51 protein-coding genes (2 of these 51 cut by a window edge) are annotated in these 57,295 nt (G+C 69.1%); 28 read left to right on the top strand and 23 right to left on the bottom strand.

From position 1 onward, the window contains the following. A protein-coding gene (locus OV208_RS16475; protein WP_267574784.1) for a peptidylprolyl isomerase crosses the window boundary here: on the bottom strand, positions 1-1,924 show its 5' portion. 287 nt of this gene lie to the left of the window's left edge; the window shows 1,924 of its 2,211 coding nt (coding positions 1-1,924); its start codon is at positions 1,922-1,924; its stop codon lies off the left edge, out of view. Between the two features lie 59 nt (positions 1,925-1,983). Between OV208_RS16475 and OV208_RS16470 the strand changes: the two genes are divergently transcribed. The 4 genes from OV208_RS16470 to OV208_RS16455 all read left to right on the top strand — a co-directional run bounded on the left by OV208_RS16470 (position 1,984) and on the right by OV208_RS16455 (position 8,310). Continuing rightward, on the top strand, positions 1,984-2,973 hold the full coding sequence (locus OV208_RS16470) for a hypothetical protein (protein ID WP_267574783.1): 990 nt from the start codon (positions 1,984-1,986) through the stop codon (positions 2,971-2,973). A gap of 75 nt (positions 2,974-3,048) precedes the next feature. Continuing rightward, complete coding sequence (locus tag OV208_RS16465) at positions 3,049-3,984, top strand: AAA family ATPase (protein ID WP_267574782.1); 936 nt, start codon at positions 3,049-3,051, stop codon at positions 3,982-3,984. Further along, positions 3,981-5,309 carry a DUF58 domain-containing protein gene (locus OV208_RS16460; protein WP_267574781.1) on the top strand — a complete coding sequence of 443 codons (1,329 nt, stop codon included), beginning with the start codon at positions 3,981-3,983 and terminating at the stop codon, positions 5,307-5,309. The genes OV208_RS16465 and OV208_RS16460 overlap by 4 nt, the downstream gene beginning before the upstream one ends. A gap of 253 nt (positions 5,310-5,562) precedes the next feature. Beyond that, positions 5,563-8,310 (top strand): SNF2-related protein, encoded by a 2,748-nt coding sequence (locus tag OV208_RS16455; RefSeq protein ID WP_267574780.1) that lies wholly within the window; start codon positions 5,563-5,565, stop codon positions 8,308-8,310. Between the two features lie 3 nt (positions 8,311-8,313). Here the strand turns inward: OV208_RS16455 and OV208_RS16450 are convergent, their stop codons facing one another. The 3 genes from OV208_RS16450 to OV208_RS16440 are packed head-to-tail and all read right to left on the bottom strand — an operon-like array spanning position 8,314 to position 9,987. Next, positions 8,314-8,646 (bottom strand): Smr/MutS family protein, encoded by a 333-nt coding sequence (locus OV208_RS16450; RefSeq protein WP_267574779.1) that lies wholly within the window; start codon positions 8,644-8,646, stop codon positions 8,314-8,316. Then, positions 8,585-8,890, bottom strand: a complete 306-nt coding sequence (locus OV208_RS16445) for a hypothetical protein (protein ID WP_267574778.1) — start codon at positions 8,888-8,890, stop codon at positions 8,585-8,587. The genes OV208_RS16450 and OV208_RS16445 overlap by 62 nt, the downstream gene beginning before the upstream one ends. Positions 8,891-8,928: 38 nt before the next feature. Next, positions 8,929-9,987, bottom strand: coding sequence for a DUF72 domain-containing protein (locus OV208_RS16440; protein ID WP_267574777.1), 1,059 nt, complete (start codon positions 9,985-9,987; stop codon positions 8,929-8,931). Between the two features lie 631 nt (positions 9,988-10,618). Here OV208_RS16440 and OV208_RS16435 point away from each other — a divergent pair. The 8 genes from OV208_RS16435 (at position 10,619) to OV208_RS16400 (ending at position 20,316) form a co-directional block, all read left to right on the top strand. Next, positions 10,619-11,533 (top strand): PAS and helix-turn-helix domain-containing protein, encoded by a 915-nt coding sequence (locus tag OV208_RS16435; RefSeq protein WP_267574776.1) that lies wholly within the window; start codon positions 10,619-10,621, stop codon positions 11,531-11,533. Between the two features lie 179 nt (positions 11,534-11,712). Beyond that, positions 11,713-13,881 (top strand): chemotaxis protein CheA, encoded by a 2,169-nt coding sequence (locus OV208_RS16430; protein ID WP_267574775.1) that lies wholly within the window; start codon positions 11,713-11,715, stop codon positions 13,879-13,881. Beyond that, complete coding sequence (locus tag OV208_RS16425; protein ID WP_267574774.1) at positions 13,878-14,366, top strand: chemotaxis protein CheW; 489 nt, start codon at positions 13,878-13,880, stop codon at positions 14,364-14,366. Before OV208_RS16430 ends, OV208_RS16425 begins: the two co-directional genes overlap by 4 nt. Beyond that, entirely contained in the window at positions 14,366-16,426 is a 2,061-nt protein-coding gene (locus tag OV208_RS16420) for a methyl-accepting chemotaxis protein (protein ID WP_267574773.1), read from the top strand. The genes OV208_RS16425 and OV208_RS16420 overlap by 1 nt, the downstream gene beginning before the upstream one ends. A 30-nt stretch (positions 16,427-16,456) precedes the next feature. Further along, positions 16,457-17,986: an AarF/UbiB family protein gene (locus tag OV208_RS16415; RefSeq protein ID WP_267574772.1), complete on the top strand. Its 1,530-nt coding sequence runs from the start codon at positions 16,457-16,459 to the stop codon at positions 17,984-17,986. Between the two features lie 22 nt (positions 17,987-18,008). After that, positions 18,009-18,347 carry an antibiotic biosynthesis monooxygenase family protein gene (locus tag OV208_RS16410; protein WP_267574771.1) on the top strand — a complete coding sequence of 113 codons (339 nt, stop codon included), beginning with the start codon at positions 18,009-18,011 and terminating at the stop codon, positions 18,345-18,347. 11 nt (positions 18,348-18,358) lie between these two features. Further along, positions 18,359-19,423: a protein-glutamate methylesterase/protein-glutamine glutaminase gene (locus OV208_RS16405; RefSeq protein ID WP_267574770.1), complete on the top strand. Its 1,065-nt coding sequence runs from the start codon at positions 18,359-18,361 to the stop codon at positions 19,421-19,423. Between the two features lie 2 nt (positions 19,424-19,425). Then, positions 19,426-20,316, top strand: coding sequence for a CheR family methyltransferase (locus OV208_RS16400; protein ID WP_267574769.1), 891 nt, complete (start codon positions 19,426-19,428; stop codon positions 20,314-20,316). On the opposite strand, the gene OV208_RS16395 is transcribed toward OV208_RS16400, so the two are convergent. Continuing rightward, the gene (locus OV208_RS16395; RefSeq protein WP_267574768.1) at positions 20,306-21,226 is read right to left on the bottom strand and encodes a diacylglycerol/lipid kinase family protein; all 921 of its coding nucleotides are present in this window, start codon (positions 21,224-21,226) and stop codon (positions 20,306-20,308) included. The genes OV208_RS16400 and OV208_RS16395 overlap by 11 nt on opposite strands. A 153-nt stretch (positions 21,227-21,379) precedes the next feature. On the opposite strand from OV208_RS16395, the gene OV208_RS16390 reads away from it, so the two are divergent. Genes OV208_RS16390 through OV208_RS16380 form a run of 3 tightly spaced genes read left to right on the top strand, consistent with a single transcriptional unit; the run spans position 21,380 to position 23,447 of the window. Further along, positions 21,380-22,057, top strand: a complete 678-nt coding sequence (locus OV208_RS16390; RefSeq protein WP_267574767.1) for a Fic family protein — start codon at positions 21,380-21,382, stop codon at positions 22,055-22,057. After that, positions 22,054-22,749: a hypothetical protein gene (locus OV208_RS16385; protein WP_267574766.1), complete on the top strand. Its 696-nt coding sequence runs from the start codon at positions 22,054-22,056 to the stop codon at positions 22,747-22,749. Before OV208_RS16390 ends, OV208_RS16385 begins: the two co-directional genes overlap by 4 nt. Next, positions 22,746-23,447 (top strand): hypothetical protein, encoded by a 702-nt coding sequence (locus OV208_RS16380; RefSeq protein ID WP_267574765.1) that lies wholly within the window; start codon positions 22,746-22,748, stop codon positions 23,445-23,447. Before OV208_RS16385 ends, OV208_RS16380 begins: the two co-directional genes overlap by 4 nt. A gap of 102 nt (positions 23,448-23,549) precedes the next feature. On the opposite strand, the gene OV208_RS16375 is transcribed toward OV208_RS16380, so the two are convergent. Next, positions 23,550-24,494 carry an alpha/beta hydrolase family protein gene (locus OV208_RS16375; protein ID WP_267574764.1) on the bottom strand — a complete coding sequence of 315 codons (945 nt, stop codon included), beginning with the start codon at positions 24,492-24,494 and terminating at the stop codon, positions 23,550-23,552. A gap of 179 nt (positions 24,495-24,673) precedes the next feature. On the opposite strand from OV208_RS16375, the gene OV208_RS16370 reads away from it, so the two are divergent. Together OV208_RS16370 and OV208_RS16365 are read left to right on the top strand one after the other, a co-directional pair. Then, the gene (locus tag OV208_RS16370; RefSeq protein WP_267574763.1) at positions 24,674-25,591 is read left to right on the top strand and encodes an AraC family transcriptional regulator; all 918 of its coding nucleotides are present in this window, start codon (positions 24,674-24,676) and stop codon (positions 25,589-25,591) included. Positions 25,592-25,958: 367 nt separating this feature from the next. Continuing rightward, positions 25,959-27,209 (top strand): hypothetical protein, encoded by a 1,251-nt coding sequence (locus tag OV208_RS16365; RefSeq protein ID WP_267574762.1) that lies wholly within the window; start codon positions 25,959-25,961, stop codon positions 27,207-27,209. Between the two features lie 36 nt (positions 27,210-27,245). Here the strand turns inward: OV208_RS16365 and OV208_RS16360 are convergent, their stop codons facing one another. Together OV208_RS16360 and OV208_RS16355 are read right to left on the bottom strand one after the other, a co-directional pair. Further along, the gene (locus OV208_RS16360; protein WP_267574761.1) at positions 27,246-28,241 is read right to left on the bottom strand and encodes an alpha/beta hydrolase; all 996 of its coding nucleotides are present in this window, start codon (positions 28,239-28,241) and stop codon (positions 27,246-27,248) included. Next, positions 28,228-28,386 carry a hypothetical protein gene (locus tag OV208_RS16355; RefSeq protein ID WP_267574760.1) on the bottom strand — a complete coding sequence of 53 codons (159 nt, stop codon included), beginning with the start codon at positions 28,384-28,386 and terminating at the stop codon, positions 28,228-28,230. The genes OV208_RS16360 and OV208_RS16355 overlap by 14 nt, the downstream gene beginning before the upstream one ends. Before the next feature lie 153 nt (positions 28,387-28,539). Between OV208_RS16355 and OV208_RS16350 the strand changes: the two genes are divergently transcribed. Then, on the top strand, positions 28,540-29,019 hold the full coding sequence (locus OV208_RS16350) for an STAS/SEC14 domain-containing protein (protein ID WP_267574759.1): 480 nt from the start codon (positions 28,540-28,542) through the stop codon (positions 29,017-29,019). A 115-nt stretch (positions 29,020-29,134) separates the two neighbouring features. On the opposite strand, the gene OV208_RS16345 is transcribed toward OV208_RS16350, so the two are convergent. The 4 genes from OV208_RS16345 to OV208_RS16330 form a co-directional block, all read right to left on the bottom strand. Continuing rightward, positions 29,135-29,281, bottom strand: coding sequence for a hypothetical protein (locus tag OV208_RS16345; protein WP_267574758.1), 147 nt, complete (start codon positions 29,279-29,281; stop codon positions 29,135-29,137). Positions 29,282-29,322: 41 nt separating this feature from the next. Next, positions 29,323-29,583 carry a hypothetical protein gene (locus OV208_RS16340; protein ID WP_267574757.1) on the bottom strand — a complete coding sequence of 87 codons (261 nt, stop codon included), beginning with the start codon at positions 29,581-29,583 and terminating at the stop codon, positions 29,323-29,325. A gap of 308 nt (positions 29,584-29,891) precedes the next feature. Further along, positions 29,892-30,941, bottom strand: a complete 1,050-nt coding sequence (locus OV208_RS16335; RefSeq protein ID WP_267574756.1) for a GNAT family N-acetyltransferase — start codon at positions 30,939-30,941, stop codon at positions 29,892-29,894. Beyond that, positions 30,934-31,638 carry a hypothetical protein gene (locus tag OV208_RS16330; protein WP_267574755.1) on the bottom strand — a complete coding sequence of 235 codons (705 nt, stop codon included), beginning with the start codon at positions 31,636-31,638 and terminating at the stop codon, positions 30,934-30,936. Before OV208_RS16330 ends, OV208_RS16335 begins: the two co-directional genes overlap by 8 nt. A 343-nt stretch (positions 31,639-31,981) precedes the next feature. On the opposite strand from OV208_RS16330, the gene OV208_RS16325 reads away from it, so the two are divergent. Beyond that, positions 31,982-32,161, top strand: a complete 180-nt coding sequence (locus tag OV208_RS16325; RefSeq protein WP_267574754.1) for a hypothetical protein — start codon at positions 31,982-31,984, stop codon at positions 32,159-32,161. On the opposite strand, the gene OV208_RS41245 is transcribed toward OV208_RS16325, so the two are convergent. The 5 genes from OV208_RS41245 to OV208_RS16305 form a co-directional block, all read right to left on the bottom strand. After that, complete coding sequence (locus OV208_RS41245; protein ID WP_324291385.1) at positions 32,158-32,415, bottom strand: M57 family metalloprotease; 258 nt, start codon at positions 32,413-32,415, stop codon at positions 32,158-32,160. The genes OV208_RS16325 and OV208_RS41245 overlap by 4 nt on opposite strands. Next, on the bottom strand, positions 32,412-32,675 hold the full coding sequence (locus tag OV208_RS41240; protein ID WP_324291384.1) for a hypothetical protein: 264 nt from the start codon (positions 32,673-32,675) through the stop codon (positions 32,412-32,414). The genes OV208_RS41245 and OV208_RS41240 overlap by 4 nt, the downstream gene beginning before the upstream one ends. Positions 32,676-32,917: 242 nt before the next feature. Then, entirely contained in the window at positions 32,918-34,237 is a 1,320-nt protein-coding gene (locus tag OV208_RS16315) for an amidohydrolase (protein WP_267574753.1), read from the bottom strand. Positions 34,238-34,407: 170 nt separating this feature from the next. After that, the gene (locus tag OV208_RS16310; RefSeq protein WP_267574752.1) at positions 34,408-35,298 is read right to left on the bottom strand and encodes a PhzF family phenazine biosynthesis protein; all 891 of its coding nucleotides are present in this window, start codon (positions 35,296-35,298) and stop codon (positions 34,408-34,410) included. Between the two features lie 101 nt (positions 35,299-35,399). Then, complete coding sequence (locus OV208_RS16305) at positions 35,400-35,831, bottom strand: Hsp20/alpha crystallin family protein (RefSeq protein ID WP_267574751.1); 432 nt, start codon at positions 35,829-35,831, stop codon at positions 35,400-35,402. Positions 35,832-36,313: 482 nt separating this feature from the next. On the opposite strand from OV208_RS16305, the gene OV208_RS16300 reads away from it, so the two are divergent. Next, positions 36,314-37,090 (top strand): DUF481 domain-containing protein, encoded by a 777-nt coding sequence (locus OV208_RS16300; protein ID WP_267574750.1) that lies wholly within the window; start codon positions 36,314-36,316, stop codon positions 37,088-37,090. Positions 37,091-37,114: 24 nt separating this feature from the next. On the opposite strand, the gene OV208_RS16295 is transcribed toward OV208_RS16300, so the two are convergent. Beyond that, positions 37,115-37,798 (bottom strand): ArsR/SmtB family transcription factor, encoded by a 684-nt coding sequence (locus tag OV208_RS16295; RefSeq protein ID WP_267574749.1) that lies wholly within the window; start codon positions 37,796-37,798, stop codon positions 37,115-37,117. Between the two features lie 62 nt (positions 37,799-37,860). On the opposite strand from OV208_RS16295, the gene OV208_RS16290 reads away from it, so the two are divergent. The 3 genes from OV208_RS16290 to OV208_RS16280 all read left to right on the top strand — a co-directional run bounded on the left by OV208_RS16290 (position 37,861) and on the right by OV208_RS16280 (position 39,898). After that, positions 37,861-39,006, top strand: coding sequence for a cytochrome P450 (locus OV208_RS16290; RefSeq protein WP_267574748.1), 1,146 nt, complete (start codon positions 37,861-37,863; stop codon positions 39,004-39,006). Continuing rightward, on the top strand, positions 39,003-39,347 hold the full coding sequence (locus tag OV208_RS16285; RefSeq protein WP_267574747.1) for an antibiotic biosynthesis monooxygenase family protein: 345 nt from the start codon (positions 39,003-39,005) through the stop codon (positions 39,345-39,347). Before OV208_RS16290 ends, OV208_RS16285 begins: the two co-directional genes overlap by 4 nt. Positions 39,348-39,637: 290 nt before the next feature. Next, on the top strand, positions 39,638-39,898 hold the full coding sequence (locus OV208_RS16280) for a hypothetical protein (RefSeq protein WP_267574746.1): 261 nt from the start codon (positions 39,638-39,640) through the stop codon (positions 39,896-39,898). 10 nt (positions 39,899-39,908) lie between these two features. Here OV208_RS16280 and OV208_RS16275 read toward each other — a convergent pair whose 3' ends face one another. After that, positions 39,909-42,596, bottom strand: coding sequence for a M1 family metallopeptidase (locus OV208_RS16275; RefSeq protein WP_267574745.1), 2,688 nt, complete (start codon positions 42,594-42,596; stop codon positions 39,909-39,911). Between the two features lie 161 nt (positions 42,597-42,757). Between OV208_RS16275 and OV208_RS16270 the strand changes: the two genes are divergently transcribed. The 5 genes from OV208_RS16270 (at position 42,758) to OV208_RS16250 (ending at position 51,293) form a co-directional block, all read left to right on the top strand. Beyond that, entirely contained in the window at positions 42,758-45,091 is a 2,334-nt protein-coding gene (locus tag OV208_RS16270; RefSeq protein ID WP_267574744.1) for a Kelch repeat-containing protein, read from the top strand. 335 nt (positions 45,092-45,426) lie between these two features. After that, a complete protein-coding gene (locus tag OV208_RS16265; RefSeq protein ID WP_267574743.1) occupies positions 45,427-47,706 on the top strand; it encodes a Kelch repeat-containing protein in 2,280 nt (759 codons plus the stop codon). Between the two features lie 107 nt (positions 47,707-47,813). Then, positions 47,814-48,635, top strand: a complete 822-nt coding sequence (locus OV208_RS16260) for an SDR family oxidoreductase (protein WP_267574742.1) — start codon at positions 47,814-47,816, stop codon at positions 48,633-48,635. Between the two features lie 49 nt (positions 48,636-48,684). Beyond that, positions 48,685-49,605, top strand: a complete 921-nt coding sequence (locus tag OV208_RS16255; RefSeq protein ID WP_267574741.1) for a LysR family transcriptional regulator — start codon at positions 48,685-48,687, stop codon at positions 49,603-49,605. Positions 49,606-49,697: 92 nt separating this feature from the next. Next, on the top strand, positions 49,698-51,293 hold the full coding sequence (locus OV208_RS16250) for an aromatic amino acid hydroxylase (protein WP_267574740.1): 1,596 nt from the start codon (positions 49,698-49,700) through the stop codon (positions 51,291-51,293). Positions 51,294-51,442: 149 nt separating this feature from the next. Here the strand turns inward: OV208_RS16250 and OV208_RS16245 are convergent, their stop codons facing one another. The 4 genes from OV208_RS16245 to OV208_RS16230 all read right to left on the bottom strand — a co-directional run. Beyond that, positions 51,443-53,050 (bottom strand): MXAN_6640 family putative metalloprotease, encoded by a 1,608-nt coding sequence (locus OV208_RS16245; RefSeq protein ID WP_267574739.1) that lies wholly within the window; start codon positions 53,048-53,050, stop codon positions 51,443-51,445. Continuing rightward, a complete protein-coding gene (locus OV208_RS16240; protein WP_267574738.1) occupies positions 53,050-54,042 on the bottom strand; it encodes an HmuY family protein in 993 nt (330 codons plus the stop codon). Before OV208_RS16240 ends, OV208_RS16245 begins: the two co-directional genes overlap by 1 nt. A gap of 119 nt (positions 54,043-54,161) precedes the next feature. Continuing rightward, the gene (locus OV208_RS16235; protein ID WP_267574737.1) at positions 54,162-56,438 is read right to left on the bottom strand and encodes a hypothetical protein; all 2,277 of its coding nucleotides are present in this window, start codon (positions 56,436-56,438) and stop codon (positions 54,162-54,164) included. 157 nt (positions 56,439-56,595) lie between these two features. Beyond that, positions 56,596-57,295, bottom strand: the 3' portion of a protein-coding gene (locus OV208_RS16230; RefSeq protein ID WP_267574736.1) for an SGNH/GDSL hydrolase family protein. It continues 200 nt past the right edge of the window; 700 of the gene's 900 nt are visible here — the last part of the coding sequence; its start codon lies beyond the right edge, outside the window — the gene reads right to left on this strand; it ends in the stop codon at positions 56,596-56,598.

The following is a 57,295-nucleotide window of genomic DNA, read 5'->3' as shown; positions in this document are numbered from 1 at the left end:
CCGGCACCACGCGATGGAAGGTGATGCCCCGGAAGTAGCCCTGCTTCGCGAGCGCCACCAGGTTGCCTCCCGTGAGCGGCGCGTCGCGCTCCAGGAGGACGGTGATGTCCCCCTTGCGCGTGCGCAGCGTGAGCGTCGTGCCTGGCGGAGCGGGTGGCGGCCGGTAGGTGTCCGGAGGCAGTTCCACGCGGGCGGAGCGCACCGGGGCGCCCGTCAATGCCGTGAGGGATTCGGCGGCGACGCGGCGCACGTTCGCGTGCGGATGGTTGAGCCACTCGCGCAGGCGGGGCTCGGCCGCCCTTCCCTGCAACGCTACGAGCGCGCCCGCCACCGACTCCGCGAGGTCCGGCTCCCGGGGCACCCGCGCCGCCAGGGCCTCCACCGCGGGCAGCGCTTCGGTGTCGTGCAGCTTGCCCGCCGTGGACGCGGCGAGCCCCGCGACCACCGCGTCGTCTCCCGCGATGAGGGCTCGCACCGGCGCTTTCGCTTCCGGCACCGGACGCTCGGACAGCGCATCCAACGCCGCACCGCGCACCAGGGGACTGGCGTGGCCCAACAGCGGCACCGCGAAGACCGCTCCGGACGTCTGGGCGCTGTTGTTCGGCGGCGACAAAGTACCGGACGACACAGGGGCAGCGTTGTTCGGCGGCGACGAAGCAGCGGACACAGGGGCCCCGTTGATCAGCGGCGATAACGTAGCCAGCACCGGGGTGAACTTCGCCACCTCGTGCAGCCCCAGGGACAGCCGCCGGGGTTCGGACACGCGGCCAAAGCCGCACCCTTGCACCTGCTTCAGTTCGCCGGTCTGCCGGTCCATCGCCGCCGCGACCCGGCAGTCCAGCCACGCGAGATCCGCGTGTATCTCCTCGGACGTGGCGACCCGGTCAGCCTCCGCCAGCGCGAGCCGCAGGCGGATCCACAGGGGCTGACCGCTGGTCGGCAGTCCTTGCTGTGTCACCGCCAGCAGCGGGTGCCCCCATGCCGCGTTCCCCATGCCCACCTGCTTCACCTGGGACTCGAGCCGGGCCAGTGCACCCAGCGGAGGACACCGGGGTCCCTCATCGGCCTGGCACTTCACCGCCCACTTCGCCAGGGCCCGTGCCGCCTCCGCCGCCACGCGGGGCGCCGCATCCGAGAGCAATGGCGCCAGCACCAGGACATCCGCGACTCCACCCACGTCTCCCAGGCTCTTCGCACAGAGGGCCCGCACGTCCGGATCCGCATCACCCACACAACCGCTCAGCGCGGGCACCGCCTCCGGGCGCTTCGCCGTCGCCAGCAGATAGGCCCCGCCGTAGCGCACGGCCTGGGGACGCGCGGACTCCGTCAGCGCCACCATCGTCGCCAGGGGGACCTGTGCCACCAGCGGCGCCCCGGCCTTGCGCGCCGCCACGCCCAGGGCCTTCGCCGCGGACCCGGCCCACGCACCGTCGGGCGGAGACAAGCGCGCCGTCAGCACCTCCACCGCGCCGGGCGTGGCCAGTTTTCCCAGCGACTCCAGCAGCGTGGTCCGCACCGTGGGCTCGGACTCGGTGGACTCAGCCTTCGTCAGCGCTTCGGTCAGCGACGTCCGGACATCTTCCGGCAGGGGCTCCCACGACAACGCCAGCTCCCCCGCCGCGAAGGCCGCTTCGTCACGCACCGTCGCGTCCGGGGCCGTCAGCCCGGCCCGCACCGCGTCCAGCGTCGTCACGTCCTGGATGCGTCCCAGTGCACGCAGGGCCCGGCCGCGAACCACCGGGTCCGGGGCCGCCGTGGCGAGCCGCACGAGATCGCCTCCTCCCAGCGAGCGGCGATCCTCCCAGTCCGCGATCCGCTCCAGGACCGGGTCTGGACGCCCTCCCACGTCGGGCGGTGGCACCGCGCGCACACACGCGGTCAACAGGAGGAGGCCAGTGGACACGGCGGCGGGCAGACGGGCCATGTCCGGAGGGGGTAGGTCAATTTCCCGCGAAAATCCAGGGGTTATGGCGCTGAACGGGTTTGACAGCCGCTCGCGAGGGCCGGGAAGATGCCGGGCCGTTCCCCCCTCCCGGAGCACCGGCCCTGAACTGCCCAGGCTGCAAGAGCAAGGTCGCGGACGACACCGCGATCTGCCCCGAATGCGACTACATCATCGACAAGTCCTTCCTCGCGGGTTCCGAGGAAGAGTCCGGGGGTGACGAGAGCACCGGGGTCGGGCCGCAGCCCAAGGCGCGTCCCTCCGCGCCGGTGCCGCGCGCACGTCCCGCACCGACCCGTTCCAAGCCGAGCACCCGGGCCGCGGCCCCGCCGAGCGATGACTCCACCAACGTGCGGAGCATGGACGACATCGCCAAGGAGCGCGCGCAGCGTCCCCCCACCAAGAGCACGCCCGCCGCGAAGCCCGCCCCCTCGCGCAGCACGGCCGCCCGCCGCGCGGCGGCCCCCGTGGCCCGCGACGAGGACGACCTGGATTCCGACGCGGACGGTGGCGCGCCGGAGCCCTGGGCCCGTGACAGCAGCCGCGACGGCTTCCGTTCGCCCATCGAGGACCCCGAGGTCCTGCTGGCCGACGCGCGCAACTTCCTGTTCGAGCTGGAGGGCGCGGATCGCATCGCCTTCTGGGGCGCGGCGCTGGTGGTGCTCTCCTGCTTCATGCCGTGGAAGGAGACGGCCGCGGACGGAGACTTCCTGGGCCTCATCAGCCTGGGCTTCATCTCGTTCCTCTTCGCCGTCTCGACGATGGTGTTCGTCGGCATCCGCGTGCGCAACGTCATGGCCTGGGTGAATCCCATGCTGCCGTGGGGCGCGCAGACCGCGAGCAGCGTCGTCTGCCTCGTCTGGTCGCTCATCTTCCTGAAGATCTCCTCGGACACCAACCTGGTGCCGTCGCCGCTCGGCAACTCGGAGATGATGATCTCCTCACCGAGCATCGGCTGTTTCCTGGGCATCCTCGGCGCGGTGGTGGCGCTGCTCGGAAGCCTGATGGGACTGCGTCGCCCGCAGGAGTAGCCGCCAGTCCGGGTCCCGGCGGCGAGGATTTCGCTGCCGTGCCGGCCGGGAGGCGGGCTACCGTCGCCGGCCACCATGTCCGACGCCACGCCCCTCTCCCGCCTCCTCGATGCGCTGGGCTCGGCCGTCGTGGGCCAGCCCCGCGTCCTGGCCGACCTGGTGACGGCCTTCCTCGCCCGGGGCCACGTGCTGCTGGAGGGTGTCCCTGGCGTCGCCAAGACGCTCACCGCGCGCAGCATGGCCGGCGCCCTGGGGCTGTCCTTCTCCCGCGTGCAGTTCACGCCGGACCTGATGCCCGCGGACATCCTGGGCACCAACATCTTCCAGCCCCAGTCCCAGTCCTTCCGCCTGATGAAGGGCCCCGTCTTCACGGAGGTGCTGGTCGCGGATGAGATCAACCGCACCCCGCCCAAGACGCAGGCGGCGCTGCTGGAGGCCATGGAGGAGCGGCAGGTCACCATCGACGGGGTCACCCACCCGCTGCCGCCGCACTTCTTCGTCGTCGCCACGCAGAACCCGCTGGAGCTGGAGGGCACCTATCCCCTCCCCGAAGCCCAGCTCGATCGCTTCCTCATGCGCGTGCGCGTGGGCTATCCGGACGCGGACTCGGAGACGTCACTGCTGCGCGCCTACCACCAGCGCGAGGGCAAGCCGCCCGGTGTCTCCCGCGTGCTGGATGCGGCCACGCTGACGGAGTTGCAGGACCGCGCGGCCCGCGTCGCGTGCGACGACTCCATCCTCCAGTATGTCGTGCAGTTGGTGCGCGACACCCGGGCCCACCCGCGCGTGCGACTGGGCGCGAGCCCCCGCGCGGCGCAGGCCCTGCTCGCGGCGTCCAAGGCGCACGCGGCGCTCAAGGGCACCGACTTCGTCACGCCGGATGACGTGAAGGCCGTGGCCTCCAGCGTCCTCAACCACCGCCTGCTGCTCAAGGCGGAGGCGGAGGTGGAGGGCGTCACCACGGACGACGTCCTCCGGCAGATGCTCGAACGGGTGCGAGTGCCCCGGTGAGCGTCGGGCGTCCCGTCCCCACCGGCCTCGCCGTCGCGCTGTTCGCCGGGGCGCTCGTGCCCGCGGCGCTCGCGGTGGCGAGCCCCGCCTTCGGGTGGCTGGCGCTCGCGGTGGACGTGGCCGTCCTCCTCTTGTGCGCGGTGGACTTCGTTCGCGCGCCGCGCGCCGCTGACATCGAAGCGCACCGGGAGGTAGAGCCCATCCTCTCCTCCGGCGTGGACAACCCCGTGCGCTGGGTGCTGCACGCACGCACCGACAGCGCCATGCGCGGAGAGCTGCGCGACGAGCCGCCCCTGGACGTGGAGAGCCACGGCCACCGGCAGCCCTTCTTTCTGGAAGCCGGAGCACCGCCCACGCGCCTCATGTACCGCGTGCGTCCTCCCTCCCGGGGAGATGCGCACTTCGGGGACGTGCACCTGCGCCTGTTGGGGCCCCTGGGCCTGTGCTCGCGGCAGGTGCGCCTGCCCGCGTCCCGCGACGTGAAGGTGTATCCAGACCTGAGCGCCCTCTCGCGCGAAGCGCTCACGCTGGCGCGAGCAGCGGAGGCCGTGTCCGCGCGCACGCAGCGCCGCAAGGCCATGGAAGGCCGCGAGTTCGAATCCCTGCGCGAGTACCGCCCCGGCGACGACTTCCGCCACATCGACTGGAAGTCCTCCGCGCGCCACGGCCACACGCTGGTGCGCACGTGGCAGCCGGAGCGTCACCAGCCGGTGTTGCTGCTCCTGGACTGCGGCCGTCACATGGCGGGCCGGGTGCAGGGACGAAGGAAGCTGGACCACGCGGTGGACGCGGCGCTGCGGCTCGCGCGCGTGAGCCTGGACGCGGGCGACGTGGTGGGCGTCGTGGCCTTCGCCAGCGACGTGCGCTCCTTCCTGCCCCCGCGCAAGGGCGCCGAACACCTGCGCCTCATCACTGAATCCCTCTACCGCGCCGAGGCTGGCCTGGAGGAGAGCGACTACGGCCGCGCGTTCGACTTCGCCTTCGCGCGCCAGACGCGCCGCGCGCTGGTGGTGCTCTTCACCGACCTGGTGGATCCGGACGCGTCCGCCACGCTCCTCACGCGCACGCTGGCCCTCAGGCCCCGGCACCTGCCCGTCGTCGCGTCGCTCCTGGACGAGGACCTGGAGGCCGCCGCCACCGACGTGCCCGGCGACGCGACCGCCGCCTACGCGCGTCAGGCCGCCCAGCGCATGGAGGCCGAATACCGCCGCACCGCCACCACGCTGCGCGACGCCGGAGCCCTGGTGGTGCGCGCGCCGGCACGCGCTTTCGGGGCCGCGGCGCTCAACATGTACCTGGACGTGAAGGCGCGCGGACAGCTCTGAAACACGCGCGGGTTCGTGGAGCGCGCCAGACGCATTCGTCAAGACCTTTGGACATGCGTCGGAACATTTCACCGCACGCATGAGGGCACGCGAAAACACTCCGCCGAACAGCGTGCTTGCCAATCGCGCGGAGGCCGAGTTTTCGGCCTCGCGGAGGACCCCCTTTACAGATGCGGATCGCTCAAGAGAATGGCGCGCCTCAAACGTCCGCGCACGTGCGCGAGCGCTTCAAACCACGGATGGGAGGCGGGACTTGGCGGAGGTCGCGAGGGGTTTGAGGGTGCAGGTGGAGGCGGACGCCGCGGCGGTCGCCGCCCGCGCAGCCGACGAACTGGTGGCGGCGGCGCTGACGCCCTTCCATGAGCGGCTGCTGGCGGAGGAGCTGCTCGCGCGCAGCGGTGACACGCAGCAGCGGCTGGCCAACGCCCTGTCCGAAGCGAAGGTGGACCTGAACCCCCACCAGGTCGAAGCCGCGATGTTCGCGATGGACGCCCTGTCGCGCGGCGGCTGCATGCTCGCGGACGAGGTGGGCCTGGGGAAGACCATCGAGGCGGGCCTCGTCGTGGCCCAGCTCATGGCCGAGGGCAAGAACCGCATCCTCATCCTGGCGCCCGCGGTGCTGCGCGCGCAGTGGAATGCCGAACTGCGCGAGAAGTTCGACCTGGACAGCGTGCTGGTGGACGGCCGCAACGTGCGCGCCCACAACAACTGCTTCGACCAGCCCTTCCCCGTCATCTGCTCGCACCCGTTCGCCGCCAACCGGGTGGCCCTGCTGGCGGAGATTCCCTGGGACCTGGTCATCATCGACGAGGCCCACCGGCTGCGGAACGCACACCGGCCCAACAACAAGATGGGGCAGGCGCTGCGCGCGGGACTCGCGGGCCGGCCCAAGCTGCTGCTCACCGCCACGCCGCTCCAGAACAACCTGATGGAGCTGTTCGGACTGATGTCGCTGCTGGACGAGCAGATTCTCGGGCCCGAGCACGCCTTCCGCAGCCGCTACCGCGCGGACGAGGGCGGCGGCATGACGGAGGCCGCCGCCTGCGAACTCAAGGAGCGGCTGGCCCCGGTGGTGCAACGCACGCTGCGCCGTCAGGTGCGCGAGTACGTGCGCTACACCAACCGGCGCAGCATCGTGGAGGACTTCAACCCGTCCCCCGAGGAGCACGACCTCTACGAGAAGGTCAGCGAGTACCTCCAGCGCTCCGAAGTCGCCGCCATCGAGCCGGGCAAGAAGACGCTGCTGACGCTGTGCTACCGGAAGCTCCTGGCCTCCTCCACGTTCGCCATCGCGCCCACGCTGCGCAAGCTGTCGGAGAACCTCCAGAAGCGCCTGGAAGCGGCGCGCCTGGGCCAGCAGGCCCTGGCGCTCTTCGAGCCGGAAGAGGCCAAGCAGTTCGTGGAGGAAGGCGAGGAGTGGTCCGACGACCCCGCCAAGGCCCCCGCGGTGCGCACGCTGGAGCAGGAGGTCTGGGAGCTGCGGCAGTACGCGGACCTCGCGGACTCCATCCGGATCAACGCCAAGGGTGAGGCGCTCAAGCGCGCGTTGGATCGCACCTTCGCGGTGATGCGCACGCACAGCTGGCCGGAGAAGGCGCTCATCTTCACCGAGTCCAAGCGCACGCAGCAGTACCTGTTCAACCTGCTGTCGGAGCACGGCTACCAGGACAAGATCTCGCTCTTGTCCGGGGACTCGGGCAGCTCGCCCGAGGAGCGCCGGGCCCTGGTGGACGACTTCCGCAACCGCACGCAGATCCTCATCTGCACGGAAGCCGGCGCGGAAGGCCTGAACCTCCAGTTCTGCAACCTGGTCGTGAACTACGACCTGCCGTGGAACCCGCAGCGCGTGGAGCAGAGAATTGGCCGCTGCCACCGCTACGGCCAGCAGCGCGACGTGCTGGTGGTGAACTTCCTCAACCGGCAGAACGCGGCGGATGCGCGCCTGTTCGAGCTGCTGGAGAAGAAGCTCAACCTCTTCGACGGCGTCTTCGGCGCGTCGGATGAAATCCTGGGCGCGCTGGAGAGCGGCGTCGACTTCGAGCGGCGCGTGCTGGACATCTACCAGTCCTGCCGCAGCCCGGCCGACATCAACATCGCCTTCGACAAGCTGCGCGAGGAGCTGGAAGGCGCCATCACCCAGCGCATGACGGAGATGAAGTCCGTGGTGCTGGAGCGCTTCGACGGCGACGTGCGCCGCCGGCTGCGCGTGGCCGGCGACCAGGCCAAGGAGGTCGTGGCCCGCCGCCAGCAGGAAGCGCGCGCCCTCACCGGCTCCGTGCTGGGCAGCCGCACCTCCGGCCGGCTCCAGGTGGCCAAGGCCGCCTATGCCGTGCGCGACCGCACCCAGGACGCGGTCAGCTACCTGCAACTGGACGCGGCGAGCCTGCCGTCCCGGCTGGCGCGGCTGGCCGGCTGCGAGGGCTGGTGGTTCGCCTACAAGTTCGAGATCACCGGCCTCAAGCCTGAAGAGAAGCTGGTGCACCTGGTGCTGGTGAAGGACCGGGACGGCGGCTTCCGGGCCCTGCCGCTGACGGACGGGGTCCACTTCACGAAGCTCGAAGCCAAGGAAGAGAAGCGCCGGCAGCCCGCCCCGGTGTCCGTGCAGCTCATGCAAGAGCAGTCGCTGATGACGGCCAAGGATGAACTCATCCGGGCCGCCGAGCGCCGCAATGCCCTGGAGCTGGACAAGGCCCGCGAGCGCGCGGACCGCTACGTCGAGGACTGCCTGATGGAGTCGCGCGAGGTGGTGGAGGCCGCGCGGCAGACGTGGATCGACGCGCGCAAGGAAGTCGCGGGCGTGGACGACACCGCGGAGCGCGCGAAGGCGCGGGCGCACTCGGACCGGATGGAGCGCGAGTACCGCCGCAAGCTGGCGTCGCTGCGCAACGAGGAGGAGAAGCGCTACGCAGCCAAGGACCGCCAGATGGCGGAGCTGGCCCAGAAGGGGCGCGTGACGGAGAAGCGCACCCTCATCGCCTCCGCGTACTTCTGGCTGTCCTGACGTCTAGAGGGGCTTGAGCCGCACCCACGTCGCGCCCCAGCCTCCGTCGCCTTCCGAGGCGCTCCGGAAGCTGTCCACCTCCGGCAACGTGGGCAACAGGGACTGCACGGTGCGCCGCAGCGCGCCCGTGCCCTTGCCGTGGATGATGCGCACGTCGAGCACACCCTTCTGCCGGCACGCCCAGAGGTACTCGGTGACGAGTTCCTTCACCTCGCGGGGCTGGAAGAGGTGCAGGTCGAGGTTGCCATCGACCGGGATTTCTACCGCTTCGCCCTCATCGGGCGGTGGCTCCGGTCCCTCCGGAGGCAGTGACAGGGGGGGTCTTCGCCGGGACACCGTAGCGGGCCTCCTCCAGGCGCTTCTTCTCTTCAGCCGCCAGACGCTGCTTTTCGCGCGCGACCCTGAACTCTTCCTTCAGGCTGGTGATCTCCCCCTTGAGGGAGGAGACCTCCTTCGTCACGCCGCCCTTCTCATCGCCACCGGCGTCCTGCACATGCTTGCCTGCCCGCTTCTCCTCCGCGCCGGCACCTCCGGCGGAAGTCATGTGCATCAGCAGGACACCCAGGGTCATCGCCTTCATGGGCTTTCACGTAAGCAAGCGCCGTGCTCGCGCGCAAGTCATGTCGCGTGAGCAACGCTTCGCTGCCCGCCCTCCTCCTTGTGTGACACGACGCGTTCCGCGAGCCGGATGGCCGACAAGGGAGCGCTCCCTTCCGCCTTGTTGTTGATGGTCACGAAGACGGGCCGCTCGCGCCGCACCGCCGCCATGCACACCCGCGCCAGCACATCGCGGGTGCCAACATCTTCGTCCACCAACTTGTTGAAGGGGGCGTAGCGGGCGCGTGCTTCCTCGTAGCCCAGGTTGGGCGGCAGCATCCAACGCACCACCACGGCGCGGGACTCGAAGGCGCGCGTGAGCTTCGCCTGGCGCGCGACGGGCGGCATGTGGGCCCAGACCGCGAGCACGGGGCTCACGCCGGTGTCCGCGAGCGCCTGGGCGAAGCCCTCCGTCAACAACTCCTCGTTGCGCACCTCCACCGCATACAGCGGTCCCTTGGGCAGCGCGGAGAAGAAGCCGTGCAGCCGCTCCACGAAGCGCGCTGGGCCTCCGAGCGAGGCCGGATCCTGTGGGGGGAACTGGAAGACGAGCGGGCCGGCCTTGTCGCCCAGGCCCTCCAGGAAGGGCCCCACGACGTGGTCCATCGCGTAGGCGGCCTGGAGGAAGCGGTCGTTCACCTGCCCTCGGTGCGCGCCGTAGCGCTCGTGCACGGGGAAGCGCGCCAGCGTGCAGGCCTCGTGGGCCTTCACGAGGAAGCGGAAGCCGTCGGGCACCTGCTGGGCGTATTCGGCGAAGGCGGTGGCGGGCACGGGCGCGTAGAACGTCCGGTCGATGCCTACCGTGCGCAGCACCGGGTGGTGCGCGTAGGCGCCCAGGCCCTCCTTGGCGAGCTGCGTCGTGCTGGCCTCGTGGTCGTAGACGAGCCCCGTCCACCCCGGGAAGGTCCACGACGACGTGCCCAGGTAGACGCCCTGGGGCAGCCGCTCGCCCAGGACCCGCAGGTCGTCGGACACCGGGGCCGGTGCTAGCGGCTGGGTGCGGCGGCGTGAGGACACGGGGGCTTCCTCGAGCGCACCGGTGAAGAGGTCGAACTGGGCGGGTCGTCGCGAGGCGCTCATGCAGTCAGCTCCCTTCCTGCGGAGGTCCGGGTGAGCTCCTGGGAGTAATCCCCAAGGCCACACAATGCAGGAGGTTGCCTCGAATCGAGGTGACGTTCCAGGTTTCCGGCATGCCTACCAGCCAGCCGAGCTCCGAAGGGTCATGAAGGCCACTTCCAGGGAGCGACGGACCCGCCCCAGCTCCAGGACGAAGCCCCAGGCGTCCCGCTCCGGCAGCGCGTCAAGCAGCGGAAGGAGGAGGGCTTCCAGCTCCTTGCCGTCAGGAGCCGATGAAGACAACCCCTCCGACAATCCGCACGGTGATTTCATGCGCCATGGGCGCGGCTCCGTGTCTGGGATTGAGGCAGGCCCCCCGCCGTCCATGCCAGGGTGAAGGTCCGCGGCGGTGACCCCATCCCCCACCCGTCCCCGGGGGATGCCCCCTCACCTTCCCAGCCGAGACGAAGGGCGGAGCCGGCGCGCCTTGGAGTGCCCCGCCCGGCGGCGTGACTCAATCCGCGGGGTCGGTGGGTTGCCACACGACCTGCCCCATCCTGCGAAGCCAGTCGTTTCAGGGTAAGCTCATGAAACCGTTGAAGCCCTTCATTCCACTGGAAAAGTGGATTGGGGTTGCAACGGGCGGGGGGTTACCTTGGATTGGTCACTGACGGCATCCCTGCTGGCGGAGCGGGATGGGCGCCCCATTGTCGTGATGGACCGGCGGGGGCGCATCGAGCTGGCCAACGGAGCGCTCACATCGCTCCTGGGACGCCCTCGTGAGGAGCTGCTGGGCCGTCGCTGGACGGACGTGTGTACGCCGCGAGAACAGGGCCGGAAGGTGGGACAGGCCCTGCGCGCGGTCTTCACCAGCGCCGAACACCGGTTGGAGACCGAGGTGCTGACGCGCGAAGGTGAGCGATTGGCGGTGGAGCTGGATGTCGCGGCGGTGGGCCGGCCTCCCTTGCGGCTGGTCTGCATCGTCACCCGCGCCGGCCCTCCCCTGCCCGTGCCGCAGCGTGCGGTGGCCCATGGAGAGCCCGGCCAGGGCCTGGACCTGAGCTATGAAATCTCCACCGAGTTGGCGACGTTCGGGACGCTCAAGGCGGTCTGGCGCGCGGGCCACTCGGAGCACGAGGACATGGTGGGACGTCCGTGCTTCGGCGCGTTAGCCCACCGCGACACCCCCTGTCAGGACTGTCCGCTGACGGCGGTGTCGCCCACGTCCTGGCCCCACACCATCGTCAGACAGGCCTCCACGGTCAGCGAGGGCTTCGAGGTCGTCACCGCCACCCCGACGAGCGCCGGCACCGCGCACATCAGCGTGCACACGATTGGGGACTCCACGCTCACCGGCCTCTTCGAAGCCAAGGTGCGAAGGCTGGCGCAGGCCGCGCGGCTGTCGGAGCGCGAAGGCGATGTCTTGCGTTACCTCGCGCTCGGCCGCTCCCCCATCGACATCTCGACCGTGCTCAGGATTACCGAGCGCACCGTAAAATTCCATCAGGCCAATCTGTTGCGGAAGCTGGGCGCGGAAACACGGTTTGACCTGCTTCGCCTGTTCTTCTGACCAGGGCACCTTCCCTGCGGGACAGCTTTCGCGTTTCTGGCATTGCGACATGCTGTCGGTTCGACTCCGGAGTCATGCGGGTCGGGGGGGCCGTTGCCCATGGGCAGCGCCAGGCAGGACCTTTTCGCATTCATTGAAACACCCGTCGTGCGCGCCTTCGCGCCAGGGACGCTCCGTCCGTGAGTGACACTCCGGGCTGGGACGACGTGATGCGGGAGTTCCTGATCGAATCCCGCGAGCACGTGCAGAGCATCGAGGCGACGGTGCTGGAATTGGAGGCGCAGCCGGGCTCACAGGCCCTGCTGGCGCAACTGTTCCGGAACCTGCACACCGTGAAGGGCACCTGCGGCTTCCTGGGCTTCACCCGCCTGGAGGGGCTGATGCATGCCTCCGAGGAGATGCTCGGGCTGGCGCGCGACAAGCGCCTCACGCTCGACCGCGAGCGCGTGTCCACGCTGCTGGCATTGGCGGACGCGGCGCGCGGGGCGCTGGAGCACATCGAGGCGACGGGCATGGAGCCCGCGGTGGACCACGCCGCGTTGCTCGCCCGGCTCGCGGGCGCCACGGCCGCTTCCGTCCCGTTGGAGACCCCGGAGGCGCCGCCCGTTCCGGGCATCCTGCCCTGGCGCGGATCCTCCACTGGCGTGGACTCCAAGCTGCGGGTGGATGTGGCGCTGCTCGACCGGCTGATGAACCTGATGGGCGAGCTGGTGCTGGCGCGCAACCGCATCCTCCAGTGCGCGACGGGCCCCACGCCGGGCGCGGACCTGGCCACCGCGTCGCAGCGCCTGGATGTCGTCACCACGCAGGTGCAGCAGGTGGTGATGAAGACGCGGCTCCAGTCGGTGGGGCAGGTGTGGAACCGCTTCCCCCGGCTCGTGCGGGAGCTGGCGCACGGGTGCGGCAAGCAGGTGCGGCTGGTGCTCCAGGGCGCGGACACGGAGCTGGACAAGACGCTGGTGGAAGCGCTGCATGATCCGCTCACGCACCTCTTGCGCAACGCCGTGGACCACGGCGTGGAGACGCCCGAGCAGCGCGTGCAGCGGGGCAAGCCGCCCGTGGGGTGCGTGACGTTGAGCGCGTCGCACGAGGGCGGGCTCGTGCACCTGGGGATGTCCGACGACGGCGCGGGCATCGACGTGCAGCGCGTGCGGCAGGTCGCGGTGCAGAGGGGCCTGCTGACGGCCGACCAGGCCGCGCGGCTGACGGACGCGGACGCGCTGATGCTCATCTTCATGCCGGGCTTCAGCACCGCGGAGCGCGTCACGTCGCTGTCCGGGCGGGGCGTGGGCATGGACGTGGTGCGCACGCAGGTGGAGCGCATTGGCGGCACCGTGGAGGTGCACAGCCGACAGGGCCAGGGCACCACGTTCACGCTGAAGATTCCCCTCACGCTGGCCATCATCCCCGCGCTCCTCGTCACCTGCCGGGGGGACCGGTACGCGCTGCCCCAGGCGAGCCTGCGCGAGGTGGTGTGGCTGGAGCCCGACCAGGCCCGGCGCGACATCACCCGCCTCCAGGACGCCTCCGTGCTGCGGCTTCGCGGGGAGCTGCTGCCGCTCGTCGTGCTGGCCTCGGAGCTGGGCGTGGGGCCCGCCGCGCCGAAGCTGGACGAGGGCGCCACCCTCGTCGTGTTGCAGGCCGGGGAGCGCACCTTCGGGCTGTGGGTGGACGCCATCCACGACACCGAGGAGATCGTCGTCAAGCCGCTGTGGAAGCACCTCAAGGGGCTGGCCTGCTACGCGGGCGCGACGGTGCTGGGCGACGGGCGCGTGGCGCTCATCCTGGACGCGATGGGCCTGGGCCGCCGCGTGGGCGCCGTCAGCGAGGCGCCCACCCATGTCGTCCCGGAAGCCGCGCCCCCGGTGGCGCCTCCCCCGGAGGACACGCGCGAACGGGTGCTGCTGTGCCGCACGGGCGCGGAGGGCCGCGTGGCCATTCCCCTGTCGCGTGTGGCGCGGCTGGAGGAGCTGCCCCTCACCGAGGTGGAGCACCTGAGCGGCGGCATGGAGCTGGCGCGCTACCACGGCCAGTTGCTGCCCCTGGTGCGCGTGGCCTCCGTGCTGGAGGCGAAGGCCAGCACGCCAGCGCGACTCACCGAGGGCCTGCAGCATGCGGCGGATGCGTCCCTGTCCATCGTCGTCACCACGCACGCGGACACGCGGGTGGGTCTGGTGGTGGACGCCATCCTCGATGTCGCGGAGGTGGAGGTCGTCCTCCAGCGCGAGACGCGGCGCGCGGGGGTGCTGGGTTCCATGGTGGTGTTGGACCGAGCCACCGAGTTCCTGGACGTGGAGGGCGCCGTGCGCGCCGTGCACCCGGAGCTGCTGTCGGGAGGTGCGCCATGAGGTCCCTGCGTCAGTTGTGCACCTTCCACGTGGGCGAGCACCTGTTCGGCCTGGACATCGAACGTGTGCAGGAGATCCTCCTGCCGCCCCCGCTCACGCGCGTCCCGGGCGCTCCGCCGGAGGTGGCGGGGCTGCTCAACCTGCGTGGGCAGATCGTCCCCGCCATCGACCTGCGCCGCCGTCTGGAATTGCTGGAGGGCACGGCCCCCCCGGACGCGCCCCACGTCGTGCTGCGGGGCGATGACGGCGCGGTGAGCCTGCGCGTGGATGCCATTGGCGACATCCTTCCCCTGGAGGACGCGGCGTTGGCGCCCCTGCCGGACAACCTGCGCGGGTCGCTGCGCACGATGTTACTGGGCGTCCACGCGCTGCCGGAGCGCCTGCTGTTGGTGTTGTCCGCGGACGCGGTGGTGGACGGGCTCGCGCCCTCCTCCAGCCCTTCCGCCTCCCCTTCCTTCCCTGCGTCTTCCCAGGAGTTCCGCTGATGGCCCGCACCGCCGCGCCCGCTGTGAAGAACACCCTCTTTCAGCGCCTGGGGGGCAAGGCCGCCCTCACGGCCGCCGTGCAGAAGCTCTACGCCCGGGTGATGACGGATGCCCTGCTCAAGCCCTTCTTCCGCCGCGCGGACCTCGTCGCCCTTCAGCGACAACTGGCCGCGTACCTCACGCAGCACCTGGGCGGCCCTGGCGTCTATCGCGGTCCGTCCATGCGCGAGCTGCACGCGGAGCTGAACCTGCGCCCGCACCACTTCGAGCGCGTCACCGAACACCTGGCCTCCGTGCTGGACGAGTTGGATGTGTCCGGCCCCGTCGCCCGCGAGGTGCTGGCGGCGATGGGGACGCTGGAGGAGGAGCCCGTGCGCAAGCCCGCAGCGAAGCGCGCTCCCGTGAAGGGCCGCAAGGTCGCCATCGCGCAGCCCGCGCCCCGGTCCGCCCGGAGCCGCGCGACGTCGCCCCTCTCAGGCGCGGTGGGCGAAGCCCTGCTCGACGCGGCGCGGGTCAACGTCCTCGTGATGGATGAACGCCTGGAGGTGGTCTTCGTCAACGCGTCGTCCACGGAGGCCATCGAGCGCATCGAACAGTCGGGCTCGCTCCACGACGGCGGGGCGGAGGCGACGGAAGGCGAGTTCCTGTCCCGCTTCGAGCACCAGTTGCGGCGCGAGGAGTCGCGGCTGAATACGCCGTCGGCCCTGCCCCACGAGGCCATCTTCTCCGTGGGCGACATCACGCTCAAGGCGCGCGTCGACGGCATCCTCGGCAGGGGCGGGAAGCTCACGGGCTACGTGGTGACGTGGGACGACATCACGGAGAAGCTGCGCTCGGACACGGAGATGGCGCGCCTGAGGGCCATGCTGGAGAACGCGCCCACCTGCGTGATGGTGGCCGACAAGGATTTGAAGATCGTCTACCTGAACCCGGCCTCCCGCCGGCTGTTGCAGCGGGTGGAGAAGCATCTGCCCATCACCGCGGACAAGGTGCTCGGAGCGACCATCGACATCTTCCACAAGGATGCGGCGTACCAGCGGAAGATCCTGTCCAACGACAAGAACCTGCCGGTGCGCGCGAACATCCCCATCGGCCCGGAGATCGCGGACCTGCTGGTGACGGCGGTGTACGACGGCCAGGGCCGCTACCTGGGGCCCATGGTGACGTGGGAGCTCATCACGGAGAAGCTCGCCGTGCAGCAGCGTGAGAAGGAATTGGACACCACCCTGCGCGGCATCTTCCAGGAGGTGACGCAGCACTCGCAGACGCTCGCGGCGTCCTCGCAGGAGCTGTCCAGCGTCAGCCAGCAGATGGTGAGCAACGCGCAGGAGACCGCGGCGCAGGCCACCCAGGTGTCCGCGGGCGCCGAACAGGTGAGCCGCAACGTGCAGAGCGTCGCGTCCGGCATGGAGGAGGTCAACGCGAACATCCGCGAGGTGGCGCGCAACGCGAGCACCGCCGCCAAGGTCGCGTCGTCCGCCGTCCTGCTGGCGGACAAGACGTCCGTCGTCGTCAGCAAGCTGGGCACGAGCAGCCTGGAGATTGGCAAGGTCATCAAGGTCATCACCTCCATCGCGCAGCAGACCAACCTGCTGGCGCTCAACGCGACCATCGAGGCGGCCCGCGCGGGCGAGGCGGGCCGGGGCTTCGCGGTGGTGGCCAACGAGGTGAAGGAGCTGGCGCGCGAGACGGCCCGGGCCACCGAGGACATCGGGCAGAAGATTGGCGCCATCCAGGACGACACCGAGGAGGTGGTCAACGCCATCCTGGAGATTGGCGCCACCATCGGCCGCATCAATGAATTGCAGACGTCCATCGCGTCGTCGGTGGAGGAGCAGACGGCCACGGCGGGCGAAATCCTGCGCAACGTGGGCGAGGCGGCCAAGGGCAGCCAGCAGATCTCCGAGAACATGGCCGCCGTCGCGGAGGCCGCGCGCAGCACCACCGAGGGCGCGGGTCGCACGCAGCGTTCGGCGGTGGAGCTGGCCCACATGGCGCAGTCGCTGCAACGGCTGGTCATCCAGGTAGACACCACCGACAAACAGAACCGGTCGAAGTAGCGCACCGCTCGGACCCGGAGAACCAGGCGCGTGAGGACCGGACTGAAACGATGGTGGGAGCTGGGACAGGTCGCGCGGGCGTCCACGCGGCTGCGGCGCGGCGCCCGGCCCCAGGAGGCGGAAGACGCGCGGCGCGAGCTGGCCGAGCGGCTCCTCGGGCTGCGCGGACTGCCGCAGAAGGTGGGGCAGGTGCTCACGCTCGCGGAGCTGGGGGCGGAGACACCTGGCTTCGGGTCGCTCGCGGAGGCCCCCGCCCCGCTCGCGCCCGAGGCTGCGCTGGCGGAGGTCTCCCGCCGGTTGGGCCGGCCGTGGAGCGAGGTGTTCAGGTCGCTCGACGGCGCGGGCATCGCGGCGTCTCTAGGACAGGTGCACCGGGGCGTGCTGCATGACGGGCGCGCGGTGGCGGTGAAGCTGCGGCACCCGGGCATCGCGGACGCGGTGCGCGCCGACCTGCGTGCATTGGGTTGGCTGGCGGCGCCGCTGGGGGGCTGGCGCGGGAAGTTGGATCTGTCCGCCTACCGGCGCGAGCTTGCCCAGATGCTCCAGGAGGAGCTGGACTACCACCACGAGGCCCGCGCGCTGACGGAGGCGGGCGCGCGCATGGCGGACGTGCCGGGGGTGGTGGTCCCCGTGCCGGTGGACGCGCTCACCCGCGAGGACCTGCTGGTGATGTCCTGGGTGGACGGGGAGCCCATCGCGGAGGCCCGGCGCTGGAGCGAGGCGGACCGGCGAGAGTTGTCCACCACGCTGGTGCGGCTGTTCCTCCAGGGCCTCTTCACCTGGGGCGCGCTGCACGCGGATCCGCATCCCGGCAACTACCGCGTCATCCGGGGGCCGGAGGGCAGGCCCACGTTGGGGGTGCTCGACTTCGGCTGCGTGAAGCCGCTGCCTCCCGAGCTGCCCCTGGGGCTGGGGCGGTTGATCGCCTTGCTCCGGGTCCCCGGGACCGAAGCGGATCCACGGCGGCTGCTGTCCACGTGGGTGACGCTGGGCTTCACGCCGGAGTTGCTGGAGCCCATGGCGGAGGTGCTGCCCGCCGTCAGCCGCGTGCTGCTGGAGCCCTTCCTCCAGGACGGCCCGTTCCACGTCGCGCGGTGGAACCTGGGCGCGCGGCTCACCGAAGCGCTGGGGCCGCACCGTTGGAACTTCCGGGCCGCGGGGCCCGCGTCGCTGCTCTTCGTGCTGCGTGCGTTCCACGGGCTGATGCGCCACCTGGACGTGCTGGAGGCACCCATCGCGTGGGGAGCGCTGCTGGACGAGTCACGCGCCCCACGGCTGCCACCGCCGCCACTCCCGCCCGAGGCGCACGTGGAGGGCACCGCGCGGTATCTGCGCGTTCGCGTGACGGAAGGGGCGCACACGCGGGTGGCGCTCACCTTCCGCGCGGACGTGACGGCGCACCTGGAGGACCTGTTGCCAGAGGACCTGAGGCCGCGGCTCGCGGCGCGGGGGTTGGATCCGGTGGCCATCGCGGCGACCGCGGTGGCGGCGGGACTGCGGCCGTCGGAATTGTTCCACCTGGACGAGGGCGAACGCCACGTCCGGGTGTGGCTGGAATGAACCGGAACCAAGGAGGCGGCGGATGGTCACCATTGGCATGAACTACGAAGTGCGTGAGGGCAAGGCGGAGGCCTTCGAGAAGAAGTTCGCGCTCGTGCTGGAGGCGATGCGCACGCTGCCCACGCATGCGCGGACGGAGCTGTTCCGGAGCGTGGGAGCCGCCGGGCGCTACCTCATCGTCTCCGAATGGCACAGCCGCGAGGGCTTCGACGCCTTCATCGCGTCCGAGGCCTTCCACCGGGTGACGGACTGGGGCGCCAGCGCGATCCTCGCGAGCCGGCCCCGGCACGAGGTGTACGGCGGCGATACGGCCCCCAGCATCCCGACGGGCCGCTGCCCGGTCGCGCACGCGGCCCGGTGAAGCAACCTCCCATGAACACCATCCGGGTCCTGGTGGTGGACGACGCAGCCGTGGTGCGGCGACAGGTGTCGTTGCTGTTGGGAAGCGACCCCGCCCTGGAGGTCGTCGCCACCGCGGCCAACGGACGCATCGCGCTGGCGAAGGTGGAGCAGTTCCAACCGGACGTGGTGCTGTTGGACCTGGAGATGCCGGAGCTGGATGGACTGGAGACGCTGAAGCTCCTGCGGCAGCGCGCGCCGGAGCTGCCGGTGGTGATGTTCAGCGCGCTCACCGAACGCGCGGGCGTGCTGACGCTGGAGGCGCTGGCGCTGGGGGCTCGCGACTACGTGACGAAGCCCACGTCCTCCGGAGGGATGAACATCACCGTGGAGGCGGTGCGCGATGAGTTGGTGCGCAAGCTCAAGGCCCTCCACGTGCGCAACACCTGCGCCGCGGGGGGACCGGGGCTCCTTCCCAGGCTGCATCCGCCAAGGCCGCAGGGTCCGGCGCGGGTGGAGATCATCGTCATCGGCGCGTCCACCGGAGGCCCGGGCGCGCTGGTGCGGGTGGTGTCCGCGCTGCCGGCGGACCTGTCGGTGCCGGTGCTCATCGTGCAGCACATGCCGCCCCTGTTCACGCGGCTGCTCGCGGAGCGGCTGGAGGGCGTCAGCAAGCTGCGCGTGCGCGAGGCCGTTTCCGGCGACCTGATCAGGCCCGGCTCGGTGTGGGTCGCTCCGGGGGACTTCCACCTCGCCCTCTCCTCGGATGCCACCGGCGTGCGGATCCTCACGCACCAGGGGCCGCCGGAGAATGCCTGCCGTCCGGCGGTGGACGTGCTCTTCCGCTCGGCGGTGGAGGTGTATGGCCCGGGCGTGCTCGCGGTGGTGCTCACGGGCATGGGACAGGACGGGCTGCGCGGCTGCCGTCGCGTGGATGAAGCGGGCGGACAGGTGGTGGTCCAGGACCAGGCCACCTGTGTCATCGGAGGGATGCCCGGCGCGGTGGAGCAGGCGGGCCTGGCGGACGGGGTGTTGCCGCTGGACGACGTGGCCGCGGAGCTGGTGCGGCGCGTGGAAGCGCGCGGACGGAGGCTTTGAGCATGCCCCTGCTTCACGACGACTTCGCCTGGCTGCGGCAGCGCGTGCTGCGGCTGTCCGGGCTCGTGCTGGAGCACGACACGCACGCGCTGGTGGAGACGCGGCTCGCCTCGCTCGTGCGCGAGGAGCACGTGGCGGACGTCACCGCCCTGGTGGCCCGGCTGCGCGCCCAGCCCGAGAACACCCTGCTCCATCAACGGCTGGCCGAGGCCCTGGCCAACCACGAGACGGCCTTCTTCCGGGACGCGTCCGTGTTCGAGGCCCTGCGCACCACGGTGCTGCCCGCCCTGCTGGCGCGGCGAGGCCGGACGCGCACGTTGCGCATCTGGTGCGCGGCGTGCGCCTACGGACAGGAGCCCTACAGCGTCGCGATGACGCTGGCGGAAGCGGGGCTGCTCATCACCGGCTGGACGGTGCGCATCCTCGCCACCGACTTCTCCACCCGCGCCCTGGGACGCGCGAGCGAAGCCCGCTACGACGCGCGCGAGGTCCACCGGGGCCTGACGCCCCTCTTGCGCCAGCGCTACTTCCGCCAGGAGCGCGACGGGTGGAGGCTCAACGAACAGGTGCGCAAGCCGGTGGAGTTCCGCCCGCTCAACCTGATGGACGACTTCCACCCGGAGACCCCGGTGGACGTCATCTTCCTGCGCAACGTGATGATCTACTGGGACGCGCCCACCCGGCGCGCGGTGCTGGCCCGCGTGCGGCGGATGCTGCACTTCGACGGCTACCTGGTGCTGGGCGCCGCGGAGGCCGCCCCCCTGGCGGAGGACGGCTTCTCCCGGAACCTCATTGGCCAGACGAGCTGGTATCGCCCTTCTCCCCTTGCGAGCGCGACCGCGCCGGTGGAGGACACCTCGCGCGGGCACCCGCGTCCGGGCGCTACACCTTGAGGCGGATGGCCCCGGGCAGGATGGTCATGGTGCAGGGCAGCCGGCCCGGCGTCTCACCGTCCACGTCGAGGTACACGTCGCCCGTCTGTGATTCGGCGTGGAGGGTGCGGCACTGGAAGCGCCGCGTGCCCTTCCAGGTGACGTGGTCGCCGTTGTAGACGCCCTTGGACTTGAGCACGAAGTCGCTCAGCTTGTAGTTGGACCAGAGCGTGATGTCGAAGAGGCCGTCGTGCGTGAGCGCGTCGGGGGCGACGAACATGCCGCTGCCGAAGTAGCGCCCGTTGGCCACGGCCACGGCGGTGACGCTCACCGTCTCCGGCGGCTTGTCATCCAACGTCAGGCGCACCTGCTGTTCGGTGTACTTCACCAGGCCCTTCACGGTGCCCCACATGAAGCTCAGGTTGCCGCCCAGCGCCTTGCTGCCGGAGTTCACCTCCCGGGCCACCACCGCGCTCACGCCAAACGAGGCGATGTTGGCGAAGAAGCGCGTGGCGGGCTGGCCGTCGTTGTCGATGAAGTCCAACCGGCCCACGTCGAAGGGCTCTGTCTTCTCCGTGCGCAGCCGCTCCAGCGCGGACGTCAGCTCCAGGTCCCACCCGAACGTGCGTCGAAAGTCGCCGCCGGTGCCCCGGGGCAACAGCCCCAGCGCCGCCTGGGGGTTGATGACCTGACCGTCGCGGAAGAAGCCGTTGGTGACCTCGTTGAGGGTGCCGTCGCCGCCGACCGCGACGATGCACTCATACCCATCATCGATGGCCTGCCGCGCCAGCCGCGCCGCATCCATGCCGCCGCTGGTGAAGCCGTGCCCGAACTCGCCGAGCACCCGGCCCACCTGCGCGGAGATCTCCACCCATCGCTTCCCCGTCTGCCCGTTGGCGCTGCGCGGGTTGACCACGAGGAACGTCTTCATTCAGTACCTTTCCCTGCGAGACGCGCTTGTTTACGCGTTTGTGCGCCGGTGCTCCACTCCATGACCCACCGGAGGGTCCTCCGACCAGGGTGTTTGTCACCCCGGCCGTGCCATGCTGGGCCCTCCCCTCCCCGCCTTCCTCCCGGCCCCCGAGTGAAAGCCCCCTCCGCCACCGAGCAGCTCGGTCCCCACCGCGACGCCATGCAAGCCCTGGACTGGGCCCTGCCGGCGCTCCGGGCGGACCTGGACGCGGCAGGAAGACAGCCCTTCCGGGAGACGGGGGCCCAGGAGGAGTTCCTCCTCCGGCATGACGCGCCCGCCCACGAGCCCCAGGGGCCCGAGCGCACGGAGCGCTTCGAGCGGGCCCTGGCACGGGTGCGGCAGTGGGCGGATGCGGGGGAGGCGCTGACGTTTTCCCGGATGGTGGAAGTGCAGGAAACGGTGTTGGGGGTGCGTACGGCGTTTCGCACCGGGGAGGCTTTCGCGCACGGGGGTGCGCACCGCTATGCGCAGGCCCCGGGCCTGGAGGCGGCCTTCGTCGGGAAGGTGGAGGGAGAGGCGCGGGAGGAACGCCATCCGGTGGCGCACGCCACCCGGTTGTACCTGGACCTGTGTTTCTTCCACCCGTTCCCGGACGGGAACGCGAGGGCGGCGCGGTTGTGGTTGGAATACATGCTGCGGCGGGGCGGGCTGCCCACCCCACCGTTGGCGCCCATCGTGCTGTTTCCCAAGCGTCCGGGAGACGCGGAACGCTACGTGCGCTTCGCGCGTCTGTTGGCCCGGAGCATCGCGGGGCCGGACGCCCCGTGTCGCAACGAGGTGCAGCCATGAGCAGCGATCCTTCAAAGCGCCCGTGGAATCGCATCCGCGAGAGCCTGGGCACCTACGCGCCGGAGCCGCTGGCGGTCCGGTTGCGCGACATCCTGGCGCCGCTCCGGTCGATGAGGTCCGGAGGGGGCGCGTTCAGCCGAGGGGTGCTCACGCCCTTCAAGCACCAGGTGCAGGACCTGCTCGGCGCCACCCTGGGCCCCTGGTACACCGAGAGCGGCCTGCCGCTGGGCAACGAGAACCTGGGGGGCTATTGCTGGTGCCACGCGTTCTTCAACAGCGTTCCCACGCCGAACCTGGACGTGGATGACAACGTCCGGGCCATGCTGGAGGCGCTGGAGCGCACCCGGAAGTATCTGTATGCGCTGGATGCCCTCTTTGAAGCCGCGCGCGCCCGGTTCCTCGCGGCGCGGGGTGACAAGGGCCTCCAGGCGACGGTGCTCGCGGAGGCGCTGGTCCAGACGGTGGATTTCACCGCCGCGGAGACGTACTGCGAAGAGGCTTGGTATCAGGTCGCGGAGTCGGCGATGGACTGGTGCTTCGATGCTCTGGACGTGTCGGTGGGCGAATCCACACAGGCGTTGATGGGCACGCTGTTCGTGTTCGAGTCGTGGTCACCACCGCCGCCGGAGGCGTTCCGGGCCTCGGCGCAGCGGGTGTCGGTGGCGGCGCTGAACGACGAGGTGACGCCATGAGCAAGACGTCCAGCTTCTCCTGGCAGCTCATCCGCGACAGCATGGACGGCTATGAGCCGGAGCGGCTGGCCAAGGTGCTGCGCGCGTACCTGGAGCCCCGGGTTCCGCCGGGGACGCGCAAGCTGACGGACGAGCAGCGCAAGGACATGGCGAAGCACATCCAACACCTGCTCAACGAGAACCTGCCGGCCTGGTACACGGAGACGGGGGTGTACCTGGGCAACGAGAGCATGGGGGGCTACTGCTGGTGTCACAGCTTCTTCAACCAGCGCCCCACGCCGAACATGCGGGTCCAGGACAACATCCAGCTCATGATCAACGCCCTGGAGCAGCGTCGCGCGTGGCTGTTCAAGCTGGATGCGGTGTATCAGTCCCTCCGGGAGGGCCTGCCCTCGGAGCCCGGGGACGACGACATCCGGGTGCTGGCCCTGGCGGACGGAATGGTGGAAGTGCTTCAAATCACCATGGACGCCACGGGCTGTGAAGAGTCCTGGTATGTCTTCGCGGACCGGGCCCTGGGGTGGATGTTCGACGCACTGGCCCTGCGTCCGGGCTATCAGGCTGGCAAGCTGATGAACAAGCTGTTTGCTTTTGAGTCCTGGCACTCGCCGCCCGATGAGGAACTGCGGGAGTCGGCGGAGAAGGTGGCGACGGCCGTCGTGGAGGACGAAGGCCGCCGGGCTCACAGGAAGCACTGACTGGACGCGGACAGCGACGATGATGTTGACCCGTGTTGCTGGCGACTGGCCTTTGTCGTGGAGGGGTTGAAACCAGCGCTGTGCGGATCGCTCTTCAAGCGTTCACTTGCCTTCAACCCTCCCCAGCGAATCTGGGCTCTCCATCAACCCGGTACACGCTACGGGCCAGGCGGGATCTCCGGGATAGAGCGCACTGCGAAGGTAAGCCCAGGTCAGCCGCTGGACCGCCGCGACTCGCTCGGGGTTCTCGTCCGTTGTCTCCGTCACGAGATACCCGGAAATCCCTCCGAGCATGTGTTCGGCTCCAAATAGCATGACCAGCCACTTGGGCCCTGGGCTCAGCGTGTACGCATCCGTCAACCAGTCCGGTCCCCGGACGCTCAGCGGAGAGTCGTCCCTATCGCCCGCGACCACGAGGGCCGGCGCGGCCATTTCGGCGAAGCTCGGGTTCATGTACGGAAAATGCCTGGCCGCGAACGGGCTGAGATCTTCGCCTCCTCGGCCAGCCGCGGCCAGCAAGACGCCCACGGTGATCCGCGGGTCGGACAGATCCTCGCCCACGCTTCCGTCAGGACCGATGATCCGCGCCCCCAACAACATGCCGGTCGTCTGCGCTCCGAACGAATGCCCGGCCGCGGCAATGCGGCTTCGGTCAAGACGTCCCGTCAGCCCCGGAACGCAACCTTCGATGAGGTCAAGTTGGTCGAGGATGCGCTTCATGTCTTCGACACGAAACTTCCAGATCAACGGGGTCCGTGGATCGTCTGGACGCAGGCCCAACGTCCTCGAATCGAGGAAGGTGGGCTGAATCACGACGAAACCGTGAGCCGCCCAGTAATTCGCGAGCGGGGCATAGCCCTCCAATGAAGATCCAAATCCGTGCGCGAAGACAATGATTGGGAGTTGGCTTCCGGTTGCGGGCGCGGAAACCCGAACATGGAGATCCTCGCCACGTCCCGGCGCTGACAGCACAACCGGGCTGACAGAGATGACAGGAGTCGGCGCACTGACGGCCCCATCTCCGGCGACAGTGATTGGCTTGCTCATGGAATGTCCTGCTTTCCTTCCTCGATCGGCGAGTCTCTCGATCAGGTGGCGGTGGGAGAGTCCGTTCGCGCCTGCCCCTTGAATAGTGCGCGTGCTATGGACGGTCCATGCCGAAAACTCCAAAAAACCTATCCGAAACGCCAGAACAGCTGGATCTCCAAGACCCAAGGAGCGACGTCGTGGCCGACGTGCTCGGCGCCTCGCTCATCCGGCATGCCCTCTATAGACCCCTTGAGGCGCGCGCGCCGTGGGGGCTCCGCGTCCCCTACCGCGATCGCGCCAGCTTCTACCTCGTCGCGCGCGGCAGCGCTCGGCTCGAAGTCGAAGGGGAGCAAGCACACATCCTATCGCCCGGAGAGATAGGGTTCATCCCGCGCGGTACCGCCCACGTGCTGCGCGACGCGCCTGACAGCAACCCGGTCCCCGTCTGCGACGGTCCTTACTCACCCAGCCTGGCCCCACGGCGCATCGGGGGGCGCGGTGCGGTCACCGCGATCATCGCGGGCTTCTTCGAGCTGAGCCATGGACGTGAGCCGATGCTCCTCCAGGGAATGCCGCCCGTCGTCATCTTGTCGGCGAGCGACCCCACCTCGGGCCCGTGGATCCAGGCCACGGTCCAGCTCATTCTCACCGAGAGTGCATCGCCTCGGCCGGCGACCAGCATCGTGCTTCAGCGCCTTGCCGACGTCCTGTTCGTTCTGGCACTCCGCTCGACCGCGGCCAACGGCTCGTGCAAGCACAACGGCCTCGCCGCCTTCGCCGACTCACGGGTTCATGAGGCGCTGAGCCTCATGCACGCCCAGGTCGGGGAGCCTTGGACCGTTCACAAGCTCGCGCGGCGCGTAGGCATGTCGCGCTCCGGGTTCGCGGCGCGCTTCACGCATCTCGTGGGCGAGTCCCCGCTCCAGTACCTCGCACGCTGGCGCGTCGCGCGGGCCGCCGAGCTTCTTCGCGATACCGACGAGAAGGTAGCAACCATCGCGGGCCGCGTAGGGTACGAGAGTATTCCTTCCTTCAGCCGTGCATTCAAACGTTGGCAGCACGCCAGTCCGGCAGCATTCCGACGCGCATCGGCCTCAAGAAGCCGTTTACCGTGAGCCGCTGCGAAGGCGCGGGAGGCCTCGAACGGGTCTTCGGCCACTGGCTGACCGGGTGAATGGGACTGCTACTCCCTGACGTGTGAGCCCTGCGGTGTCCGGGCGCCCGGCCAACGCCTGCCGGAAGCACTGCCCACCAGGACCGTGAGGGCCCCGGGGTCGGCCCAGGCCTGCCCTTCCCTCTACCTGCCCCTGTGCGTGGTAGGCTGGATTTGCAGTCTCTTCCTTCAATAGAGAGTTTTCCGATATGCAATGCTGCCGCTCGCGAATGTGGTTGGTACTCTGTGTGTTGCCTTTGTTGTCGGCCTGTGGGGCGACGACACTGCCTCCGGAGTGGGGCGACGACACTGCCGGAGTTGAGAGTGTCATGGAGCGCATTCCCGCCCCCTTCGGCGAGGGCTGCGGAATCGAAATCGAATTCGCCGCGAAGGCCGCGTATCTGCCAGACGAGGGGGTCTGCGGAAATGGAATCTGTGACGGAGACGAGACCATGTATTCCTGCATGGACTGCGCCGTTTGCGGCGACGGATGTTGTGCTGGCGGTGAGCGCTCCTGGAATTGTTCCCAAGACTGCGGGTCAGTATGCGGGGATGGCTTCTGCACTAGCGGTGAGACTGCTGCTTCGTGTCGCTCGGACTGCGCCCCCAAGCTGGGAGCTGTGAACCTGGAAAGGGTGCGCAGCTGCCGCAACCGGTTCCCTCTACCTTGCAACAGCACTCAGACCCGCTCCGAATTCCACTGGTGGGACTACTTCAATGTAGCCCAGGACAAGCAGAAGAGGACTTATCTGGCCCAACCTTTCAATCCAGGCCGGGATGGCGTACGCCACCTGGTGTTCATCGCTGCGGGACAGCAGGATGGCGATCATGAGTCGCGCCTCACTGGCCAGGATAAGCACTTCAAGAATGGATTCCGCGATGACGACGGATCGCAGTGGGTTCCCATCACCAGCGACTCGCTGGCTTATCGCCTCATGGCGGAAGTGTATCGCAGCCCGGAGGATACATTCATGGGCCTCGCGTTCGACGCCCGTTTCAATTACGGATTCACTCCCTCCAATAAGCAGGAGATCGAAAACGCCTATTACGAATGGTTGAAGGATAAGTTTTACGCAAACAATCTGCAGTCCATCTACCTTGCGGGCCACAGTCGGGGGGGATGTCTCGCTGCGCGACTGGGCCGACGCTTCAAACAGGACTTTCCCCAGATCCCGCTCATCATCCACATCTTCGACGGAGTGTGTCACGTCAATGACGGTGAATTTGGAACCAATGGTTCAGGGCAACTCAACCCGTTGATGAACATGAATGACTATTGGAGGACTTACTCCAGCGATATCGGTGCGCAGTTTCCCACCACCCACAACCTGGCTGTCTACAACATGGTTTCCGGTGCACGGGTTCTGCCAGACTTCGTTGACTATTTCGTGAGCGTCCACGCGTTTGGCTACGGCACGCCCTACGGCACGCCCAATCCGCAGGCGGCCTCGTTCACAGTAGGCGACTGGTATCGCCAGGACTGGTACGGCTTGGAGCACCACTCCATGGCCAATAGCAATTCCACTGTCAGTGACGCCCTGCATCACTATCAAGTGAGTTGCAATCGATTCGGCTGTTGAGATTGAGTCGGTCCAGGCGCGCGGGGGCATGGGCAGTCATGGGACAGGCGTTGTGCCCCTGCCCGCGGCACCCCGCGCGAACATCCGTCCCAGCCACGCGTCGCGCGTCGCGATGCAGGCACGCGCCACGTCGGACCGCGGGGCAATGTCATAGAAGCCATGGAAGGCTCCGCCCCAGACGTGCAGCTCGCACTCACCGCCCGCCGCCAGGATTCCGCGCGCATAGGCGACGGCTTCATCTCGAAACGTCTCCCCTGCCGCGACGTCGATGAAGGTCGGAGGCAGCCCTCGCAAATCCGTTGCACGCGCGGGCGCGGAATAGGGAGACACCTCCGGCCCCCCGCAGCGGTCGCCCAGCACCGCCCGCCAGGCTGTCAGATTGCTGGTACGGTCCCAGACTCCAGCGCCGTCGTACCGATGGGCGGACTCCGTCTCATTGCGGTCGTCCAGCATCGGGCATTGCAGCAGTTGTCCCAACAGCCTCGGGCCGTGCCGATCCCGGGCCAGGAGCGTGGTTCCCGCCGCGAGACCGCCACCGCCGCTCCCGCCGAAGATCACCAACTGGTTCGGATCAAACCCCAGCCGGTCGGCGTTCGCCGCCATCCACACAAGCCCGGCGTAACAGTCCTCCACCAGGGTGGGCGCTGGGTGCTCGGGCGCCAGCCGGTATTCGACCGTCACGCAAACCGCGTCATGACGGAGCGCCCAGTCCACGAGCGGTTTCGCTCCCGCGAAGCGGGTCCCCATCACCATTCCGCCGCCATGGATGAAGTAGACCGCAGGCCCCGGAGCCGAGTGGTCCTGCCGGGCAATGACCGAGACCGTGATCCCGGCACCCTGATACCCGGGGATGCTGTCATCGACGCAGCTGACCTTCGCGTCGCCGATCAGGTCCTCCCGGGTCACGCGGCTCAAGCCACGGAAGTGCTCAAGCTGATCCAGCGTCATCTTCAAGGGCACATATCCCTCCAGCGCGGGCAGGAGGGCGGCCAGTTGCGGGTCGAAGTCGGGGGATGCGTCAGGGTGAGTCATGGGAGGTCCTGGCCCGAGATGGGGCCATGATGGCGTCGATGCAGTACTTGAGGGTGCTGGCGCACGACTGGCCCCAGTTGGCGAACGTGAAGTTCAGCACCATGCCCTGGGCCCTGCCGTCGAGGGTGTTGCCCAGCGCCTTCACGTGTGGGCCCTCCTCTACCGGGGCCTGCCCGGAATCGCCTGCCAGTAGCGAGGGTGTGAGCCTTCACCCGGGAAGTGGTGCGCCCACGACTCACGCGGGGGCGCACTGGCGGTGAGTGGTGGCACTCGCGGCTTCCAGGTGAGCATTCCGCGCATGACCGCATCTCCTGGGCCGGGTGACTCCGTGGCGGCGCTCCGCGCGCCGGATGTGCAGGGCGCCTTCAAGGGCCGCACGATGGGCACGGCCATTGTGGGCACCGTGCTGGTGGTGGCGCACAACTCCCTGCCTCCCGCCCAGGACGAGTGGGTGCACTACTGCGCGCTCATCGCCGCCTTCCGGGACACCGGCACCGCGCAGTTCGTGCTGGCGGAAGGGCCCGGCCCCAATGCCTCCCAGCGCCAGCAGGCGCTCAACAAGGTGCCCAAGGGCTTCGTCATTCCGCCCACGGCCGTATTCACCCACTCGGCCCTGGTACGCGGCGTCGTCACCCTCTTCAACTGGTTCACCCCGCGCGCCATGCGCGCCTTTCCGCCCGGTGACGTCGCCGCCGCGGCCGTGCACCTGAAGATGACGGAGGCGCAGTTCCAGCACGTCCTGGACGTTGCCTATGCGCTGCTGCCGCCGGAGCCGTAGGCCCTGAAAATCCTCGTACGGACGTCGAGCAAACCGCTTCTCCCGGCTGCTGGCGCGCAACCAGACCTGCCTCTTGCCGGCACAGCGCCGGCAAGAGGCAGTCGCGGCACGGACGTCAGTCGTTGACCCAGCAGAACCACTTGTTGAAGGGGACATCCTGGCAGTAGCACTCCCCCTGAGCGCCATTGGCCCACTGACAGCCTGTCGACGTGTCATAGACACAGTTGCGGGCCTGGAGCGTCTCACAGCTGTCGACAAGCACCGCGGAGTCCTGACCGGGTGACGGCGGTTTCCGCAGGAACTTCAGTTGCTCAAGCAGACCCACTTGTTGGCGGGGATCTCCTGGCAGAAGCACTCGCCAAAGGTGCCATTGGCCCACTGGCAGCCCGTCTCCGCCCCCGGACTACAGCGGCGGGTCTGGAGCGTCTCACAGCTGCTGAGGAGCCCGGCGGAGTCCTGACCGGGCTGCACACCGATCTCGGCACCGTCCGTCACTTCAGCGCCACCACAGCCCATCCCGAAGACAGAGACGACGGCGAACATCGCGAGCCCACGAAGAAACATATGACACTCCCTTTCTCTGGTGAGGTGCTGATGCAACAGCGTACGAGAGTGTCGGTCAAGGTTTACCTGAAAGCCGCGATGTCACTGAAAATCTCCGCACGGAGCGGTCTCGGCGTTTGAGGTTGCGGAACGGATTGTTGAACGGCTCCGGGCCCTTCTTGTCTCCGCCCGAGCTCGCTCCGCAGAGAGGCGGGATGGAAGCCATGTTGAGGGTGAGGGCCGGAGCGGAGGGGCCGTGAAGGGCCACTGCCGGGGTCAGCAAGGCCGCGCGCCGCGCGGGTACACGGCAGAGAGTCAGTCACATTGCGTCAGCGCAGGTGCGTGAACACGGAAGGGGCCGCGGGCAGCTCCACGCCGGGAGCCGGCAGCAGACACGTCACGTTCGCCTCTCCGGGGAATGGCACCCAACCCGCGCGCCACATCAGGGAGGCGGGAATGCAGGGGCCCCGCAGCATCGCAGCGCAGCTCACACCCCGACGCTCCATGTCCTGCATCGCCACTTGCAACAGTCGCCGCCGCTCCGTGACGGGCACGGCGTCCTCGAAGGCCATCATGTCCACGACCTCCGCGGTCATGGTCTCCCGGCCCGTCATCCGCAGGGAGTAGCTGTTGACGAACCCCTGGACTTCACCTGCCTGCTCCAGCACGAAGGTGCGCGGCACCTCGCGGTACTGAAGCTGATGCGCCAGTCGCTCCGTCGTGTACCCGTAGCCCAGCGTCACGGCCTTCATCATCCGCTGGACCAGTGCCATGCACCGGGGAAGGTCCGAGGGACGGTAGGGACGGATGCTTTGGGCCTGCGCTCGCCGGAACCGGTGCCGGAGGAACGGACGCGCCATCGTGAACAGCGCGCGTTCCGAAGCGTGCATCGACCAGCGAGTCAGTGCCTGGGCGTCAAAGACATGCACCCAGAGCCCCATTCCATTGAGGATGCGCGCATGCTTCGTCTGGTGCCAGAAGCCCGCCCCATCCGTTCCCGCGGCCACGCAGCCCAGGAGGAGCCGCGCTCCCCTCTCACGGTGTCGCTGGAACATTTCCTGCGCCAGCTTCCCGCCAATGCCCTGTCTCCGGTGCGATGGGGCCACGCTGGCCCAACTCCCATAGGTGCCGTCCACGTCCTGTGTGCCCAGGCGGATCCTCGCGGGCTCCGCGAACAGCGTTCCCACCAGCTTCCCGTCCGCGTACGCGCCCACCAGGTAGTCGCGTGGGGCCTTGCCCTCGCGGAAGAGCAGCCAGTCAAAGAAGTGCTCGTCCCAGATGGCCAGGGGAAGCTTCTTGCCGTAGAGCTCCTGCCAGACACCATTGATGAAGCGGGAGGCTTCCTTGGCGTCGCCGTCGAAGGTGCGGAGCTCAACCATGCTTCTGCTCCTGAACCGGCGCATTGGCGAGGTGGATGGGGTGGGCTCCGAAGAGGTGGGTGAAGAGCGCCCGGGTGGACGGGATGAGCGCATTCCAGTCAGGGATGTGGACGTGCTCCGGGCCGGTGAGCACCTTGGCGTAGATGGCCTCGTAGACACGCTTGACGGTGCCGGGGGCAATGGCATCCATATCGAAGGCCGGGACGATGCCCACCAGCTTGAAGCCGTGGTGTTCGGCGTTGAGCTGGGCCCGGGCAAGCTTCAGCGTGGAATAGTAGAGGGCCACTTCCGCGCCAATGCTCCGGCCCACGGCCTCCAGGACCGTGACACCCAACTGACCGATTCCCATGGCCCGGTGCGAGGGCTTGATCGCCCCCATGGGCGCGGAGATCTGCAACCCCCGCACGTTCTTTTCAAGCGTCAGCAGCCCGATGATCTCGTTCCGCTCCTGGGAGCGACACAGCATCGCATACAGGGAGCGGTCAGGACTCTCTCCGCGCAGGAAGAACTCCCGCTCGTAAAAAGTGGGCTCCAGGTGACGACTCTCCGTGCCGACCTGGATGTCTGGATACCAGTCGCGCAAGTGCTCGGTGAGCTGTGGGATGTCCTCCCTCGCCAACTGTTGGATGAAGCATCCTCGGGGTTCGGCGTGTCCGCTCAACATCTGCCCCAGCTCGCCCCATTGCATTATTTTCATGGAGGCGGATTCTGAAGGAGAGGGAGCTGGCGGGGGCAGCGATTCGCGAGCAATCTGATTGGACTGTTATTGTTGAATCACACGCATCCATCACGCGTGGTGTTCTTCACAGGCGACGTGCCCGGAGGGGCATCACAGACCGGATTTCCAGTCCGCAGTGACCTGGCCGGTGAGTCCCTACACCTGCCCAGCCGTGGAGCGTGGCGCTGGCGGAGCGTGGAAGTGGCAGGGCCCCGCTCCGTTCGGCCTTGTGTGCGCAAGAACCGGAAGAAGAAGCGGGCCCTGCCTGAAGTGCAGGGCGACCTACCTCCGAGTCAACGAGCCCGTCCTCTCCGAGGATGAGATGGACGTGCACCTCAACCCCGAAATCGGTCCCGACTGGGTGCTGCCCGGGCAGCGGCGGGAAGCCGTGACGCCGGGCAACAACCGGAAGCGGTCTGTGGCCGGGGCGCTGAATGCACGCACAGGCAGATTGATGTGGGTGAAGAAAGAGCGCAAGACGAGCGCGCTCTTCATCAACTAGGGGCCGTAGAGGTAATTCAGCGCGGTGATGTCGATGATCCAATACGGGAGTCCATCTGAAGGGAAGCCCGCGATGCTGTTGGGGCTCGTATGGGTCTTCGTGATGATGTTCGCGGTGCAGCCGGTGGTCGGGCCGCGCGCGAAGGTGAATCGGAGCCCCCGCTCATTGGAGTTGGCGATGGCCAGCTCGAGCCCCTGGCTCAGCAGGGGGTAGCTGTTGAACAGGGCGGTGGGGTTGACGCAGATCTTCGTCACGCTCGGACCGACGAGGTTGGTCGTGCGGTACTGCTCCGCGCTCCCCGAGGGACCTGGAGCATCTCGCGGGACGCCGCGAGCGTCACATGGGCGTCGCCGCCCACGTACACGGCGTCGTCCGCGACCCGGATGTCATCGGCCGGAAAGCCGGCCTCGATGAGATTGGAGATGATCTCCTCTTGCTCGGTCTGCGAGTCGGAACCGCAGCCGACCAGCAATGCGCTACATGCCATTGCGAGGACTGCTACCTGCTTGAACATGGGGACTCTTATCGCAGACTGCGGGGAAGGCATGTCCGCTGGAAACTCAAGCCAGGACCGCGCGACGTCTCATAGCGCATTCGTCTGACCCACAGCTCCAAACCCGATGCGCCGCGTCGTCGACTCGTTCGCGTCCCAGGGGCCTTGATGCGTCTGCACAGCCCCCCAGGAGCTGCTGCCCCCGGAGGGTCGTGTCCGCGACCAAGACGCGGACGAAGAGGCCGCCGAACCCGGCGTTCCCCTCAAGGCCTCCCGAGCAGTTCCAACGCGGCGGTGGTCAGCAGGGTGACGCCGGTGCGCAGCGTGCGCTCGCGGTCCGGCGCATAGACAGGCGAGTGCGGGGAAGGGAGCGTCTCCCCCGCGGCTTTGGCCTCGGCGAAGCGCTTGGGCTCGGTGATGCCCAGCCACATCATCACCGCGGGCACGCCCGCGCGGCCGTACTCGGAGAAGTCCTCGCCGCCCATGACAGGCGGTGTCTCGCTGAGGTTCTTCTCGCCCAGCACCTTGCCCACCGCGTCCACCAGCCGCTTCGTGAGCGCGGGGTCATTGAAGGTGGCGGGCGTGCCCTCGGTGACATTGACGTCGGGGGGGCGGGGCGCTCCGGAGGCCATCGCCTCCGCTTTGGCGATGCGCTCGATGCCGGCCAGCAGCGCCTTGCGGACCTCCGGCTTGTACGTGCGCACCGTGAGCTGCAGGCGCACCTCGTCCGGGATGATGTTGTGCTTGGTGCCACCGTGGATGGCGCCCACCGTGATCACCCCCGGCTCCAGCGGGCTCTTCTCCCGGCTGATGAGCGTCTGCAGCGAGAGGATGGTGCGCGCCGCCATCACCACCGGGTCCACGGTGGTGTGCGGGTACGCGCCGTGCCCGCCCTTGCCGTGGAGGGTGACGTCCACCGAGTCCACGCTCGCCAGCGCATAGCCGGGGGTGAACTGCACCGTCCCCGCGGCGGCGGTGGACACGGTGTGCAGGGCCACGGCGAAGTCCGGCTTGGGGAAGCGCTTGAACAGACCATCCGCCAGCATCTGCCGGGCCCCCGCACCAATCTCCTCGGCCGGCTGCCCCACCAGCATCAGCGTGCCACGCCACCGGTCCTTCGTCCGCGCCAGCAGCGTGGCCGTGCCAAGCCAGGACGTCATGTGCACGTCGTGCCCGCACGCGTGCATCACCGCGACATCCGCTCCGGCCGCATCCTTCGACTTCGTCTTGCTGGCGTAGGGCAGCCCCGTCTTCTCCTCCACCGGCAGCGCGTCCAGGTCCGTGCGCAGCATCACCGTGGGCCCCTTGCCGTTGCGCAGCAGGGCCACCACGCCGTGCCCGCCCACCTTCGGGGTCACCTCGAAGCCGAGCTTGCGAAGGCGCTCGGCCAGCTTCGCCGCCGTCTTCTCCTCCTGGAGTGACAGCTCGGGCGTCTGGTGCAGGTCGCGGTAGAGCGCGTCCAGTTCGGGGTACAGCGCGTCCAGTCCCTCGATGGCAGCGGGAGGGGGCGCCGCCGCGAGCACGGGGCCGCCGGGCACCGCCAGGCAGGCGAAGAGCAAGGAAAGAAAGGGAAGCGATTTCACCAGGAAGCCTCCTGTCCGTCAGGGGCCATCACTACAGCACGTACCGCGACGCGGAGGGGCTGCTTCCGAGCATCTGGGATGGACCTCGAAGCCCCTGAACTGGCTTGAGATGATTCCAGCGCTCTACGTCGAGGATGGATTGGCCTGTTGAATGGAAAGCGCCGGACGCTTCACTGCGCGACGATCGTCGCGTCCATCACGGTGAGGGCCACACCACCGACGCGGGCGCGCTCGATGCGGCCCGGCTTGCCCGTGACTTCGATGTCGATGCGGCCCGGCTTGCCCAGGGTGTCTCCCTGTTCGATGCGACCGGACACCGTGCCACCCTGCTCCGGCAGGCGCAGGGCGCCGTGCTCGACGAGGTAGGCCGCCAACGGGCCCGCGGCGGAGCCCGTCACCGGATCCTCCAGGATGCCGAAGCCCGGGACGAAGTAGCGCGCCTGCGCGACGCTGCCCTGCTCCTTCGCGTCCAACGTGAAGAGGTACACGCCCCGCACGCCGTGCGGCATCAGCAGGGCATTCATCACCGCGCCTCGCGGCGTCAATGACTCCAGGTCCTCCCGCCGCTTCAAGGGCACCATCAGGCGGTGTCCCTGGCGGATCACCGGCAACGCCGGCTCCACCTGCTCCACCCTGCCGCCCAGCGTGGGCATCAGCGCCTCCAGCGTCACAGGGCTCACCTGCGCCGCCGGCTGGGGCGTGACGATCCACACCCGGGTCCCCTGCGTCCCCCGGGGCTCCAGCTCGATGTCGAACGTGCCGGCGGGGCACTCCAGGCGATACACACCCGGGCTTCGCAAGAGCCCCCTCTCCGCGAGCAGGTGGAAGGTGGCGACGGTGGCGTGGCCACAGAAGGGAATCTCATCCACGGGCGTGAAGTAGCGCAGACGCACCGTGGGGTCCTCCGGCCGGGACAGGACGAAGGCCGTCTCCGAAGCGCTCACCACCGCGGCGATCCGCTGCATCGTGGACGCATCGAGCGACGCCGCGTCGAGCATCACGCCAGCACGATTGCCCACGCCGGGGGTCCGGGTGAACGCGTCGATGATCTGCACCTGCATGGAGGACTCCCGGCGGAGGAAGGGGGACTGAAGGACGCAGGCATGCTCCGCCCTCCAGCCCCCGTCAAGCGCGGGAGTCTGCCTTTGAGGAGAGTGGCCCCTCAATGGATGGGCTTCTTCGGTGTGCCCCTGGAGCTCCCCTTCACCTCGATGCGCCGGCCCTGCGCCCGGATTTGCGGCAGCTTCATGGAGACCTCCAGGACGCCGTTCTCGAACCGGGCCTGGACGGTGTCCGCGTCGATGCCTTCCGGGAGCGGCAGGGTTCGCAGGAACGAGCCGAAGCCACGCTCCATGCGCCAGATGTCGCCCTGCTCCTCCTCCTGCTCGAAGCTGCGTTCGCCTTCGAGGATGAGCAGGTCATCCAGCACCTCGACGCGGATGTCGTCCTGCTTCATTCCCGGCAGGTCGGCCCGCACCAGGAGGTTGCCGTCCCGCTCCAAGATGTCCACCCGGGGCGACCAGGGACCGAACTCGACATCCCCGCCACTGCGGAGGCTGCGTCCCAGGCCGTAGTCCGCGAAGAGCTGCTCCATGTCCTCCATCATCCTGCGGAAGAGACCGAACGACCCCTGGGCGGCGCTCCCTCTGGAAACGGCGGGCGCCTGGGACTCACGGCGCGAAATCCCCGAGCCCCGGGCCGAAGCGCCGACGGTGTCCTCGGGAGCGTCGAACGACCTGGGCGACTCCGAGCCCTTCCTCACGGCCGGTGCGGTGGACGGGGCCCCAGGTCCCCCAGCCTTCGTGTTGTCGGTTGCCATGATGTCCTCCCGGAGGCGGCCCGGCTGGCGGCTGGCCCGTCAGGCAGCACCCTCGATTCGAATCGGGATGGGGATCATCCCAAGTGGAAGCTGACGGCGCGCCCGGGCCTCATCAAGAGGCGGCCGCAGGCCCACTGCTCCGGTGGAAACACGGCCGGGCGTTGCCCTGCCCCGCCACCGTCCAGCACTGGAGCCCCCCGCGCGCCCCCTCACAACGGGGTTGAACGAACGCTTCCGAACAGGCACAGCAGGGGGACATGAATCTTTCGAAGTCAGGTGGGTGGGTGGTGCTGGTGCTGCTGCTCCAGGCGGGCAGCGCGTCGGCGCAGATCGTCAACGTCCAGGCGCTCTTCGATGACAAGGCGGAGCTGGGACCGGCGGCGGCGATCGAGCTGGGGGGCGACTGGCGCACGGGCAGCACGCAGCTGTTCTCCGTGCGCGGCTCGCTGGTGGGGCAGCTGCGCTCCGAGCGCAACGTCTGGCTGGGCGTCATCCGCGGCGAGTACTCGTTCGCCAGTGGCGAGCGCATCGTGAGCCAGGTGCTGGAGCACGTGCGCTACCGCCGCCGTTTCACCGACCGCGTGTCCGGCGAAGCCTTCGTCCAGCACGAATACAACGAGTTCCGCCGGCTCCAATTGCGGGCCCTGCTGGGGGCAGGGCCGCGCTTCGTGCTGTTCAACGAGGAGGCCACGGGGCTCACCTTCGGCATCGCGCTGATGGTGGAGCACGAGCGGCTGCGCAAGGACGGTGAGGCGGACGCGGGAGACCGCTACACGGACCCGCGCATGTCCAGCTACCTGCTGGGCCGGGTGAAGCTGATGGAGAACATCCAGCTCGTGGAGACGGTGTACTTCCAGCCGCGCGTCACCCGCCCCTCCGACCTGCGCGTGCTCAACGAGACCCTGTTCGCGGTGACGCCCAACCCCCGCATCACGGTGGGCATCGGCTTCAACCTCACCTACGACAGCGCACCGCCCGCGACGGTGCCGGCGATGGACACCCAGCTTCGCACCACCGTGGGCGTGAAGCTCTAGCCCCATGCGCACGAAGGTGTCCGCTCACAGCGCGCCGAAGAGACGCTTCAGCCCGCGCTGACCCGAGGGCGTGACGACGAGTCCGCGCGAATCGGGTTGACGTTCGACCCAGCCCAACGAGAACACCCGTGAGGCGAGCGCCGCCCCCAGCGCCCCGGCCAGGTGGTCGCGCCGCTCGCTCCAGTCCAGGCAGCGGTGCGCGAACTGGCGGCGCTGGTCTCGCAAGGGGGCCAGCTCGATTCCGAACGCCTCGAACCACTCCTCGCCGCTCGGCGTCAGCGCGAAGGCACGGCGCCGCAACGACAGGTGCCCGCCGCGCAGGAGCGCATCGGTGATGCCCATCCCGAGCCTTCCCGCCAGGTGGTCGTAGCAGTAGCGAGCGGCCCGGAGGGGCTCCGGCGCGGCCGAGACACGGGGTCCCCGGACCGCCACCGTCATCAGCGCTTCCACCATCCGCGCCACGGTGGGCGTGGCGAGCCGGAACACCTTGTTGCGTCCCTGGCGGGTCGAGCGGATCAACTGGGCCTGCTCCAACCGCTTGAGGTGCGCGGTGGCCGTCGCGGGGCTGACGCCGGTGCCGAAGGCCAGCTCCTTGGCGACGAGCGACCGCCCCTCCATGAGCAACTCCAGCATCCGGATCCGCGTGGCATCCCCCACGGCACCCGCCAGCGCGGCAAGGTCCGGCCCTGCATCCATCGTTCGCTCCATGACGAACCATTTCCTAGCACAGGGAGGGGGCAGCGGGAGCAGAGTGTCCCAAGCGAGGAACAATGATACCGCCCACCGACCCCTATCAGGCCGTCACCCATCCCGACCCCACCCCGTACTACGCGGGCCTGTGTGCCCGGGGCGGGCTGCAACGCGTCGAAGGCTTCGAGCCATGGATCGCGGCGGATGCAGCCACGGTGCAGGCCGTGCTCACGAGCGAGCACTGTCGGGTGCGGCCCGCGGCGGATCCCGTTCCCGCGCACCTCGTGGACACCGCCGCTGGCGCGCTCTTCGGGCGACTCGTGCGGATGAACGACGCCGCGCCCTACCCTTTCGTGAAGCAGGCCCTGGCTGATGCGCTTCCCACGGTGATGCAGGCGGTGGAAGCGGAAGGCCACCGCCAGGCCGTGCGGCTATTCTCCGAGCCCCCGCTGTCACGCCTGCCGGGGCTGGCGCTCCAATTCCCCGTGTTCGTGCTCGGCACCCTGCTCGGATTCCCGGAGGAGTCACTGGAGGAGAGCGCACGGGACGTGGAGGCCTATGTCCGTTCGGTCGCCCATCCCGCGGAGAGCGACATGGGAGCCATGGCCGCCGCACGGCTCGTTGAACATGTGGCCACGAGCCTTCGAGCAGGGCCTCGCATCCCCCTGGCGTTGAGCGCCTTCGCCGCGCGGATGCAGCACGAGGGAGCGCCCGTCGAAGCGCTGATTCCCAACGCGGTGGGCCTGCTCACCCAGGCGTATGAAGCCACCGCGGGCCTCGTGGGGGCCTCACTGATGGCGTTCGCGCGGATGCCCGGCCTGCGGGAGCAGCTTTCCCGAGGCGAGTGCGCCCTCGAAGATGTCGTCCGCGAAGCGGCCCGTCACGGCTCCCCCATCCAGAACACCCGACGCTTCCTCCATGCGCGCGCGACGGTCGCGGGTCAGACATTGGAAGCGGGCTCAACAGTGGTCGTCGTCCTCGCCGCCGCGAACCGCGATCCCCGCGTGAATCCCCAGCCCGACACCTTCCTCCCACGCCGCTCGGCTCGCCGGACCTTCACCTTCGGCGTGGGGGCCCATGCCTGTCCGGGACAGGCGCTCGCGGTGACGATGGCGTCCGCGGCGGTGGAGCGCGTGCTCGCAAGCGGCCTGGAGCTTACCCCGCTGTCGCAGTGGGTTACCTGGCGCGCGTCCACCAACGCTCGCATCCTGGGAGGTCTGTCATGATTGCCGTCATCTTCGAAGTCCAGGCCCACGAAGACCACCGCCAGCGGTATCTGGAGCTCGCCGCGGAGCTGCGGCCCTTGTTGTCGGGCATTGATGGCTTCATCTCCATCGAGCGATTCCAGAGCCTCACCGAACCGGGCAAGTTGCTGTCGCTGTCCTACTGGCGCGACGAGGGCTCGGTGGCGGAATGGCGACGTCTGGAAGCCCACCGCGAAGCCCAGAGCGAAGCAAGGGAATATGTGTTCCGGGACTACCGCCTGCGCGTGGCCCAGGTCGTGAGGGACTACGGAATGAAGGACCGAGCAGCCGTGCCCGCCGACAGTCGCTCCGTGCACGGCTGAGTCGGAGGGGCGACGGCAGGTCTCTGAAAGGCCTTCCGTTCGGACAGCCCCATGTGTGGCGTCTCCCCCCGTCGCATGCGGGCAATGACTCCCCCACCTTCTTCCGGAGGTGCACGATGAAGGATGGGGTCTGGAACGCACGGCTCGCGGTGCATGGAACAGGAGCCCTGGGGCTGGCTGCCCTGTTGCTTGGGTTTCCGGCGTTGGGACAGATAGCGGACCCGCCCGAAGATTCCGAAGGGTCGCCGCAGTTCTCCTGCTTCGAGGCGACCCGCGCTGGGGGAGGCGCCGTGAGCGAAACCCTCGCGGCCCAGCTCTGCCAGGGCGCCAGCTCCGACGCCCCGGCCCGGTGTTTCCGCCGCGTCCAGGCCGGAGGCTTCCTGTCGGACCCGCAGGCGCTCCAGCTCTGTCAGTACTCCACGGCATCGGATGATCCCGCGTCGTGCTTCCTCAAGGCGCGGACGTCCTCGTTCCTGGATGAGGCACAGCTCGTACAGCTCTGCCGTCCGCCCATCGCGGAGATGCTGAAGCTGTGCCCCTACGGCCCCTGATACACGTGCCTCACCGGGTGCGGAGGAAGTCCCGGACGCTCTGCTGCTGGAGCTTCGCGGATTCGATGCACAGGCGGATGGACTCCACCGCCCGGGCCAGCGCGCGCGGTCCGCCCTCCACGCGCTTCACCCGGGGCGTGAGGAAGGTCTCCGCCTCCGCGAGCTGGGTCTCCTCACAGAGATTGCCCACCTGGTTGATGAGCCCGCCCTGCTCATCCGAGCGCAGCCGCTGGGCGAGCACGTCGAACCGCGCGCGGTAGAACTCCCAGGCCAGCGGCTGCGTCTCCGGCATGTTCAGCGACATCTTCAGGATGCCCAGGGCATCCCGCGTGTCGAAGTCCGACCCCACCACCAGGGCCAGCGCCCGCCGCGTCAGCTCCGGCTTCCGGAAGTAGCTCAGCGCCGTCAAAAGCCGGACGCGCTCGTTCCGGTCCTGCTCCTTCTTCGCGGCCGCCAACAACGCGTCGAACAGGTCCGCATCCCCATGCGCCGCCGCCCGGGGCAGCGCACTGCTCAGCGCCTCTGGATCCACGGACTCGCGGTCCGCGAGCCACGCGCGCACCAGGGGCGCGGCTTCCTTCACCAGCGCCGGGTCGTCGCCCAGTCCTCCCGCCAGGTGCAGGAACAGCGAACGCGTCTGCTTCACCGCGTCGTCATCCCCGGCCCTCGACACCCACCCCAGGGCCCGTGCATGCGGCCCATAGAGCGACGCCACCCAGGCCCGAAAGCGCTTCCGCTCCTCCACGGAAAGGCGGTCCATCCGCACCTGCCAGAGCAGCGATGCCCCGCTCTGCACCACGAGTCGCTCCGGCGAGCGCGCCGTGGCCGGCACGGCCTTCAGTGCCTCCCCGAGCGGCAGGTCCCCGCGCCCCACCGCCGCGTCCACGTCCGCCCAGAGGGCCGCCTGCTCGCCCGTCGTGAACGCGGAGACCGGGGTCGCCAGCAGCTTCGTGAGCTGTTCGCGCGTGTAGCCGCCACGGTAGTAGCCCGTGCCGCCCGCGTTGAGCAGGACCCACGCCGGGCACTGCTCCGTGGGCAGCGCCACCTCCATCGTGGGGCCCTTCAGCATCGAACACACCCGGGCCGACTGCGTCCCCGTCCCCGCCTTCAGACAGACCGGCACCAGCCATTCCTGCTGCGTGCTCGCCCGCGAGCCCACGGGCAGATACCGCTCCTGCGACAGCTTCACCGTCGGCGCGCCGCCCGCCGGACACGTCACCTGCGCGGACACCCTCGGTGCGCCGCCCTTCTCGATGAAGCCACCAAAGGAACTCGCCACCTCCGGCCCCGCCGCCAGGGACACCTCCGCCAGGAAGTCCTCCGTCGTCGTCACGCCCCACGCGTGCTTGCGGACATAGCCACGCATCACGTCGCGGAACCGCTCCGCGCCCAGCCACGCCTCGTACATGGCGATGACGGAGGAACCCTTGTCATACGTCGTGGCATTGTCGAACGAACCCACGATGTCGTCGTTGCTCACCACCGGCTTGCGCACCGGCAGCGCGGCCTCCAGTGCATCCGACGCCAACGCCGACTCCGTCGCGGACATGGCCCGCTCCTGCTGGTAGCTCCAGGACGGCTCCAGCCGGTCCACCGTCTGCCGATCCAACCAGGCGGTGAAAGACTCATTCAGCCAGATGTCGTTCCACCATGCGTTGGTGACGACAGCGCTGAACCAGTAGTGCCCCAGTTCGTGATTGGCGATGACCGCGTAGGAGCGGCGCCGATTCAGCGTCTCCTCACCAGGAGGAATCAGTGTCAGCGGTTGCCCGAGCGCCACGAGCCCCGGGTGCTCCATCGTGCCCCAGTAGCGGGGCACCACCGCCACATCCAGTTTCTCGTACGGGTACGTCTGGTCGAAGAAGTCCTCCAGCCCCTTCACGATGCGCGGCGTGACGCTCGCGGCGTAGCGCGTCTCGCCGCCCCGGCCCTTCGGAACAATGAAGCGCAGGGGCACGTTCGCGCGCCCCACCGTGCCCGCCTCCACCACGTCGAACGGCCCCACGATGAAGGCCACCAGATAGCTGGGCATGGGCCGGCTCTGAGCGAACGTGACGCGCTCCAGTCCGTCCGCCACGGGCTCGCGCGACACGACGGGATGGTTGGCCAGGGCCACGTGCCCCGCCTTCACCGTCAGGCGCAGCGTCCAGGGCACCTTGAAGGTCGGCTCGTCGAAGCACGGAAACGCACGCCGCGCGTCGATGGGCTCGAAGAACGTGTAGAGATAGGACTCACCCCCCTCCGCCTGCCCATAGACGCCCTGGCTGCGCTCGCGGTCCACCTTGCCGGTGAAGTCCAGGGTGAGCGTCGCCGTGCCCCTGGGCAACTCCTCCGGCAACAGCAATCCCAGGCGCCCCTCACTTTCGGAGACGGGCTTCGCGTCGAAGGTGCGGCCTCCCACCGTCACCCTCGCGCGAGACACCTCCAAATCCTGGCCATGCAGCCACACCTGACGCACCGGCTTGAGCACCTCCACGTCGATGGCGACACTGCCCGGATAGGTGGCCTCCGTGGGCAGCAGCTTCAGGTCCAATGCGTAGCGCAGGGGTCGCACCGTGTCCGGCAGACGCAGCGTGGGGGGCTGGGGCTCCGGCCACGCGACGGCGACGGGCGCGGCGGCGGGGGGCGGCGCGGCCTCCGGCGCATGGGCACAGCGGACGGTCACCGCGACAGCGAGCAGCAGGAGGAGACGGTTCATGGGTGCTGGAGCGTAGCGTCCCCCCACCCGACGTCCAGGGTAATCACCGACCCCTGAAAGGGTTTGGACAGACTCCGAGATCCGGGCAGACCCATCTACAAACATTTCTGGACTCTGATAAACCAAACATCCACTCCCAACCCCTCCCCTGAAAGAATTTCATGCAAAGAAAAGACAGCGCGTCCCGGACACTCGTGTGCCTTGTCCTCGCGGCGGCGGTGACGCTCGCGGGCTGCGGTGCCTCCAGCGCGGAAACCCTGGAGACGGGGGACGTGAGATTCATGGGGTCGTTGCCCCAGGCCCTGGCGGGTGACGAGGTCAGCCGGGTCACGGTCACGCTGACCGCCAGCGGCGTTCCCACCTCCACGACGGCGCTCACCCGGGTGGACGGGACGTGGAGCGGAACGCTGTATCAGGTCCCCGTGGGCACCCAGCGGACGTTCACGGCGGAGGCCTTTGGCGCGGACGGTTCGCTGCGCTACCGAGGCCAGGCCACGGGCGTCACCATCACGGCGGGGACCACGGCGGTGGTCGCCATCACGCTCCAATCCCTCCAGGTGGGAGGCGCGTTCGACAACACCGCGCCCATCATCGACTCACTCGTGGCATCCGCCAGCACCGTGTTGCCCGGGGGCAGCCTCTCCCTCCAGGCGACAGCGCATGATCCGGACACATCCGACACCTTCTCCTATGCCTGGACGGCGACGGACGGGACCTTCGGTTCGCCCGGGGCGGGCGCGACGATCTGGACGGCCCCCACGACCGCTGGCAGCTACGCCCTGACGTTGACCGTCACTGATTCGCGCGGCGCCGCGTCCACCCTCCGCGTGGACATCACGGTGGTCTCCACGGATGGCGGCGCGGGCTCCGGCGCGGCGTCGGTGACGGTCTCGTTCAACACCTCGCCTTCGGTCCAACGCATCACGGCGTCTCGCTCGCCGGTTCCGGTGGGCCAGGGAACGGTCGTCACCGCCCAGGCTTCGGACGGCGACGGCGACACGCTCTCCTATCAGTGGGCCACGTCCTGCGCGGGAAGCTGGACCCAGGCCACCTCCAGCGCGGCGACGTTCACTCCCAGCGCCGTGCCCGCGGGCGACGCCTGTGGAAGCTGCGCGCTCAGTGTCACCGTGAGGGATCCGAAGGGTGGCCAGTCGCAGGGCACCCTGCGCGTCTGCGTGGGGCCGGGCACGGGGGCCAGCGTGCCTCCGCGCATCGTGCTCGCCAACCAGAGCGCCACCAGCGTGAACGGTGGCGGCACCGTGACGTTCCGCGTCCTGGCGGAGGATGGGGATGGCAGCGCGCTCGCCTTCGCGTGGGCCGCGAGCACCGGCACGCTGGGCACGGCGTCGTCGGGGTTCACCTCCAGCGAGAACTCCTGGAAGGCGCCCACCTGTGCCCCGTCGGGCCCGGCACCGTCCGTCACCGCCACCGTCACCAACGCGAAGGGCTTCTCCGTGTCGACGACGTTCAGCATCGCGGTCCTGGGGACTCCGGACTGCGCGCCGGAGAACTCGGGGCAGTGGGAGGGCACGGGCAACCTGTTGACGCCCCGCCACAGTGCAGGCGCGGTCACCCTTCCTTCCGGGAAGGTCCTGGTGGTGGGAGGAAGTATCGGAGGCAACGGTTTCACGTCGGCGGAACTCTATTCCCCCGACACGGCGAGCTGGACCTCGGCCGGCAACATGAGCGTGGGCCGCGTATTTCCGACAATGACGCTGCTGCCCTCGGGCAAGGTGCTGTTCACGGGCGGATGGGCGGCCACCCACACCAACGTTCCCCAGAAGAACGTGGACATCTACGACCCCGCGACCAACACCTGGACGGCGGCGGCCTCCATGACGTTCGTCCGCACCACCCACACCGCGACCCTGCTGCCTTCCGGCAAGGTCCTGGTCGTCGGCGGCAACCTCACCGGGGACGCGACGAGCGTCCGCATCCCGGAACTCTACGACCCCGCGGCCAACACCTGGACGCCCATGACCAGCGCGGCACCAGGCAGCCGCGAGGGACACGCCGCGGTGCTGCTGCCGTCCGGAAAGGTCCTTGTGGTGGGCGGCGGTTTGAGCGCGGAGCTCTACGACCCCAGCGCGAACACCTGGACCCCCGCCACCGGCGTCACCGGCACAGGCTGGACGCATGCCTTCCTGCTTCCGTCAGGCAAGGTGCTGATGGTCGCGGGGACGCTCATCTCCGTCTATGACCCCGCGCTCAATGTGCAGACCCCAGTGGGCTCCTTCACCCATGCGCGCACCTACGCGTCACTCATCCAGTTACCTTCAGGCAAGCTCCTCGTGACGGGCGGGACGTCGAGCATCGGTCTGACAACCGAGATTTTCGACCCCGCGACCGGAAAGGCCTCCTTCACGACCAGCATGCCCACCTCGCGATACCTGATGGCCGCCAGCGTCCTTGCTTCGGGCAAGGTCCTCTTCGCCGCCGGGTATGATCGCGACAGGTCCGTTTATCTGAACGCGGCGCTCCTCTACACGCCCTGATGGAAGCTCCACGTCCGCGCGCAATCCGTGCACGCGGACGTGGTCGTCAACGGGTCCGACCGCGGTCTTCCCTGCGAGGGGGCACCGCGACATCCTATCCTGCAACAAGGACAGAGGAGCCGCTGCATAGGGCTCCCCACCCGACCTCCAGGGTATGCATGGACCCCGAAAGGGTTTGGACAGACACCCATCCCTATTTAAACACAAACTTTGATTCGTTGTCTGGTCTGCTAGATCGCGATCCTTCCATTTCCCACCCGGAAGGTGCGATGCGTCGACAGACCCCTCTGTCTAGTGTTATGTTTTACGTGGCAACCAGCTTTGCGTTGGCGGTCATGGCTTGCAGCCCTGACACCGACGAGCCAGTGCCCGAAACCGGTGACGTGCGGTTCATCAGCGCGGTGCCGCAGGCGCTCGCGGGCGATGAGGTCACCCGCGTGACGGTGACGCTGACGGCCCCGGGCGTGGCCACGTCCACGACCGTGCTCACGAAGAGCACGGACAGTTGGAGCGGCACGCTGTACCAGGTCCCCGCGGGCACCCAGCGCACGTTCACCGCCGAGGCCTTCGCGGCGGACGGCTCCCTGCGCTACCGGGGCGCGGCGACGGATGTCACCATCACGGCGGGCACCACGTCGGTGGTCGCCATCACGCTCCAGGCCCTGAATGTGCCCGGGCCCTTCGACAACTCGGCGCCCTGCATCGACTCGCTGGTGGCGTCCGCCAGCACCGTGCTGCCCGGGGGCACGCTGTCCCTCCAGGCCACCGCGCATGACGCGGACACGTCGGACACGTTCACCTACGCGTGGACGGCGACGGGCGGCACCTTCGGTTCGGCCACGCTCGCGACGACGACCTGGACGGCCCCCGCCACGGCGGGCGTCGTCACGCTGACGCTGACGGTCACTGACTCGCGCGGCGCCACCGCGGTCATCCGCATCAACATCACGGTCATCTCGACGGACGGCGGACCGGACACGGGCGTCGCCCAGGTGTCCGTGACCTTCAACGTCTCCCCCGCCGTGAACCGCGTCACCGCGTCGCAATCCCCCCTGCCGGTGGGCCAGAGCACCACCGTGGTCGCGGACGTGACGGACCCGGACGGCGACGCGCTGACCTACCAGTGGACGGCGTCCTGCGCTGGCACCTGGACGGACGACACCACCAGCACGGCGGCCTTCACCCCGAGCGCGGTGCCGGCCGGCGAGTCCTGCGGCAACTGCTCGCTCACCGTCACCGCGAAGGATCCGAACGGCGGACAGACGCAGGGCACCCTGCGCATCTGCGTCGGCACGGGCCCCGTCGCCAACGTGCCCCCGCGCATCGTCCTTTCGAACCAGAGCGCGCTCTCCGTGGCCGGCGATGGCACCGTGACGTTCCGCGTCCTCGCGGAGGATGGCAATGGCAGCGCGCTCACCTTCGCCTGGGCGTCGAGCCACGGCACGCTGGGCACGGCCACCTCCGGCTTCACTTCCAGCGAGATCGCCTGGAAGGCGCCGGCCTGCATCCCCGATGGCCCCAGCCCCACCGTCAGCGCCACCGTCACCAACGCCCTGGGCTTCTCCGCGTCCACGAGCTTCAGCGTCGCCGTGGTAGGGGTCCCGACCTGCACCCCGCCGCCGGAGAGCACCGTCGCGCGGTGGGATGCCACCGCCAGCCTGACGGCCCGCCGATTCGGAGCGAGCCTCATCCCCCTGGCCTCCGGAAAGATCCTGATCTTCGGGGGATCGGTTTCCTCCACCCCCATCCTGGCGTCCGCGGAGCTTTATGATCCCACCACGGCGACGTGGTCCCCGGCCGGCTCCCTGGGCACGTCCCACTACTCGCCGGCAGTAACGCTGCTGCCCAACGGCAAGGTCCTGGTCACGGGTGGCTTCGCGGGCTACCCGAACATCACCCCTCTGCGCAACGTGGAGATCTACGACCCCGCCACCAACACCTGGGCAGCCGGGCCGAACATGGCCTTCGCGCGTGGCAATCACACGGCGACGCTGCTGCCCAACGGCAAGGTCCTGGTCGTCGGTGGCAACACCACGGGCGACACCACGAGCAACCGCATCCCGGAGCTGTTCGACCCCACGACGCAGACATGGGTGCCGGTGGCGAGCGCGGCGTATGCCCATAACAATCACGAAGCGGTGTTGCTGCCGTCCGGCAAGGTCCTCATCCTGGGCGGCAACCTCCCCTCGGAATTCTATGATCCGTCCAACAACACCTGGAACGGCGCCACGGGGATGACAACCCGGACCTTCACGCACGCCTTCCTGCAGCCCTCGGGCAAGGTCCTGCTCGTCGGCGGACCCCTGGTCGCGTTGTATGACCCCGTCCTCAACGTCCAGACGACGGTGGGCAACTTCACCTATGACCGCGCGTCGTCCTCCGTGGTCCAGCTGGCCTCGGGGAAGCTCCTGCTCGCGGGAGGCAACTCCCTGGTCGGCCTGACGACGGAGATCTTCGATCCGGCGACCGGGACGGTGGCCTTCTCCACCAGCATGGCGTCGAACCGCTACTTCATGGCCACCACCCTGCTGCCCAACGGCAAGGTGCTCTTCGTGGGCGGATGGGACCGGGACGCCCTTGTGAGCGTCAACCAGGTCCTCCTCTACACCCCCTGAGCCCGGGCTGAAGTTCTCCTGAAGCTCCGTTGAAGAGCGGTCGGACCCACACGCGTCCGACCGCTCCGGGCATTGCGGCCTGCCTCGAATCAGCGAGGATGCGGCCCATGTCCACCCTCAAAGGCAAGACCCTCTTCATCACCGGCTCCAGCCGCGGCATCGGACTGGCCATCGCGCTGCGCGCGGCCCGGGACGGCGCCAACATCATCATCGCGGCGAAGACGACCGACCCGCACCCCAAGCTGCCCGGCACCATCTACACCGCAGCGAAGGAGATTGAAGCGGCCGGCGGCAAGGCGCTGCCCTGCGTGGTGGACATCCGCGACGAGGCGCAGATCCACGCGGCCGTGGCCAAGGCGGTGGAGACGTTCGGCGGCATTGACATCCTGGTGAACAACGCCAGCGCCATCAGCCTCACCGGTACGCTGGAGACGCCGCTCAAGCGCTTCGACCTGATGCACGGCATCAACACGCGCGGCACCTTCGCGTGCTCGCAGGCGTGCCTGCCGTACCTCAAGAAGTCCTCGAACCCGCACATCCTCAACAACTCGCCGCCGCTCAACATGGAGGCGCGCTGGTTCGGCCCCCACGTCGCCTACACCATGGCGAAGTTCGGCATGAGCATGTGCGTGCTCGGCATGGCGGAGGAGTTCAAGGACGAGGGCATCGCCGTCAACGCCCTCTGGCCCCGCACCGTCATCGCCACCGCCGCCGTGCAGAACCTGCTGGGCGGCGATGAGACCATCAAGGGCAGCCGCTCGCCGGAGATCATGGCGGACGCGGCCCACGCCATCCTCACCAAGCCCAGCCGCTCCTTCACCGGCAACTTCTGCATCGACGAGGACGTGCTGCGCGGCGTGGGCGTCACGGACTTCGACAAGTACCAGTCCGTGCCCGGCGCGGAGCTGTTCCCCGACTACTTCATCTGACCGTCGCACCCACCCCGGGGCGCATGGGTGCGCCAGGAACAAGGCCCTCATGCCCCCGCGTAAGCTGCTGCGACATCTGGTCTGGCTGGAGTCCTTCACCGCCGCCGTGGAGGCGGGCAGCATCGACGCCGCCGCGGAGCACCTGGGCGTCGCCCGCTCCGTGGTGAGTGAGCACATCCGCGCGCTGGAGGAGGCCCTGGCGGATGGCGCGGTCCTGCTGGAGCGCGGCCCGGGACGCAGGCTGCAACTGTCCGCGCGCGGCGAGCGCCTCTACGCGGGCACCCAGACGCCCCTGCACCAACTGGACATGAAGCGGCTCGTGGACCTGGCGCGCGTGGAGCCCACCCTGCGCCTGGGGCTCAACCCCACCCTGTCCATGTCGCTGTTGGGCGGCATCGCGCAGGACGCGGCCGCCACCGACCTCAAGCTGGTGGTGGGCTTCGGCGGTTCGCACGAACTGGTGCGGCAGGTGCAGACCCGGCAGCAGGACCTGGTGCTGGACTTCACCCCACTGCCGCCCCACGACGGCGTGGATTCAGAATCGCTGCTGCGCATGTCCTTCGTGGTGATCGCCGGCCCGGACTCCGCGCTGGTGAGCGAACAGACCTCCCGGCGCGCGCTGGATGTGAAGGACCTGCAGGGTCAACGCTTCGTGGACTGGTTGCGCGACGACCCGTATGGCGGCGCCAACAGCGCGCGCTTCTCCGCCCAGGGGGTCAAGGTGGACGAAGTCGGCCGCGTGGAGAGCTTCCTCCACCTCTTCGAGCTGCTGCGCGCCTACCGCGCCTGCGCCATCGCCCCCGACGTACGGCCCACCCAACCGTTCCCCGCCGACCTCCACGTCTGGCCCCTGCGCGAAGCGGAGCCCCAGGTGGTCGAAGTCGTCGCCCTGTGGCCCTCCGGCGGCCTCAGCCCCGGCGCCCACGCCGTGCTGGACGGCCTGCGACGTCGGCTCCGCAAACGGCGATAATCCGACGAAGACGTCGTAATCTGCCGGATTTCCGTCCTCCGCTGACATGGGTATCTTCCAGGTGTCCTGTTTCTCTTGAAGGAGCCTCCGAGATGACCCCCACGGAACGGACGATCGCTCGCCTGCCCGCCCACCTGCGCCGCTATGTCGTGTCGCAGGACTACGCGGCCTACACGCCCCGCGATCAGGCGGTGTGGCGGCACATCCTGGGGCAGCTCCGGGGGCACCTGCGGGACAAGGCGCATCCCGTCTACCTGGAAGGACTGGAGGCCACCGGCATCGGCGCGGAGGCCATCCCCAGCCTGGACGAGATGAACGAGAAGCTGTCGAAGCTGGGCTGGTCCTGCGTGGCGGTGCGCGGCTTCATCCCCCCGGCGGTCTTCACGGAGCTGCAGGCGCTGGGGGTGTTGGCCATCGCGGCGGACATCCGCACGCACGAGCACATCCAGTACACGCCCGCGCCGGACATCGTCCACGAGAGCGCGGGGCACGCGCCCATCATCGCGAACCGTCGCTACGCGGAGTACCTCAAGGCGGTGGGGCTGGTGGGGTTCAAGGCCATCGCGAGCGTGGAGGACCAGGCCGTCTTCGAGGCCATCCGCAACCTGTCGGTGGTGAAGGAGGACCCCACGGCGAGCGAGGCGGAGATCGCGCACGCCCAGGCCCGCCTGGAGGCCGCCAATGAGAGCCACCGCTACATCAGCGAGAGCACCCGGGCGAGCCGCCTGTACTGGTGGACGGCGGAGTACGGCCTCGTGGGCGACCTGGAGCGTCCGCGCATCTACGGCGCAGGCCTGCTGTCGAGCATCGGCGAGGCGAAGCACTGCCTGACGTCCGCGGTGCAGAAGCTGCCGCTGGGCGTGGCGTGCGCGGACACGGACTACGACATCACCCGCATGCAGCCGCAGCTCTTCGTGGCGCGAGACTTCGAGCACCTGTTCGAGGTGCTGGCGGAGTTCGAGGCCACGCTCGCGTGGAAGCGCGGCGGGGACCTGGGCCTGAACGAGGCGCTGCGCGCGCGCACGGTGAACCACCTGGTGCTCGCGGACGGCCGGGAGGTGACGGGCAAGGTGGTGGAGCTGCTGCCGGCAGCGGGCGAGGTGGCCCCCGGACTGTCCACCGCGATGGCGCGGCTGGAAGGCCCCATCGTCACTTCGCGCGATGGACAGGCGTTGGACAAGCCGTTCAGCGGCGCGGCGCTGGTGGCATTTGGCAGTGGCACCCTGCCGGAGCGCGGGAACTTCCGCCTGGCGCTGGACAGCGGGCTGGTGCTGGAGGGCTTCGCGGTGGACGGCGGCGAGGTGATTGCCCTGAGCGGGACGCTCGCGGGCAAGCCGCTGGAGCTGCCGTCGATGGCGCGCGTGTACGTGACGGAGCGGCTGCCGTCCGTGGCCGGAGGCCCGGCGGATACCGGCGCATGGGACCGCTGGTTCGGGGAGATGAATGCCTTCACCGCGGGCGACGGCGAGGCGCAGGCCCGCGAGCGCAAGGCGAAGGCACTGCATCCGTCCCTGGCGACGCTCTACACGGAGGTGCGCCGCATCCGGGAGACGGGACAGCTCCCGGCGGACCGGCTGGAGCAGATCGCCCGCGCCTCCTCCGACTTCCCGTCGGACTGGCTGCTGCGCGCCGAGGTCGCGGAGCTGCGCGGGGAAGTGCCTGCCCAGCGGGACACGGCCCACGCGTAGGCTCGTGGCATGGCCCTCCCACGTCATGGGAGGGCATGTGTGGCCCCTGGACTGAAGGTGCGTGCCCCGCTCACGCCCCTCGCGAGACGGTGCACCTCCGCGAACCTGTAGGACAGTCGGACAGGTTCGCGGGCCCTTGTGAGGGAGCGCTACATCAGCCCTGGGCCGGGCCGTGACCGGCGCCGGAGGCTCCGCCCCAGCAGCAGCGCGATGAAGGCACCCGACAAGGGACCTCCCGCCGCCTGACATCCGCCATCCGACCCTGACGGGTCCTGCGGATCATCGATGGGCTCCTGGGGCTTTCCGGCGTCCACGGAGCCTGCGTCCAGGCTGCCCGCGTCTCCGGTCCCCGCATCCACGGTACCGGCATCTTCCGTCCCGGCGTCCGTGCCACCATCGGACGGCGGAGGCAGCACCGGGGCACAGCCCGCATCCTGACCGGTGGCCGCGATGCACAGCTCACCATAGCGCCCCAGGCCCTGCGGCCTTCCATCCACGACGGCGACCACGACCCGCGTCGCATCCTCCGCGGCCACCTGGGCACGCAGAGGCTCCGGCCCGCTCACCTGGACGACGCGCAGCACGGCGTCATCGGTGACGGCCGCCACCATCAGGGACAGTGCCGCGAGGTCCGTGCCCGGCTCGGGCTCGAACGAGGCCGTGACGAAGGACGTGCTCCCCGCGACCTCGAAGGTGCGCGAGGAGGCGCCACCCACCCGCATGGAGGTAAGCAACGTGGGCAGCGCCGAGGCGGTCGTCACCAGCGGCGCGTAGCCCTCTCCTCGCGCGTAGCCGTAGCCGGGCGTCGCGCGCGAACCGGTGCCCAGGTTCCACGCGGTGAACTGCGTGAAGGCCGCATCGAAGGATGACGCGAAGTCGCGGCGCAGACAGGTGTCCAGCAGCAGCGGCCAGCGAATGGTCGGCTGCCGCACGGACTCCTCCAGCAACGCGACCAGGAGCGCATCCCCGAAGCGCTCGCCCGCGAACTGGAAGAAGAGTCCCGCCCCGTAGCTGAAGCCCACGGCGGGACCGCTCGGATCCGTCAGCAGGCTGCGGTCCGGAAGCTCCAGGTAGTAGTGGCTGAAGCCCTCCAGGTCATCCAGCGCGGGCTCGAAGCGTTCGGTGGCCCAGACGGCGGTGCCCTCGGACGCGATGCCTCCCAGGTCGGGTCGGTACGCGGCCTGGACGGCGTGGAAGAACTCGTGGCTCGCCAGGATCTCCACGGCCTCCTGGTCGGACGGGTAGCCATAGCCCGTGAAGTCGTTCTCCTGGAGCATGTAGCCGGTGCAGCGCGTGGTGCCGTCCAGGCAGGTCTCCATCCGGAAGGCACCATCGGCGCGCAGGGCGAAGTCCACCAGGTACACGTCGAAGCGGCCGTCGCCGCCGTTGTCTCCCGGCGTGGTCGCGTCGTCGGGCGGCAGGCGGAAACCTAGACCCGTGTAGAACGTCGCCACGCGCTCATAGGTGCGTCCGACGAGTTCCACGAAGTCGGGCACGCCATTGCCATCCTCATCCGCCAGCGGCACCGCGTTCGGCCCCTGGCGGGTGAAGTGGATGCGGAAGCGATTGCCCTCGGAGACGGCGGACTCCACCGTCTCCGTCGGCTCGAAGCGTGGCGCGGGCGCGGTGGCCGAGGTGGGCCGCCCGGACTCGGCGACCCCCCACGGCATCGGCGCCACCGCCTCCTCGTGGAGGAGGCGGTGCGGAGTCCCCGCGCCGGTCAGCAGCAGGAGCAGCGCGGGAACCCCGGGGGCCATCACGGCAGGTAAGCCCACTTGATGCGGTACTGGGCCGAGCCAGTCACCGCCGGCAGCGTGCCGGAGGAGTTGCACTGCGCCTGCGCGGCGGGCTCGTAGTACGACACCACCTGCAACTTCACGTGACGCCCGTCCGCCAACTGCAACAGGAAGACCTTGTCGGTCATCACGAGGCAGTTGTTGTAGCTCCAGAACGTGGCCAATGCCGTGGCCGGGGAGTTGATGCCCGAGCCGTCCAGGATGAGCTCGCAGGTGTTGGCGGTGAAGTACGCCTCCGCGAGGAAGGTCGCGGTCGGCTCCACGGTGGTGACCGCGTCGAACGTGGTGCCCGCGGCCGTCTGGGCCACCGTCACGCAGGACGGGCCGGACACGCCACTGTTCACGCGGATGACGCTGCGGCGCACCGCGATGTCCCACGCCGTCGACGCGAGCGCGGACTGATCATCAATCTCCACCTTCACCAGCCCCGTGGGCGTGAAGCGCGCGTAGGTGTACGACTGCGTCGCGGACAAGCCACCGGCCCGCCCATCCATGTACGTGAAGAACTGCCCCGACGTAGTGCCCTCCTCCACGATGGTGCCCGTCGCAATGTTGGTGCGCAGCGACAGCTCGTCGATGCTCTGATCCCTGCACGCCACCGCGCCGCCGCACACCTGCGTGCCGCCGTCCGTCGGCGTCCCGGCGTCCGTCTCGGTGCCAGCGTCCGTCGGCGTCCCGGCGTCCGTCGTCGTGCCCGCGTCCGTCGTCGTGCCCGCGTCCGTCGTCGTGCCCGCATCCGTCCCGGTGCCCGCGTCCTCCTCGGGCACGGGGGTCAGGGTGCGCAGCTCGCACGCGTTGTCGGCATTGCAGATGTACGCCTGGCCCTCGGGGGGCGCTCCCTTGTCACGGCAGTCGAACGCGTCGACGCACTCGTCGCCGCCGCATCCCCCCACCGCCAGCGTCAGCGCGAGGACCGCGAGGGCCCCCATTCCGTACCGCCCTGCACCGCGCATCAGGACCACGCCTCCAGGAAAGCCCATCGTCGTCACCTTTCGTTGCGGAACTCCGCAGTCTTCGAAGGCGCCGATCCATATCGATAACGATTCTCATTTTCAATATCGAAGACGCACTTTCATGCGGAAGTGTCCTCTGGCTTGGGCGCATTGACGGTGGACAGGCGGGGCGCGCTGCCCGGGCCCAGGAGGCCCTGCATGGCGTCGAAGAGGTTGAGGTTGGAGCCGGTGGGCAGGAAGACGACCTTCTCCAGCCCGCCGACGACGGCGGCCTGGGCCTGCGCCGCGACGACCCGGACGAAGTTCTCCCCGCCGCCCAGCGCCTCCACACGCTGGCGGAACTGCGAGGCCTCCACCTCCGCGAGCCGGGACTGGCGCTCCGCCTCCAGGTCGTTGAGGCGCTGCTGGCGCTCCAGGGCCATCTGGATGGTGAGGCGTTCGCGCTCCAGCTCCGCCTCGGAGCGGATGCGGGAGGCGCGGGCGTCGGACTCGGCGCGGGCCAGGGCCTCCTCGCTCTCCACGCGCGCCTTCTCCAACTGCGCCTCCGCCTCCACCTTGGCGCGGCTGAGCGTTTCGAGCTGGTGGTTGCGGTTCTGCAATTCGATGAGGGATTGGCGCTCCGCCTCCGACTTGCGGTGGCTGGAGATGTCCGCCAACTGCTTCTCCTCCTCGCTGCGGATGCGCTTCAGCTCCGCGGCGGCCTGCGCCTCCTGGCGCGAGGCGTCCAGTTGGATCTGGATGTTCGTGTCGATGGCCTCGCGCAGCTTCAGGGCTGTCTTCTCATCGACGGGGGCGATGTCCTTGATGTCGATGTCGATGATGCGCAGCTGGTTCTCGGAGAAGAGCCGGTCCTTGCGCGCGCGGCCCGCGTCGTCCATGCCGAAGATGGCGCGGCGGATGAGCACGCTGGCGTTCTTGTGGAACGTCTCGAACTCGTTCTCCGCGGCCACCTGGCGGATGCGCGACGCGAGGTTCTCACACACGTAGCCGATGAAGTCGTTCACCCGGAAGATGGCCTTGTCCTTCTCCGGGTCGCCCTGCACGTCGAACTGCCACTTGTAGGAGAGCTTGATGCGCAGCCGGGCGTGGTCGCGCGTGGCCACCTCGAACAGGTCCGTGGCGAAGTCCGGCCCCAGCCGCAGCATCAGCACCTTGAGCTGGCGGGGACGCTTGGGCGTGCTGCCAGACAAATCCAATACCGTGACGTCCTCGTACGGGCGCAGCATCACCTTCGCCGGGCCGAACTCCACCCGAGCGTGGTTGCTTTCGAAGTCGTTGATGAGCACCGCGGTGTTGTCCTCGATGCGCAACACGATGGCGCGCGTGCGGTCGCCCTTCTCCGGCGCCGACGTGGGGCGCGGCGCGCGGGCATCCTTCGTCTCCGTGGACGCGGTGGGGGGCAACAGGCCCAGCAGGGCTTCCGCGTCCGGCGACAGACGCTTCTCGTGCAGCTCCTGGTGCGCCTCCGGCATGAACTGGCAGGGGCCCTGCACGAGCGTCACCTTGCCGGAGCGCAGGTCCCTCACGTAGAGGCCCTCGCCCTGCCCCAGCGACAGCGCGGCGATCTCCTTGTGGATGAGCACCTTCTCGCTGGGCACGTAGGTGCGCGGCCCGCGGACGATCCACGTGTCACCGGCCTTGCGCAGGCGGGGCTCGCCGCCCTCCTCTTCCGTGAGGTCATCCAGCGCCTGGAGCTTCAGGCCCTGGAGCTCCGACAGGACGTGCTTGCGGCGAACGTCGCCCTCCAGGGCCTCGCCGGGCTCCAGGAAGAAGACATCCGGACCGGAGACGACCTTGCGGCGGCCTTCCTGGATGCGGCCCGTGGCGCGGTCCACCGGATTCAAGATGACGCAGTACTCGGTCTCCTTGAGGACGCGGGCCTTCTCCAGAGACTCGACGGAGACGGCCTCGCCGGGCACGTAGCGACCGGGGCCGCGCATCAGCCATTCGTCACCGGCTTCGCGGCGGCGGGGGGCGTCCTTGGCGCGGTCGTCCGTGAAGGCGGTGAGCGCGCGCAGGCGCAGCGCTTCCGACACGCCCAGCACGTACTCGGGGATGATGTCCCCCTCCAACTCCTCACCCGGATACAGCGGGAACACCTTGGGGCCTACGCGGACCTCGCGGTCCCCCACCGCCACCCGGGCCTGGCCGAAGTCGTCCAGCGCCACCTGGCCGCTCTCGCGCACCACGGGGTTGCGCACGACGCACCAGTGGCCAGCGCCCACTTCGACCATCCGCTCCTTTGCGACGAGCGTCAGGTGCGCTTCCAAGGTGAGGACCCGGGGCCCCACCTCCATCAGCACCACGCCCCGGTTCGCGTCCTCGATGTAGGCGTACTCGCGATTCTTCAGGGAGATGCGCTGGATGGCTTCAGTGCTGGGAAGGGGCGAAGGCACGGGACACCTGCTCACACGGTGGAGGGTTCACCCGTGTGTCATTGCCAGCCGCGTGCCGCCCCCTGCCCGCCCCGGAACGGCCCCTGCGTGCACCGGACTGGAACAGCCGCCCGCTCCATCGCGGCGCGGGCGGCGGTCCAGACTGGTGCGGTGCTGCCTACCGCGCCTGTGCGCCCCACGACTCCACGGTCCACTCGTCGGCCGTGAAGCCCGGGCTGAAGCCGAAGGCGTCGGAGACGAGGTCGTACGCGTAGTCCGCGAAGATGCCGTGGCTGTAGCTGGTGGGGTGGATCTCATCCCAGAACAGATACTTGTCCGGGTTGACGTTCTTGTTCTTGCTCGTGCCGGTGACGTTCGTCAGCCCGTACGCGGACGGCGCCGCGATGATGGCGTTGAACTTCGTGTAGGCATTCATCCCGAGGAAGGTGACGGACGGGAACTCGCCACGCAGCCGCGTCAGGGACTGGGACCAGAGCGTGTTGAACTGGCTGCTGGGAGGCGACAGCACGCTGCTGCCCAGGCCGAACGGGATGGACAGCGCCGCGGGCGTCTTGTGCAGCGGCGGCATGTTCACCCAGAGGACGCGCTTCGCGCCCGCCGCGACGAGCTTGCGGATCTGCCCTTCAATGTTGGAGACGGCCTTCGTCGCAGACGCCTTGATGCCCGCCGTGTCGAACGGGTTGTCCATCGCCTTGTGCTGGATGTCATTGCCGCCGCCCCAGAGGACGTACAGCACGGTGGGGGACGCCACCGGGCTGGCCTTGAGGTAGGCGTTCACCTGGCCCGTCATGTCGGCGGTGACCGCGCCGCCCTGCGCGTAGTTCGTGCCGCCCTCGTCGGAGGCCACGAGCGGCAGC

Source organism: Corallococcus sp. bb12-1 (genome assembly GCF_026626765.1).
GTDB classification, from domain to species: domain Bacteria; phylum Myxococcota; class Myxococcia; order Myxococcales; family Myxococcaceae; genus Corallococcus; species Corallococcus terminator.
Note: the sequence above shows the minus strand (reverse complement) of the source record. Positions and strands in the feature narration are given on the sequence as shown.

Coding starts and splice junctions, on each gene's coding strand:
- OV208_RS16360 (WP_267574761.1), bottom strand. CDS start 28,241: ATGACTCACCCTGACGCATCCCCCGACTTCGACCCGCAACTGGCCGCC.
- OV208_RS16245 (WP_267574739.1), bottom strand. CDS start 53,050: ATGGCCCCCGGGGTTCCCGCGCTGCTCCTGCTGCTGACCGGCGCGGGG.
- OV208_RS16260 (WP_267574742.1), top strand. CDS start 47,814: ATGTCCACCCTCAAAGGCAAGACCCTCTTCATCACCGGCTCCAGCCGC.
- OV208_RS41240 (WP_324291384.1), bottom strand. CDS start 32,675: ATGTTCAAGCAGGTAGCAGTCCTCGCAATGGCATGTAGCGCATTGCTG.
- OV208_RS16335 (WP_267574756.1), bottom strand. CDS start 30,941: ATGGTTGAGCTCCGCACCTTCGACGGCGACGCCAAGGAAGCCTCCCGC.
- OV208_RS16240 (WP_267574738.1), bottom strand. CDS start 54,042: ATGCGCGGTGCAGGGCGGTACGGAATGGGGGCCCTCGCGGTCCTCGCG.
- OV208_RS16275 (WP_267574745.1), bottom strand. CDS start 42,596: ATGAACCGTCTCCTCCTGCTGCTCGCTGTCGCGGTGACCGTCCGCTGT.
- OV208_RS16305 (WP_267574751.1), bottom strand. CDS start 35,831: ATGGAGCAGCTCTTCGCGGACTACGGCCTGGGACGCAGCCTCCGCAGT.
- OV208_RS16285 (WP_267574747.1), top strand. CDS start 39,003: ATGATTGCCGTCATCTTCGAAGTCCAGGCCCACGAAGACCACCGCCAG.
- OV208_RS16255 (WP_267574741.1), top strand. CDS start 48,685: ATGCCCCCGCGTAAGCTGCTGCGACATCTGGTCTGGCTGGAGTCCTTC.
- OV208_RS16445 (WP_267574778.1), bottom strand. CDS start 8,890: ATGAAGGCGATGACCCTGGGTGTCCTGCTGATGCACATGACTTCCGCC.
- OV208_RS16385 (WP_267574766.1), top strand. CDS start 22,054: ATGAGCAGCGATCCTTCAAAGCGCCCGTGGAATCGCATCCGCGAGAGC.
- OV208_RS16350 (WP_267574759.1), top strand. CDS start 28,540: ATGACCGCATCTCCTGGGCCGGGTGACTCCGTGGCGGCGCTCCGCGCG.
- OV208_RS16340 (WP_267574757.1), bottom strand. CDS start 29,583: ATGTTTCTTCGTGGGCTCGCGATGTTCGCCGTCGTCTCTGTCTTCGGG.
- OV208_RS16295 (WP_267574749.1), bottom strand. CDS start 37,798: ATGGAGCGAACGATGGATGCAGGGCCGGACCTTGCCGCGCTGGCGGGT.
- OV208_RS16290 (WP_267574748.1), top strand. CDS start 37,861: ATGATACCGCCCACCGACCCCTATCAGGCCGTCACCCATCCCGACCCC.
- OV208_RS16395 (WP_267574768.1), bottom strand. CDS start 21,226: ATGAAGACGTTCCTCGTGGTCAACCCGCGCAGCGCCAACGGGCAGACG.
- OV208_RS16380 (WP_267574765.1), top strand. CDS start 22,746: ATGAGCAAGACGTCCAGCTTCTCCTGGCAGCTCATCCGCGACAGCATG.
- OV208_RS16310 (WP_267574752.1), bottom strand. CDS start 35,298: ATGCAGGTGCAGATCATCGACGCGTTCACCCGGACCCCCGGCGTGGGC.
- OV208_RS16325 (WP_267574754.1), top strand. CDS start 31,982: ATGGACGTGCACCTCAACCCCGAAATCGGTCCCGACTGGGTGCTGCCC.
- OV208_RS16300 (WP_267574750.1), top strand. CDS start 36,314: ATGAATCTTTCGAAGTCAGGTGGGTGGGTGGTGCTGGTGCTGCTGCTC.
- OV208_RS16365 (WP_267574762.1), top strand. CDS start 25,959: ATGGAGCGCATTCCCGCCCCCTTCGGCGAGGGCTGCGGAATCGAAATC.
- OV208_RS16330 (WP_267574755.1), bottom strand. CDS start 31,638: ATGAAAATAATGCAATGGGGCGAGCTGGGGCAGATGTTGAGCGGACAC.
- OV208_RS16405 (WP_267574770.1), top strand. CDS start 18,359: ATGAACACCATCCGGGTCCTGGTGGTGGACGACGCAGCCGTGGTGCGG.
- OV208_RS16250 (WP_267574740.1), top strand. CDS start 49,698: ATGACCCCCACGGAACGGACGATCGCTCGCCTGCCCGCCCACCTGCGC.
- OV208_RS16425 (WP_267574774.1), top strand. CDS start 13,878: ATGAGGTCCCTGCGTCAGTTGTGCACCTTCCACGTGGGCGAGCACCTG.
- OV208_RS16265 (WP_267574743.1), top strand. CDS start 45,427: ATGGCTTGCAGCCCTGACACCGACGAGCCAGTGCCCGAAACCGGTGAC.
- OV208_RS16400 (WP_267574769.1), top strand. CDS start 19,426: ATGCCCCTGCTTCACGACGACTTCGCCTGGCTGCGGCAGCGCGTGCTG.
- OV208_RS16270 (WP_267574744.1), top strand. CDS start 42,758: ATGCAAAGAAAAGACAGCGCGTCCCGGACACTCGTGTGCCTTGTCCTC.
- OV208_RS16440 (WP_267574777.1), bottom strand. CDS start 9,987: ATGAGCGCCTCGCGACGACCCGCCCAGTTCGACCTCTTCACCGGTGCG.
- OV208_RS16375 (WP_267574764.1), bottom strand. CDS start 24,494: ATGAGCAAGCCAATCACTGTCGCCGGAGATGGGGCCGTCAGTGCGCCG.
- OV208_RS16410 (WP_267574771.1), top strand. CDS start 18,009: ATGGTCACCATTGGCATGAACTACGAAGTGCGTGAGGGCAAGGCGGAG.
- OV208_RS16420 (WP_267574773.1), top strand. CDS start 14,366: ATGGCCCGCACCGCCGCGCCCGCTGTGAAGAACACCCTCTTTCAGCGC.
- OV208_RS16465 (WP_267574782.1), top strand. CDS start 3,049: ATGTCCGACGCCACGCCCCTCTCCCGCCTCCTCGATGCGCTGGGCTCG.